The sequence below is a fragment of the Phenylobacterium sp. genome, assembly GCF_036264965.1.
In the GTDB taxonomy this organism is placed as follows: domain Bacteria; phylum Pseudomonadota; class Alphaproteobacteria; order Caulobacterales; family Caulobacteraceae; genus Phenylobacterium.
This window is the reverse complement of sequence record NZ_DATAPY010000099.1, coordinates 1-55,895: the sequence shown is the minus strand read 5'-3', so window position 1 is coordinate 55,895 and position 55,895 is coordinate 1. Positions and strand designations below refer to the sequence as shown.

The following is a 55,895-nucleotide window of genomic DNA, read 5'->3' as shown; positions in this document are numbered from 1 at the left end:
CGTCCGGCGTCAGCATCAGCGGCGGCAGGTCGAAGCCGCCGTCCAGCACATAGCCCACGCCCGCCTCGCCGCGGATCGGCACCCGCTGGCCGATCAGGTCGGCGATGTCGCGATAGATGGTCCGCTTCGACGTCTCCAGCTCGACGGCGATGGCGTCGGCGGTCACCGGGCGTCGCGTGCGGCGCAGCACCTGGATGATCTGGAACAGCCGGTCCGCGCGCCGCATCGGTAAAGACCCGTCCTGCCAAGTTGCTGACAGGGTAGCCGCCTCTCCCGCGCGAAGCGAGAGGGAGAGGAGAAGTTCGCGGCATTAACCAATCGGTGGCGTTCGACTGGCTAAGGTTGAAAGCAAGAAACAGGCCAGTGGGCTTGGAGGGGGCGATTTTGGCGCTCAGCGCGCGTCTTGAGATTCGGCAGGGCCAGGGTCTGGTCATCACGCCGCAGCTGCAGCAGGCGATCAAGCTGCTGCAGTTGTCGAATCTTGAGCTCGACGCCTATGTCGACGCCGAGCTGGAAAAGAACCCGCTCCTGCAGCGCGACGAACGCGACGCCGAGCCCGACGCCGAGGCGCCCATCGAGGCCGCCGCCGATCTTTCCACCGACCGCATGGACGACGCCGGGGCCCGCGCCGAGCTGGACGCGACGCACGACGAAAGCTCGCCCGGCGAAATGGCCACCGGCGACGCCGACCATCCCATGGGCGCAGCCGACGCCGGCGCCTCCATCGACTGGTCCAAGGCCAGCCGCGGCGGCTCCTTCGAGGGCGACTCGGAAGGCCTGGAGGGCGCGCTCACCCAAGAGAAATCCCTGCAGGAATTCCTCCACGACCAGCTTGCCGCCGCCGGTCTTGCGGGCGCCGAGGCCGCCGCCGCCTTGGTGCTGATCGACGCGGTGGACGAGGGCGGCTACCTGCGCGCCGATCTGGCCGAGGTCGCCGAACGCCTGAGCTGCCCGGTCGAGATGCTGGAACGCGTGCTCACCGTCATCCAGGGCTTCGAGCCGGTGGGCGTCGCCGCCCGCGACGTGCCGGAATGCCTGGCGATCCAGCTCAAGGACAAGAACCGCTATGACCCGGCCATGGCGGCCCTGCTCGACAACCTGCACCTGCTCGCCAAGCGCGACATGCCCGCGTTGAAGCGCGCCTGTGGTGTCGACTACGAGGACCTGCGCGAGATGGTGGCCGAGCTGCGCGCGCTCACGCCGCGTCCCGGCGCGGCCTTCGGCGGCGAGCCGGCCCAGACCGTGGTCCCCGACGTCTACGTCCGCGAGGGCCTGGGCGGCCTGTGGCTCGTCGAGCTGAATTCGGAGACCCTGCCGCGCCTGCTGGTCGACCAGCGCTATCACGCCCGCGTCAGCGCCTCGGCCCGCACCGACCAGGAGAAGACCTTCGTCACCGACTGCCTGGCCCAGGCCAGCTGGCTGGTGAAGAGCCTCGACCAGCGGGCCAAGACCATCCTCAAGGTCTCCTCGGAGATCGTGCGCCAGCAGGACGGCTTCCTGGCCTATGGCGTCGAGCACCTGCGCCCGCTGAACCTGAAGACCGTGGCCGACGCCATCGGCATGCACGAGTCCACCGTCAGCCGGGTGACCTCCAACAAATACCTGGCCACCCCGCGCGGCGTCTTCGAGATGAAGTTCTTCTTCACCTCGGCCATCCAGGCCACCGAAGGCGGCGACGCCCACTCCGCCGAGAGCGTGCGCCACAAGATCAAGCAACTCATCGACACCGAGGCCTCCGAGCGCGATGTCCATTCCGACGACGCCATCGTCGACATCCTCAAGGAAGCCGGCGTCGACATCGCCCGCCGCACCGTCGCCAAATACCGCGAAGCCATGCGCATCCCGTCCTCGGTCGAGCGCCGCCGCCGGCTCAAAGAGACGGCGTGAATCAGAGCGCGGCAGATAACCGCGTTCACCTCCAGGTTAGTTGACACCTTCCCCGGCCCGGCGCGTTGATCTTCACATGCAAGTCCAAGTCACCGGCAAACATGTCGACGTCGGCGAGGCCCTGCGTACGCGGGTCTCCGACGAACTCTCCTCCAGCATTGGCAAATATTTCGACCGCGAGGGCGGCGGCGCCGACGTGGTGGTCAGCCGAGAGGGCTACGCCTTCAAGGTGGACTGCGCGGTCACGCTCGCTTCAGGCCGGCAGTTGACCACCCAGGGCGTCGGCGGCGACGCCCACCTGGCCTTCGACGCGGCGATCCTGAAGCTGCAGAAACGCATCCGCCGCTACAAGAACCGGCTGAAGGACCACCACCCCCAGGCGCTGGCCCGCCAGGCGGAGACGGCGGCCTACTACGTCCTGCAGGCGTCGGACGACGGGCCCGAAGAGGACGACTACGACGGCCAGCCCGAGACCTTCCCCGAGCCGATGATCATCGCCGAGACCGAGACCCCGCTCGGGACCATGACCGTTTCCATGGCGGTGCTGGAACTCGACCTGACCGAATCTCAAACAATCGTGTTTCGAAATGCTGCGCATGGCGGATTGTCGGTGGTATATCGCCGCCCCGACGGCAACATCGGCTGGATCGACCCCGAGCGCACCAGGGCGAACGGGGCGGGAACCGTAGAGGCCTAGACGGGTTTCGATCCGACGTCTGGGAGCGGTTCGTCAGGGGGGCGGGCCGCCGTTCAACGCGAGTTTCTTGAAGAAGACATCCATGCAGATCGGCGAACTTCTGGATCGCAGCGCGATCTCTTTGCGCGTGAGCGCCAGCGACAAGCGCAAGGCGCTGGCGGTGATCGCCGAAATCGCGGCGCGCAATTTCGGCCTCGACGCCGGCCATGTCCTCGACGCCCTGTGCGAGCGTGAACAGGCGGGCTCCACCGGTGTCGGTCACGGCGTGGCCGCGCCGCACGCCCGCGTTGCCGGCCTCACGCGACTGCGCGGCGTCTTCGTCCGCCTGGAACAACCGGTGGACTTCGGGTCGGTGGACGATCAGCCCGTGGACCTGATCTTCGCGCTCTTCGCGCCCAAGGAAGCTGCCGGCGTCGAGCATCTGCGCGCGCTGGCCCGCGTCAGCCGCATCCTACGTCAGGCAGACCTGCGTCAGCAGCTGCGCCAGGCCCGCACCGCCGACGCCATCCACGCCCTGCTCGCGCAGGATCCGGCGCAGGCGTCGAGGTCATCGGCGGCTTAGGCTTTGGGGGTTAGTGCACCGACACCGGCGCCAGCTCGTGCGCCAGGGCGGCGGCGACGGCGCTATCGCGGTCGGTGAGGACGGCCAGGCGTTCGCCGTCGGCGCGATGCACCGCATAGAGCATCTGGTCGGGCGTAAGGTCGAACCCCTGGATCTGGGCGGACGGCACGCTGGCCAGGATCTCGGCCGCGCTCACCGGGCGCACATAGACGAGGTTCGGGCCGCCCAGGGCGGCGAAAGCTTCAGTCGTAAGAACGGGCGTCATCATGACCACCTCCATAAAACTCAACGCGTCGAACGGTCGCCGGTTCAGCCGGCCGTTCTGGACTCAAGACCCCGGACATCCGGCGGTCTCTTAGGAACACTTGGATCTTTGCTTCAGCTCCGCGTGCGTATGGGCACCCGGACGACCCGCTTTTCAGGCTCGGGCCGGCTCAGATCTATGTGCAGCAGGCCGTGTTCGAGGCTGGCCTCCTCCACGACCATGCCGTCGGCGAGGACAAAGCTTCGGATGAACCCGCGCGCGGCGATGCCGCGGTGCAGGTAGGCGTCTTCGGCCCGCGCGGCGTTGTCGTCGCGCCGACCGGCGACCGTCAGCTGCCGGTCCTCGACGCTCACCTCCAGCTGGTCCGGCGAAAAGCCGGCCACGGCCAGGGTGATGCGGATCCCGCCGTCGCCGCGATCTTCCACGTTGTACGGCGGATAGCTCTCGGCGGCTGCTTTGGCGGCGCGCTCGACGAGACTGCGAGTGTGCTCGAAGCCCAACAGAAACGGGCTGTCGAAAAGTACCGGCCTGTTCATCCAAAGAGTCCTTGTCGAAAGCGACTCTCCGGCCGGTCCGCCCTGTTGCGGCGCGGCCCGACCGGACAAGGACTCAGGTGGTGATAGGGCTAGGCGACTTCAAGGCGCGCGGCGCGCCGCTTGCGGTCGCGGAGCAGGCCGCCCACGCCGGCGAAGCCGCCGATCATCAGCGCCCAGGTGGTGGGCTCCGGCACGCCGGGCAGGACTTCCTGCAGGTCGCTCTGGATGCTTAGCGTCTCGACGGCGCCGCTGTCGAAGGAGCCAAATTGCGGCGGCGGGTCGCCCGAAGTCTGGTCTTGGCCCGAACGGCTGCCGCCGCCACCGCCGCCACCGCCGCCACCACCACCTCCACTCGTGGCGCCGTTCAGGCTGGACATGACTTCCCAGATGCCGGTGCCGGTCGACTCAAAGGTCTGGCCGCCTTCACCGATCATGAAGTGGGCGCTGTCCAGGTTCGTCGGGTCGAGCAAGGCGTTGAAGGCCGTCAGCTGGCTGGAGTTGACCAGGACGTGCCCGAAGTTCGAGGTAAAGGTGAAGCTCACGAAGTTCGCCATCGTGAGCTTTTGTCCCGGCGTGTAGTCCTGCAGCACAATTTCGCCCACGCCCATGCTGGCGCAGCTCGAACAGGTGCTGACGAAATCATAGATGACGGTGGAGGCCGCCGCGGGCGTCGCCGCGCTCGCCAGAGCCACGCCCGACCCCAGGCACAAGGCCACGGCCAAGCTTGAAAAACCGCGGCCGCGCCGCGCTTTTGCGCTTAAGGAAACAGTCATGCCCAGTCCCCGGACAGCCCACCGGAGAACTCCGGCCTTGGGCGCACTATAGACCACCGCAATCCAAAGTTGAAGTCAGTCTTTGAGTCTAAGACTGAAGTCCTGGAACTCGCCTCCGAGGGGAATTCACTTCGCCTGAAAGGGGATTTCGGGAGAGTCGAAGTAACCGAGGCCATCTGCAGCCACCACCCTTACCACCACAACGTGCGATCCAGCGGCCAGGGTTCCGGCCGGCAACGTCGTGGTAAAGCCCACATTCACCAACGCCGGGTTTTTGAAGAAGTTCCCCACGTCCTGGCGCGCCGCCCCATACTTGGCGCCATAGGTCTTGCCGTCGATCACCACGTCCACACCCTTGGCCGGCGCCTTGGCCACGGGGTCGAAGCCGAATCCGTCCAGCAGGATCGGGGCGTCCGCCGCCGTCACCGCGGGCGGCTTGCCCCTCGGGTCGACCGACTGGCCGATGTGGTCGAGGAAGAAGCCCGCCGTCTCCGCCCGCTTGGTGAGCCCCGCCGACAGCCCCCCGGTGGGCGCCGTGGGCGCCGCCGCCGGGGCCAGCGCCATGGGATCCGGCGGCGGATGCCGCGGCTTGCCCTGCTCGCAGGCCGCCAGGCCCAGGGCGGCCATCGCGGAGGCGGTCAGGATCAGGCGCTTCACGGAACGAACCCCAGGCTTGCTCGCCCCCTGCATAGCGCGCCGCCAAACGCTTCGGCTAGCGTTGCGCCTCATACGCCGTCAGGTTCGCGGGACCGAGGCCCTCCGCGGAGCGGTCAATTGCTCCGCACCGAGACCTTCGGTCACAGCGGCTTTGGCCGCGGTTTCGCGTAGAAAAATCTGCGGAAGCTTAACCATCGTCGGCGCCAACCACCGGCGGAAAGTTGGGCTTTCAGAGCGGCGGGTACGGTCCAGTCCCCGCCGCTCGCTGGCCGCCCAGCCTCTAGAACTGCGCGTGCAGGCGCACCGCGGCGATCGACAACGGCCCGCGGTCTCGATTGTAGGCCGGGTGGTTCACAGCCTGATAGTCGAAGCTGACATGCGCCGGGCCGATGGCCTTGAGATCATAGTAAGCTTCCAGGATCTGCTCGGCGCCGGCATGGGGCAACCGCCCGTCGCCCACCAGGATGCCGGTCCCGCCGGCCGCCAGGAACCGCTGGTGGGCCGATGAGATGTCGTTGACCACAGCCGCCAGACCGAAGGTGTCGTCCTTGCGGCCCCAGCGCGCGCCCTTCAGCGACAGGCCCGCCGACACCGTGCGGTCGATGTCGGCGAACTCATAAGGCTCCACGTCGCCGCCGGCGACGCCCGCGCGGGCGAAGACCCCCAGATCGTCGGCGACCTCCTGCTCCAGGTTGAGGCTGACGCCGCTGCGGCTGCGGTAACGGCGGACTGCGACGATGTCGACCGGCTGGCCGCTCGCCTGCGCCAGGGCCACCGCATCGTCGAAGGCGCCCATCCGGCCGCGGCTAAGGAAGCCGGTGAGCTTCAACTTGCCCGGCCTGCCGCCCCACCGGTGCCGTTCCTCGATCTCGGCGATCCCCTGGAACTGGCTGAAATCGTATTCCAGGTGCTCGCTGTTCGGGACCTTGGAGAGGTTGAACACGCCGCCGCGCAGGGTCCAGCGGCCGACGTACCATTCCGCCGCGCCGCCCACCGTGTAGCCCCAGGCGTCGGCGGCGTAGTCGAAGGTCCCGACGTCGATCAGCGCCCAGTTCAGGAAGTCGCCGCGGGGGTCGTGGGCGTAGGCGTTGGTGTCGAAGATGTCCGGCACGCCGAACTTCCCCACCGTGAGCACCAGCCGGTCGGCGGTGTGCGATCCGCCCAGCTGATTGAGGTCGGCCTCGGTCTTTTCGCTGTCCCCGCCTAGATCGATGGTCTGGCGCACGAACAGTCGCTGCAGCCGGAAATAGGGCCGCGCCATGCCGACCTTGTAGGCCTCACCGCTGGGAAAGCCCGCCACGCCCAGGGTGTCTGAGAGCCCGAAGCCCTGGTCGATCTCCGGATTGATCCAGACCTCCATCCCCGGCCACAGGCGAGCTCCGGCGTAGAGTGTCACATCCGCCGTCTCACGCCCCCGCGCGGCGGGATCGAGGCTGTTGGCGCCGCGATAGGGCGAGCGGAAGGCGGCGTTGGCCTGATCGACGAAGGTCGCCTGGCCGTGGACCGCCCAGCTTTGCGGCGCCTCGTCGTCGCCGGCCTTATCCGCCGACTGCGCCAACGCCGGGCTGGCGATCAGCATGATCACCAGCGCCGTCACAGCCGGCCAGAGGCGAGGATGGCGGGTCATGGGCGGCCTCTTGGTCCTGGGCCGAGGCGGGCTCGGCGGTGGCGAACAAACGCGGCGATTTCCATTCAGTTGCGGAGCTTCAATCGCCGGCGCCCCATATCCTCCCGGGGAGGATATGGGGCGCTTGACCTATCCTCCCCCCAGGGATACGTCAAGACGCATGGTCCACGTCACGCACAAGACCCATCCCGACATCGTCAAACGCCTGAAACGGGCCGAAGGGCACCTGCGCAACGTCATCGGCATGATGGAGGCCGACCGGCCGTGCATGGAGGTGGTCCAGCAGCTCCACGCCGTCGAGCGCGCTGTCGCCGCGGCCAAGAAGGCCCTGGTCCACGACCACATCGACCATTGCCTGGCCCATGCCGTCGAGGACGAGGGCCGTGCGCCGCAGCTGGCGATCGATGAGTTCAAAGAGATCACCAAGTACCTGTGAGGCCGAAGCCATGTCCGACGCCCTGACCCACGACCACGTCTTCCTGGGCGCCGCGCACGAGCGCAACGAGCGCCGCAGCTGGATCGTGATCGGCCTCTGCACGGCGATGATGCTGCTGGAGATCGTCGGCGGCCTGGCGTTCGGCTCGATCGCCCTGGTGGCCGACGGGCTGCACATGTCGACCCATGCCGGCGCCCTGCTGCTGGCCGCGCTCGCCTATACCTTCGCCCGCCGCTACGCGAAGGATCCGCGGTTCACCTTCGGCACCGGAAAGCTCGGCGACCTCGCCGGCTTCAGCAGCGCCATCATCCTGGCGATGATCGCCCTGCTGATCGGCTACGAGGCGGTCTCCCGCATCTTCTCGCCCGTACCGATCCACTTCCGCGAGGCGATTCCGATCGCGATCCTCGGCCTGGCCGTCAATGTCGCCAGCGCCTGGCTGCTCGGCGCGGGCGATCACGGCCATCACCACGGCCACGGCCACGGCCACGGACATGGCCACAGCCATGGCCATGATCACGCCCACGAGGAGGGCCACCGCCTGGCCTTCGACCACGGCGCGCTGCGCCTGGAAGTGTTCGAGGATGGCGTGCCGCCGGTCTTCCGCCTGCACCCGCAGGGCGCAGCCTTGCCGGACCAGGCGGCCATTGAGACGGTGCGCCCCGATGGCGCGCGCCAGACCTTCGCCCTCGTCCGCCGCGGAGACTTCCTGGAGAGCGTGGAGGAGATTCCCGAGCCGCACGCCTTCACCGCCGAGGTCCGTCTCGGGCCAGCCGGCGCCGCGCAGCAGACGCGCTCGGCGCGGTTCGAGGAGCACGACCACGGCGGCGGCGACCACCATCGCGACAACAACATGCGCGCGGCGGTCGTCCACGTCATGGCCGACGCCGCCGTATCTGTGCTGGTGATCCTGGGCCTGATCCTGGCGCGGCTGTTCGGCTGGCTGTGGATGGACCCGCTCGCCGGCATCGTCGGCGCCCTGGTCATCGCCAGCTGGTCGTTCGGCCTGATCCGCGACACCGGCGCGATCCTGCTCGACATGAACCCCGACCGGACGCTGGGTCAAAGGATGCGCGAGGCGATCGAGGCCGGCGGCGACCAGGTGGCCGACCTGCACCTGTGGCGCCTGGGCCCAGGCCACCTGGGCGCCATCGTCACCATCGCCACAGACCAGCCGCGGCCCTGCGCCTACTACCGCGGCCGCCTGGCCCAGTTCGACATCCTGTCGCACCTCACCGTCGAGGTCACGGCCTGCGCGCCGAGAGCGGCGACTTAAGGGCGCGCGGCAGGCTCTGCGAAACTCTTGTGACGGCCCCGACAACCGCCTTGACAGGCGCGGCGTCCGGGGTCATTCCGCCGCCTGTCGACGATCCCCCTACGGAGGATGGCCGATCCCACCGGAACCCCACTGATGCCAAGCGACAGTAGCAGTCGATCTAACGCGCCGCTGAGGGCGTCCCGCTAGGGCCTGGGGTCAGGCTCGACCCGTGACGACCGCCGGCGGCGTCTCACGAGGTAAGCCATGGTATTCCTCTCCGGAGACCGGCCTGGATCGCGGCCGCTCGCGCGGTTCCTGCATGTCGGCGCCGCGCCATCGTGGGCCGACCTGATCGCCTTCCTGCTGCTGGCCGCCACCGCGGTGCTGATCGTCCGCGGCGCCGGCGAGATGAGCGAGCCCCTGGCGCAGCTGCGCACGACCCCGGTGACGCTCGACGCCGCGCGCCTGCCAGAATACGCGCTGCTGACCACCCTGCGGATGTTCGCGGCCCTTGGCGCGTCCCTGCTGTTCACCTTCACCGTCGCCACCCTGGCCGCCAAGAACCGCAAGGCCGAGCTCCTCATCGTGCCGGCGCTCGACATCCTGCAGTCGGTGCCGATCCTCGGGTTCCTGACCTTCACGGTCACCTTCTTCATGGGTCTGTTCCCGGGCCGCCAGCTGGGCGTCGAGTGCGCCGCGATCTTCGCGATCTTCACCAGTCAGGCCTGGAACATGGCCTTCAGCTTCTACCAGTCGCTGCGCACCATCCCGGGCGACCTGGACGAGGTCTCCCGCCAGTTCGGCTTCTCCGCCTGGCGCCGTTTCGTGCGCCTGGAGCTGCCCTTCGCCACCCCGGGCCTGGTGTGGAACGTGATGATGTCCATGTCCGGCGGCTGGTTCTTCGTGGTGGCGTCGGAGGCGATCACCGTCGGCAAGACCACCATCGCGCTTCCCGGCATCGGCTCCTGGCTGGCGCTGGCCATCGAGCGCCAGGACATGATGGCGGTGGCCATCGGGGTCGGCGCCATGGCGGTGGTGATCCTGCTCTACGACCAGCTGGTGTTCCGTCCCATCGTCGCCTGGGCCGACAAGTTCCGCTTCGAGCAGACCGCCTCGCAGGACCGTCCCAGCTCCTGGGTCTATGACCTGGTGCGCCGGGTGAGCTGGCTGCGGTTGGCCATCGGGTCGCTGAGCTGGCCCGCCCGCGCGCTGGGCGCCATCGACTGGCCGGTCCCGAAGCTCAGCCTGCAGCCGGTGCGCCTGGGCCCGCAGACCTCGCGCGCCCTCGACGGCCTCTGGCTCGCCCTGGTCGGCGCGGCGGCGGTCGCAGCCGTCTGGTTCCTCTGGAGTTTCCTCACCCAGACCCTCAACTGGCGCGACGCGGCGGTCGCCTTCGGCTACGGCTTGGCCACGCTGGTGCGCGTGGTCGTGCTGATTGCGCTCGCCAGCCTGATCTGGGTGCCGATCGGCGTCTGGATCGGCCTGCGCCCCGCCTGGGCCGAGCGGCTGCAGCCGATCGCCCAGTTCCTCGCCGCCTTCCCGGCCAACGTGCTCTTCCCCTTCGTGGTGGTGGCCATCGTGGCGCTGCACGCCGACCCGAACATCTGGCTCTCGCCGCTGATGATCCTGGGCACCCAGTGGTACATCCTGTTCAACGTCATCGCCGGCGCCAGCGCCATTCCGGGGGACCTCAAGGAGGCCGCCGGCATCTTCAGCATCTCCGGCTGGCAGTGGTGGCGCCAGGTCGCCCTGCCGGCGATCTTCCCCTACTACGTCACCGGCGCGATCACTGCTTCGGGCGGCTCCTGGAACGCCAGCATTGTCGCCGAAGCCGTGACCTGGGGCGACAAGCACCTCGAGGCCGCGGGCCTCGGCTCCTACATCGCCAAGGCCACCGCCGCCGGCGACTATGGCCGCGTCGCCCTGGGCGTCGCCGTCATGTCGATCTTCGTCATCGCCTTCAACCGCGTCCTCTGGCGGCCGATGTACCGGTTCGCCGAGCGCCGCCTGCGTCTGGACTAGGAAGCGCGTCAGGGTGAAGTGGAAGCCGGTTCACCCGTCCGACGCGCTCCAAACTTAAGGATTGGGAGGCTCCCATGCCCGCCATCGACGAACGCCACCTGCTGGACGTCAAGAACGTCCGCCACCTCTACGGAAAGCCCGGCGGCGGCGGCCAGCTGGTGCTCGACGACGTCGACCTGACCCTGTTCGACAACGAGATCGTCGGCCTGCTCGGCCGCTCCGGGTCCGGCAAGTCGACTCTGCTGCGCTCCATCGCCGGCCTCATCCACCCGACCGGCGGCGAGATCGACTTCCCCGACGGCGATGCGGCCAACCCCACCCGGGTCAGCATGGTCTTCCAGAGCTTTGCCCTCTTCCCCTGGCTCACCGTGCAGCAGAACGTCGAGGTAGGGCTCGAAGCCAAGCGCGTCGCCCCGGAAACGCGCCGCAGCCTCGCGCTCGCCGCCATCGACCTGATCGGCCTCGACGGCTTCGAGAACGCCTATCCGAAGGAGCTCTCCGGCGGCATGCGCCAGCGCGTCGGTCTCGCGCGGGCCCTCGTCGTGGACCCGACCATTCTCCTGATGGATGAGCCCTTCTCCGCCCTGGACGTGCTCACCGCCGAGACCCTGCGCACCGACCTCCTGGACCTCTGGTGCGAAGGCCGCATGGGCATCCGCTCAATCCTGATGGTCACCCACAACATCGAGGAGGCGGTGCTGATGTGCGACCGCATCCTGGTGTTCTCCTCCAACCCGGGCCGCATCGTCGCCGAGATCAAGGTCGACATGCCCCAGCCGCGCAACCGCCAGAACCCGGCCTTCCGCCGCCTGGTCGACGACATCTATGCGCGGATGACCCAGCGCGGGGCGGGCGACGGGCGCAAGGGCGACGGGGTCTTCCCCGGCGTCGGCATCGGCATGGTGCTGCCCCGGGTCTCGACCAACATCCTGGCCGGCCTGATGGAGACGGTGAACGCCAAGCCCTTCGACGGGGCCGCCCACCTGCCGGAGCTGGCCGAGGACCTGCACTACGAGGCCGACGAGCTGTTCCCCATCGCCGAGACCCTGCAGCTGCTGCGCTTCGCCGAGCTGGAAGGCGGCGACATCCGCCTGACCGCCGACGCGCGCCGCTACGCCGACGCCGACGTCGACGCCCGCAAGCAGCTCTTCGCCCAGCACCTGATCGCCTACGTCCCGCTGGCCGGCCACATCCGCCGCGTCCTCGACGAGCGCGCCTCGCACCGCGCGCCGGGTCACCGCTTCCGCGACGAGCTGGAGGACCTGATGTCCGAGGAGGACGCCGAACAGACCCTGAAGGCGGTGATCAACTGGGCCCGCTACGCCGAGTGCTTCGCCTACGACGAAGGCGCCGACCTCTTCACCCTCGACGACCCGAGCTGAGGCGGATCAGGTTCGATAGGCGGCGTATTGCAAAATACACTACACCGCCTTACCTTGCCCGATGAGGAAAGGATCGCCATGGCCCGCGCCGCTGACCGCAAGGAACACCCGCTCTCGATGCGCCTGCCGCAGGCGGACATCGCCATGATCGATCGCGCCGCGGGCTTACGCGGCCGCTCGCGAACGGATTTCGTGCGCGACGCCGCCGTGCGCGCCGCAGAGGATGTGCTGATGGAGACGGCGCTGATCCGCATGAGCCCCGACGGCTTCGAGGCCTTCGTCCAGACGCTCTCCGCGCCCGCGGCCCCGGTTCCCGAAATCGTCGAGATCCTGCGCCGTCCCGCGCCCTGGGAGGCCGACGCCGCAAAGGGCCAGAGCTGAGCCTTGCCGCTCTCAGAGCCGGAGCCGCTCTCGGCCGCCCATAACGTCTCGCAGTTTTCCTCCGGCAAGCCATCGCTCGACCACTGGCTGAAGACCCACGCGCTTTCGAACCAGAAGAAGGGCTTCACCGCCGTACTGGTCATCCACGACGCCGGGCGGGTGGTCGGCTACTACGGCTTGGCGCCCACCGCCGTGGTCGCCGCCGGCCTGCCGCGCGCCATCCGCACCGGCCAGCCGCCCGACCCCGTGCCGTGCCTGTTGCTCGGCCAGCTCGCGACGGACAGCGCCTGGGCCGGCCAGGGCGTCGGCACAGGCCTGCTCAAACACGCCCTCCAGCGCTGCGTCGCCGCCGCCGAGCTGGTCGGCGGCCGCGCCCTGCTGGTCAACGCGATCGACGTCGACGCTGCGGCCTTCTGGGTGCGCCGCGGGTTCGTCCCGTCCAAGGACGATCCGCTGAGCCTGTTCAGGTCGATGGGGGATATCGCGACGTCGCTGAAGCATGCGCGGCGTCCCTGATTTCCCGAAGCTGTCCCCGATCCCGCTCATCCCCGCGAAGGCGGGGAGCCAGGTCGACAAATGTTGATTCGCGTTCCCGCGGCCCGGCGCGCTCGACTTTCTTGACGCGGACGCTCCGCCGCTGCGGACCGAACGCGCGGCCGACTGAGTTGTAGGCTTGTCTATCCATCGGTGCAGCCAACGAAAGGGAGATCGGCGATGGTCGAGGTCCGCAAAGAATTTGACAGTCTCGGTGAAGTGGACGTCCCCGGCCAGCCGGCTCTGGGGCGCGCAGACGCAGCGCTCGCTGGAGCACTTCAGCATCGGCAAGGACCTGATGCCCAGGGAAATGATCGCCGCCTACGCCACGCTCAAGAAGGCCGCGGCGACCGCAAACCACAGGGACGGCCGGCTGCAGGACGAGCCCTATCGCCTAATCGTCCAAACCTGTGACGAGATCCTCGCGGGCCAGCACCCGGACATGTTCCCGCTGCATGTGTGGATGACCGGAAGCGGCACCCAGTTCAACATGAACGTCAACGAGGTCATCTCGAACCGTTGCTGCCAACTCGCCGGCACGCCGCTCGGCAGCAAGGCGCCGGTTCACCCCAACGACCACGTCAACATGGCCCAGTCGTCGAACGACAGCTTCCCCTCGGCGATGAACATCGCCGCGGCGGTCAATGCGAAGACGCGGCTCATCCCGGCGGTCACGGCGCTGCGGGACGCCTTCGACGCCAAGTCGAAGGCCTGGAGCGATATCGTCAAGATCGGTCGGACACACATGCAGGACGCGACCCCGCTGACGCTCGGCCAGGAATGGTCCGGCTACGTCGGGATGCTCACGGACGACCTGGAGCGGATCGAACTCGCCCTGGGCGGCGTCTACCGCCTGGCGCTGGGCGGCACCGCGGTCGGAACCGGCATCAACTCGGCGCCCGGGTTCGCCGAGTTGTCCGCCGCCGAGATCGCCAAGCTGACGGCGCTGCCGTTCGTGACCGCGCCCAACAAGTTCGCGGTGCAGGGCGCCCACGACGCCCTGGTCTTCCTGTCCGGCGCGCTGCGCGGTCTGGCGGTGTCGCTCTACAAGATCGCCAACGACATCCGGCTGATGTCGTGCGGCCCGCGCGCCGGCTTTGCCGAACTGGAGATTCCGGAGAACGAGCCGGGCTCCTCGATCATGCCGGGCAAGGTCAATCCGACCCAATGCGAGGCGCTGGCGATGATCGCCGTCCAGGTCATGGCGAACGACGTCGCCGTCGGCTTTGGCGGCGCCGGCGGCTATCTGGAGATGAACGTCTACAAGCCGCTGATGATCTTGAACCTCACTCATTCGATCACGATCCTGACGGACGGTTGCGCCAATTTCAGGACGTTCCTGGTCGAGGGGACGAAGCCCAACCTCAAGAAGATCAACGAGTACGTCGAACGGTCGCTGATGCTGGTCACGGCGCTCTCGCCGGTCATCGGCTACGACAAGTCCTCCAAGATCGCCCACTACGCGATGGACAACGACTTCACGCTGAAGGCGGCAGCCCTGAAGCTGGGCTTCGTCACCGAGGCGGAGTTCGATCGGATCGTCGATCCACGCAAGATGATCCAGCCGTTCGTCGCTGTGGACGCCAAGGCGCCTGAGCCCGCGCACGTTTGAGCCGTGGTCCGGTGGCGCGTCCGGCTCGGGCGCGCCGCCGCCACCCCCAGGATGGCGACCGCGATGACGTTCGAGGAGCGTTCCGATCTTGTCCTGGCCGCCGCCAAGGCGCTCTTCGTCAACGGCCAATCGACGGAACAGACCCTGGCGGCGGCCAGGCGGCTCGCCGATAGCCTCGACCTTCGCGTGATGATCTTCGCCCGCTGGGGCGAACTCCTGCTTCAGGCCGAGAGCGGAACCGCGAGACTGGTCCGCGCCATCGCCGCCGACCCGACGGGCGTCGACATGGACCGCGTCGTCGCAGTCGCCCATGTGATCGACAGGGCCGCTTCGGACAGGTCGGCGTCCGATGACGCCAGGGCCGAGATCGAGACGATCTCGAAGGCCCCTCCGGCGGCGACCTGGCTGTTCGCCGTCGCGGCCGCGGCCGGCGCTGTGGCCTTGAGCGTGATCTTCGGGATCCAGCACCTCGCCGCCGGCGCGCTGATCGCCGCGAGCGCCGGAGCCGGCGCGCTCCTCCGGCGAGGTCTGGCGGGGCTCAGCGGCAACAGCTTCCTGCAGCCGTTCTGCGCGGCCCTGCTCGCGGGCGCGGTGGGCGCCCTGGCGGTCCGGTTCCAGCTCAGCTCGTCCCTGCGCCTCGTGGCGGTCTGCCCCTGCATGATCCTCGTGCCCGGACCCCATCTGCTCAACGGCGGACTCGACCTCCTCCGGGGGCGCATCCACCTGGGCGCGGCGCGCCTCATCTTCGCCGGCCTGCTGATCGCGGCGATCGCCACCGGCCTCCTGCTCGGCCTGGCGCTGCTGGGCGCCGCCCTGCCGGTCGATCCCGCGGGCCGGGCCGTACCGTTGTGGCAGGACACCATCGCGGCCGGGGTCGCCGTCGCCGCCTACAGCATCTTCTTCTCAACGCCGTTGCGGATGCTGGCCTGGCCGGTGGCTGTCGGCATGTTGGCCCACGCCCTGCGATGGGCCGCGATGACCGGCGCGGGCTTCGGCCCCGCCGCCGGCGCCCTGGTGGCCTGCCTGACCGTCGGCCTGGTCCTGACGCCCGTCGCCCACCGGCTGAAGATGCCCTTCGCCGCCGTCGGGTTCGCCTCGGTGGTGTCGATGATGCCCGGCGTTCTCCTCTTCCGAATGGCCAGCGGGCTGGTGCAGATCGCCGCCGGTCCGGCCGTGAATCTGTCCGTCATCGGCGGGACGCTGTCCAACGCCGCGACCGCCGCGACGGTCGTGCTGGCGATGAGCCTGGGGCTGCTCGCGCCGAAACTGCTGATCGACAGCCTGGGCGAACGCGCCCGGCGCCGGGCCCCCTGACGTGCGGAGGAACGCCATGTCCGGGACGAAATCCGGCGCGGCCGCGGTCTCGCCTCACATCCCCGCGCTTTCGATGTCGGAGCGACGCCTGCCAGCCCTGCTGGCGGTCATTGCCGGCATGGTCGACCTCACCGGCTTCCTGACGCTGGGAAACATCTTCACCGCCCGTGTCACCGGCAACCTGGTGGCGCTGGCGGCGGTCGTGGTGCGAGGCGGCCCCGTCAATCTGGCGCAGGCGCTCGCGATACCGGTTTTCATACTGACGGTCGCGGTTGTCTGGCTGTTCGCGCGAACCGAGGCTGCGCGGCATGGCGCTCTGACGCAACGGCTGCTGCTCGTGCAGTTCCTGCTGCTGGTCGGGGTCTTCGTGTTCAGCATCGTGACGCACCCGTCCGCCGACCCGCATGGTCTGATGGCGGGCGTCGCCGTGCTGGTCGCCGCGTCGGCCATGGCCTGTCAGAACGCGCTGCTGCACATGACCATCGCCGGCGCCCCGTCCACCGCGGTGATGACCGGCAACCTGGTCAGCGCGACCCTGAGCTTGCTGGACGCGCTTTCGCCGGACCCGGCGACGCGGCAAGCCGCCGGCCCGCGCATCGAGAAATTCCTGCCGTTGCTGCTCGGCTTCTTCCTGGGCTGCATCGTCGCCGCCGCGGCCGTTTCCCGGCTCGGGGACTGGGCCTGGTCGCTGCCGGCCACCCTGGCCGGGCTGGCCGCGGCGCTGCGCTGGACCACCGCATCGGACTAGCGGCCGCCGCCCCTCCGCCCTGCGACAATTCGCACCGCCAAAACGCCCTTCTACCCAGCATCGCTGGCACACCCATTGCGCACGTCCTGGCTGAGCGATCCATTTCAGCACGGCAGTAAGCACATGACCCAGACCCTCGCCCGCCACGCCCCGGACACCCTCGATGTCGCCATCGGCGCCTCGATCCGGCTGCGCCGCCGACAGGCCGGGCTTTCGCAGGAGGTGCTGGCCGAGAAGTGCGGCGTCAGCTTCCAGCAGGTGCAGAAGTACGAGAACGGCGCGAACCGCGTCTCCTTCTCCCGCCTGGTCCAGATCGCCCACGCTCTGGGCCTGCGGGTCTCGGAGCTGGTGGGCGATATCGACGAGGCCGCCGGCCTCAGCCCGGCCGAGGCGACCATCCTCACCGACCTGGGCGTCTCCGGCGCCACCGACCTCCTGCGCGACTTCGCCAGCCTCAGCCCCATCCTGCGCGGCCGGGTGCGCGACTTGGTGCGCGAGATCGCCGAGAGCCAGCAGGCGCTCGTGGCGCAGTAAGGAATAGCCACGGAAAATACGGAAAGGGCCCGGAAGGCGCCGCAGATCGGTGCGGGATATTATGGCGCGCAAAGCGCGCGACTCAGCCTGGCTCCGCGGCCTCGGGCGGCCCGCCTTCCGTGCCCTTTCCGTGTTTTCCGCGGCCAAAATCTGAAGGCCCCACGCCACCCCGTCGTCGCCACGCGGCCCCGGGCCGATGCCGCAGCCGCGCGATGGTCCGGGTGATCGGCGCCACCGCCCGGTTCATCTCCCGGACCGGCCCCGGCGGGACCCGCTCCGCCGCCAGCCACAACTCGAATTCCAGCTGCGCCTCGCGCGCCGCGCACGCGCAGTCCACCGCATCGGCGAAGTCCGGGTCGGCCCGATACCAGCGCCGTAGGGTCGTGCGCGAGGCGAACCCGTCGCGCTCCAGGCTGGCGAACGACCCGCCGTCCCCGATCGCCCCGCAGACGGCCTCGCGCACCGGCGCCGGGACGCGCCGCTCCCGCCCCAATCCGCGCACCCGTCCGCCCGCCAGGCCATGGCCGCGGCTGCGCCAGGCCGCGAAGATCATCCTCAGCACCGCGTCGAACTCCGGCGCCTCGCGCCGCCAGCGCCGCAGCGTGGGCCGGCACGGCAGCTCCGGGTCCGCCGCCAGCACCGCCTCCACCTTCAGGCCCTTGTGCAGCCCCACAATGATCCGGTCGGCCAGCCCCGGATCGAACGCCCGCCGCCGCGCCCGCCCCAACTCCCCCAGCAGGTCGCGCACCCGCTCCGGCTCCCGCGCCCGGGCCCGCGCCAGCTCCGCCCCGAACGCCGCATCCCCCACCGCCCAGTTCTGCACCGTATGGGGGCAAGGCATCCCAGGCCCCGCACAAACCACCCGCAACCGCTCCCCCGCCACCACCCGCGCCAGGATCTCCGCCCTCAGGGCCGGGAGGTTGCGGGCGTAAGGCGAGGGCATGGGCGGAGGATAGCAGGGGTGTCGCCAAAGCCAGAACAAAAAGCGAACCCTACCTCCCCCGCTTGCGGGAGGAGGTGGGCCGCGAAGCGGGTCGGAGGTGGGGTCTCTCAGAAATTCAGCCGCGCTCGAAGCTCAGTCTCGCGCGGATAGGCTCGCATCATCCATGAGATCTAAGGCCAGGTGGCGCCTGGGAGATGCGACGGGGACAGCTTGTCACGGAACCGTATTTCCTCATCGTATTTTCTGGCGCGGCCCGCCAATCCCATTTCCCTATCCCTTTGATGTTACAGCCCTCCTCCACCGGCCGGGGCTCTCACCGACAATCCGCACGAATGCGCGGGTAAATGCGGCCTGATCGGAAAAGGCGGACCGCATGGCTATATCGGCTATCGGGAGATCGCTGGTGACTAGCAGGGCTTTCGCCCGATCGATCCGGCGTTCGAGCAGCCAGCGGTAAGGCGACTTATCGAAGCTCTTTCTGAAGGCGCGCGTGAAGTGACTCACCGATAGCCCGCACTCGCGGGCCATGTTGGACAACCGGATATCGCCGTCGAGACTTTCCCTGATCATTTCGGCGGTGCGCCTTGCTTGCCAAGGGGCAAGTCCGCCTCTCTTCGCAGCCCCGACAGGCGGGAGCCCCGCATAGGTCCGAAGCACATGGGAGCCCAGGATGAGGCTGAACTGGTCCAACGCGAGAGACCCCGTCCAGTCGCGTGAGCCTATGAGCGGAAAGACGTATTGTGTGAGCTGCGCCACCACGATGTCGTGCTCGCAGATCGCGAACTTGTAGGACCCAACCGGCTCCACGCCATGGTCTCTCGCGATTTCATCTAGGCCCGCCTTGGGCACGTGGAAATGCACATAGTCGAAGCCCGTCCCGACCCAACAGACCGGATCGGATTGGAGGTCCATAACACTCGTCCGGAGCGCCGGGATGTACGGAACCTCGATCGCTTTTCCGTCGATCCAAAGCTCGTAGGCGCGCAACGGAACCGGGAGGATCGACACCGAGATGTGGAGGGCGGCTTCGCTCGGCACCTGCGTGGTGCGGTCCGGAATGCCGCTGTCAGACTGCAGGCGCGTGACCGCGAAGAGGCTGTCGGCCGACCACGCCGCAGAGACCTGCTCGCTTTCCTTCAGGTGAAAGTGGGCGGCCAGATTGCTGCCGAACGCGCCGGTCGCGCCACGGGGCGAATATCGCAGAGCATCTGTCTGTTGGGTCATGGCGCAGGGTGCAACAGCAGGTGGACAGAACGATAAAAAGCGGCGGTCGCCTTGTCCACCGCGTTCAGCGAGACCTGAGATTCGGGCCACGAAGTATCGAAGTGGATAGAGCGAGGCGGTCGCGTTCAATCTCAAAAATAAAAAAGTGATCCGTTCGATCAAGAACGGCCGTTTGGGTAAAGAACGTCATCTAGAGTTGATGAATTCTAGAAATTAAGCTTGGAGCAAAAGTCTCCGGGCGAGTGCGATCGTCCTCGTCTGGAGACCGTACATGACTGTATTTCCGTCCAATGCTTCAAGACGCAGAGTCCTTGCTGGCGCGGTCGGTTTGGGCCTGACCGCTGGGCTCTCGGCCACGGCCGCAAAACAGCGCCACCCCCGACCCCGGAAGGAGAACCCCATGACCAACAAACCCAGTATCGTCTTTGCTCACGGCATCTGGGCCGATGGCTCATGTTTTTCGAAGCTGATCCCGACGCTGCAGGCGGAGGGTCACGACGTGATCGCCGCGCAGTACGGCCTGGACACGCTGAAACAGGATGTCGACGCGACCATCGCTGCCTTCGGGCGGGTCAGCGGGCCGATCGTGCTGGTCGGCCACTCCTATGGCGGCACTGTCATCACCCATGCCGGCGCGGACCCGCGCGTGAAGGCGCTGGTCTATATTTGCGCCCTGGGCCCGGACGAGACCGAGACATCGCAGAGTATCCAGGCCAAATTCCCCACGACGGAAGTGTTCCAGAATATCGATGTCGCCGACGGCCGCATCTGGCTGAAGCCACGGACTGGTGTTCCATGCTTCGCCGGTGACCTGTCGGCCGAAGACCAGGGCATCGTCTATGCGACCGCCGCCCCTCCGGCCGCGACCCTGTTCACCGAAAAGCACGAGGGCGTCGCTTGGCGGACGAAACCGAGCTGGTACATCGTGGGCAGCAACGACAAGGCCGTCCATCCCGAGCTGGAACGGTTCTGCGCCAAGCGCATGGGCGCCACGACCATTGAGCTCAAGAGCAGCCACGTTCCGATGCTTTCCCAGCCGCAGGCCGTGCTCGACATGATCCGCAAAGCCTCCGCCGCGGTCGCTAAGGCCGAACACGCCACGGCCTGACCTCCCCACTCGGCCGACGGAGCGGAGCCGCGCCGGCGCACCATCCCCCGCGCCGGCGCGCGCCCGCACTGCCCCGCTCGGCCCATGCCGAAAGAAAACACCATGAGCAGCCGGCTCGCGATTAACGGTGGCGCGTTCGGAGCCTACATCGCACGGCCTGGCGCGCTGCCCGCGCCCGGCGTCGTGGTTCTGCATGAGGTCTTCGGGGTCAACGCAGACATTCGCAAGACCTGCGACGAACTTGCCGAGCAGGGCTTCATCGCCGTCGCGCCGGACCTGTTTTGGCGCCAGGAGCCGGGCGTCGACCTGAGCGTGAATTCGGAGCCGGATTGGCAACATGGCCTTCAGCTCTACGCCGCCTACGATCGCGACCGGGGCGCGGAAGACATCAGCCAGGTCCTAAGGACCGTGAGCCACCTGGCGGACTGCACTGGCAAGGTGGCCGTGATGGGCTTCTGCCTCGGCGGCTTGATGGCGTTCCTGACCGCCGCCCGCTTCGACGCTGACGCCGTCGTGGCCTACCACGGCGGCGACACCGAAAAGTACCTCGACGAGGTGGGGGGCCTGACGGCGCCGCTGCTGATGCACCTGGACGAGGAGGACGAGTTCATCTCCAAGGCGGCGCAGGCCCAGATCAAGACGGCCTTGGCCAGCAAGCCGAATGCGACGGTCTACAGCTATCCGGGCCAGCGCCACGCGTTCTCGCGCCACGACGGGGCTCACTACGACGCCGCCGCCGCCGCCCTGGCCCATAGCCGGACAGTCGAGTTCCTGAACCGCCAGCTGCGGTGAATGGGGTCGGTTGCATGGTCCACGCTCAGGAAAGCCACGTGCATCGCAAGACGATCGTCGAGACGCTGTTCGCCTACGAGGACCTTTGCACCCGGTTCGAGGCCGCCGTCGGCCGACTTGACGCGCCCGCTGTCAGGCGGCTTGAGGCCAGCGCCGCCCCATGGCCGGAGGTTGAGGCCGCCACGCGCGAAATGGCCGGTGACAGCGGCCTCATGAAGTTTGCGGTGTTCGACCAGGGCGCAGTCGCGTCTCTGTCCGGCTCCCAGATCCGGTGCCGACTGTACTTGGTGGGCAACCCGGCGATCGCCGCACGTATCGTCCGGATCGATGAGCGCGGCGCCTTGTATGTTCCCTTCCGCGAGGCGGTCTATGCGACGCCGCGGGCCGCGGGCCGCGGGCGGCGGGCGGCGGGCGGCGGGCCGCGGGCGGCGGGCGGCGGGCGCGACGATCGCATTCGATCGGCCTTCGTCATTGCTGGCGGGTGTGGGCCGGCCCGAGCTCGACGACATCGGCCGCTTGCTCGACCGAGAGATCGACGACGCGGTGTTGGTGGCAACCCCAGGCGCGGAGCGGGCGCCGAATAGCCGCCTGCCGGGGTCGCCCTTGCAGCGCCGCGCCGAACGCCCATCTGCAATCCCATGGCCTACGACAGTGCTGAGTGGCCCGACGAGCCGCTCGATCCCTATTCCGCCCAGGTCGTCCACGCCTTCGAGACCGTCGGACCCGCCGTCGTCCACATCGCCGCGCGCCAGCCGAGCGGGCGCGGCGGGACGGGCTCCGGCGTGATCTTCGCTCCGGATGGCTACCTGATCACCAACAGCCACGTGGTGTCCGGCGCCGCCGAGCTGACCGCCTCGCTGACCGACGGGCGCAGCCTGCCGGCGCGGCTGGTCGGCGACGACCCGGCCACCGACCTCGCAGTCCTCAGGCTGGAGGCCAGCGGCCTGCCGCACGCGGCCTTCGGCTCGTCATCGCGCTTAAGGGTCGGCCAGCTGGCGATCGCCATCGGCAATCCCCTGGGCTTCCAGGCGACGGTCACCGCCGGGATCGTCAGCGCACTCGGCCGCACGCTACGCTCGCCGAACGGCCGGCTGATCGAGAGCGTCGTGCAGACCGACGCGCCGCTGAACCCCGGCAACTCCGGCGGCGCGCTCGCCGACGGGCGTGGCCGGGTGATCGGCATCAACACCGCCATCGTCGGCGGCGCCCAGGGCCTGTGCTTCGCCATCGGCGCCGACACGGTCGTGGACGTCACCACCCGCCTCATGCGCGACGGCAAGGTGCGCCGCACCCGCCTGGGCCTGGGCGGCCAGACGACCATGCTGGACGCCCGCCTGGCCGCTCGACTGCGCCGGGAAGGCTCGGCGGTGATGATCAGCGAGATTGAGGCCGACGGACCGGCGGCCCGCGCCGGACTGGCAGCCGGGGATGTGATCCTGGATTTCGGCGAGGCGCCGGTGCTGTCGGTGGACGACCTGCATCGCAGGCTGACCGCCGAGCTGGCGGGCCGGCCGGTCCCGGTGCGGGTGATGCGCGGAGCGCACATCCTGAGCTTCGATCTGCTCCCCCTCCTCGACGCCTGACCACGACCTGGCCTGGCGTTGGGGTGCGCCTACCGCCCAAAAGGCGAAGGCCCGCGGCGCTAACCGCGGGCCTTCATGGTGGAGCTAAGCGGAGTCGAACCGCTGACCTCTTGAATGCCATTCAAGCGCTCTACCAGCTGAGCTATAGCCCCATTCCCCCACTCAAGGAGGGGTCTCGGGTCTTCCCTCAGGCCGGGGCCGTCAGGAAGGCGCGGAACCTATTCAAACCCTCCGGCGCGATCAACCCTGCTGATAGGGCTTTTTCGTCGCGCCGGACTTTAACCCGTCCTAGCGGTCGTCTTCACCCTCGCCCGGCAGGCCTTCGATCTCGGTCTCGTCAAACTCGTCGTCCTCGTCCTCTTCCAGGAACGGCACGTCGGCGTCGTCCTCGACTTCTTCCTCGTCGGTGAACTCGCCCAGGTCCTCGGAGACGGCGGGCGCGGGTTCCGCGTCCTCATCGTCGTCGGCGGCCAGCACGGGGTCGTCGATGACCTCGTCCAGCTCCGGGGTGACGACTTCTTCTTCCTCTTCTTCGTCCTCGGCCTCGGCGTCGTCCTTCACCTGATCTTCGCGCTCTTCCTCGGCTTCCGGCTCCGGCACGACGGTGCGGGCGCGGACGCGGCGGTTGCGGACCGCTTCGTCAGGGTCGAATTCGTGGTCGCACTTGGGGCAATGGGCCGGGCGCTTGGCCAGGTCGTAGAACTTCGCTTGGCAGTTGGGGCAGACTTGCTTGGAGCCCAGTTCGGGATTGGCCAAAGGCGATGATCCTTAAACGTGTATTTGGGGGCGGTTCGGAAGGCGGGCTCCCTTGCCACGCACGAGGGCGGCTGTCAAAAGCAATCCCCCTCGTTGAAACCGCAAGCCCTCGGAGGCTCGTTTCCTAAAGATGACGGTGACCCAGTTGGTCGCCAAGCGCGCCGGCGGTCTGACCGGGACCGTGCGCGCGCCGGGGGACAAATCCATTTCGCACCGCGCGCTCATCCTGGGCGCGCTGGCGCATGGCGTGACCGAGGTCGAGGGCTTGCTCGAAGGCGAGGACGTCAAGCGCACGGCCGCCGCCATGGCGGCCTTCGGCGCGACCGTCGAACGCCTCGGCGAGGGCCGCTGGCGCGTCGAGGGCCAGGGCGGCTTTTCCGAGCCCGCCGACGTCGTGGACTGCGGCAACGCCGGCACCGGGGTTCGGCTGATCATGGGCGCCGCGTCCGGGTTCGACATGGCCGCGACCTTTACCGGCGACGCCTCCCTGCGCGGCCGGCCGATGAACCGGGTGCTGAAGCCCCTGGGCGAAATGGGCGCGAGCTGGATCTGCCGGGCCGGCGGACGTCTGCCGCTGACGTTGCAGGGCGGCGGGTTGAAACGCATCGCCTACGTGCTGCCCGAACCCTCGGCCCAGGTGAAGTCCGCCGTGCTGCTGGCCGCCCTGCATGCCGACGGCGGCGCCGAGGTCATCGAGCCGGAGGCCACCCGCGACCACACCGAGCGCATGCTGCGGGCCTTCGGCGTCCAGGTGGCCGTGCATGAAGAGGGCGCGCGCCGGCGCATCGTGCTGCCCGGCGCCCAGAAGCTCTCCGGGACGAACGTGCGCGTGCCGGGCGACCCGTCCTCGGCGGCCTTCCCGTTGGTGGCGGCCCTGATCACCCCCGGCTCGGTGGTGACCGTCGAGGGGATGCTGCTGAACCCCTTGCGCATCGGCCTCCTGGAGACCCTGGGCGAGATGGGCGCCGACCTCTCCGTCGCCAATGTGCGCGAGGAGGGCGGCGAGACCGTCGCCGACGTCACCGCCCGCTATTCCGAACTGACCGGTGTCGAGGTGCCGCCGGAACGAGCGCCTTCGATGATCGACGAATATCCGATCCTGGCCGTCGCCGCCGCCTTCGCCGACGGCCCCACCGCCATGCGCGGCATCGGCGAGATGCGGGTCAAGGAAAGCGACCGCATCGCGCTGATGGCGGCGGGTCTTTCAGCCTGCGGCGTCGCCGTCGAGGAAGGCCCGGACAGCCTCACCGTAGTCGGCGCGGTGCGCGCGAACCACGGCGTCAAAGGCGGCGCGAAGGTCATCACCCACGGCGACCACCGCATCGCCATGAGCCACCTGATCCTCGGCCTCGCCTCCGCCGAGCCCGTCGCCGTCGACGAACCCGGCATGATCGCCACCAGCTTCCCCGAATTCCTCCCCCTCATGCGCGGCCTCGGCGCGGAGATTTCGGAATGAGCCTCAAGATTCCCGCTCATCCCGGCGAAGGCCGGGACCCAGATGGCGTAGCTCAGATGTGGGTTCTCCGGGGTCTGAGCTCTTCCAACCCGCCACCCAGCTATGAGATCTGGGTCCCGGCCTTCGCCGGGATGAGCGGCGTTGGGTTTGAGCCCAAGCCATGAGTCTCCGCGAGAAGCCCCCCTTCGTCATCGCCGTCGACGGCCCGGCGGCCTCGGGCAAGGGCACCATCGCCACTGGGCTGGGCGAGGCCTTCGACCTGCCGGTGCTGGACACCGGCCTGCTCTACCGCTGTGTCGGCGTCCTGATGCAGAAGGCCGGCGAGGATCTCGACGACCAGGCGGCGGCGGCTTGTGCGGCGGCCCTGCTGACTGCCGACCAGCTGGACGATCCGGCGCTGCGCACCCGTGAGGCCGGCGAGGCGGCCAGCCGCGTGGCGGTGCATCCGCGCGTGCGCGGCGCCTTGATGGACTTCCAGCGGACCTTCGCCGAGCAGGATGGCGGCTCGGTGCTGGACGGGCGCGACATCGGCACGGTCATCGCCCCGGATGCGCCCGCCAAGCTCTTCGTCACCGCCCGGCCGGAGGTCCGCGCCGAGCGCCGCTGGAAGCAGCTTTTCGCCCAGGGCGAGGCGGTGAGCTACGAAGACGTGCTGGCCGACATCCGCCGCCGCGACGCCCGCGATGGCGGCCGCGACGCCGCGCCGATGAAGCCCGCGGCCGACGCGGTCTTGCTGGATACCTCTGAAATGACTATAGACCACGCCGCCGATGCGGCCCGCCGCATCGTCGAGGCGGCGCGTGCCAAGTGGATTTCCTCCACCTAGCAAATCCAACACGCCATTCCCTCGAACGGCCGCGGGCAGAATTTCACCAGCGCTATGGGGCCATCCCCTTGCGCCTTCGGTTCAACCCTTAACCCGACGTGGGGTGACTGTCCGACGGCCTGATGGGCCGCGCGGGGCCTCCGTCATTCGATACGAAAGAACATTATGGCTGACGATATGAGTATGAACCCGACGCGCGACGATTTCTCCGCGCTGTTGGACGAGTCGATGGGCGGCCGCGACTTCATGGAAGGTCAGGTTGTCCAGGGCAAGGTCGTGGCGATCGAGAAGGACATCGCGATCATCGACGTCGGTCTGAAGACCGAAGGCCGCGTCTCGCTGAAGGAGTTCGGCGAGGAAGAGGGCAAGGCCCCGATCAAGGTCGGCGACACCGTCGAGGTGTTCCTGGAACGCGTCGAAAACGCCATGGGCGAAGCCGTCCTGTCGCGCGACAAGGCCCGCCGCGAGGAAGCCTGGACCCGCCTGGAAGCCGTCTACGAGCGTAACGAGCCGGTCATGGGCGCCATCGTCGGCCGTGTGAAGGGCGGCTTCACCGTCGACCTCGGCGGCGCCTCGGCCTTCCTGCCGGGCTCCCAGGTCGACATCCGCCCCGTCCGCGACGTCGGCCCGCTGATGGGCCGCGAACAACCGTTCGCGATTCTAAAAATGGACAGGCCCCGGGGGAACATTGTTGTCTCCCGTCGCGCGATCCTCGAGGAAGCCCGCGCCGAACAGCGCACCGAGCTGGTCTCCCAGCTGCAGGAAGGCGAAGTCCGCGAAGGCGTGGTCAAGAACATCACCGACTACGGCGCGTTCGTGGACCTGGGCGGCATCGACGGCCTGCTGCACGTGACCGATATGAGTTGGAAGCGCGTCAACCACCCGAGCCAGGTCCTGGCGGTCGGCGACACGGTCAAGGTGCAGATCGTCAAGATCAACCCGGACACGCAACGCATCAGCCTCGGCATGAAGCAGCTGCAGTCCGACCCGTGGGACGGCGTGGAGGCCAAATACCCGGTGGGCGCCAAGTTCACCGGCCGCATCACCAACATCACCGACTACGGCGCCTTCGTGGAGCTGGAGCCCGGTGTGGAAGGTCTCGTCCACGTCTCCGAAATGTCCTGGACCAAGAAGAACGTCCATCCCGGGAAGATCGTCTCGACCTCGCAGGAAGTCGAAGTGGTCGTCCTGGACGTCGATCCGTCCAAGCGCCGCGTGTCGCTGGGCCTCAAGCAGGCCATGGCCAATCCGTGGGACGCCTTCCTGGCGGCTCACCCGGTCGGTTCGACCGTCGAGGGCGAAGTCAAGAACGCCACCGAGTTCGGCCTGTTCATCGGCCTCGACAACGACATCGACGGCATGGTGCACCTCTCCGACCTCGACTGGGCGGCGCCCGGCGAGGAAGCCATCGCCAAGTACAACAAGGGCGACATGGTCAAGGCCAAGGTGCTCGACGTGGACGTCGAGAAGGAGCGCATCTCGCTTGGCATCAAGCAGCTGGCCGGCGACCCGATGCAGGGCGACACCTACCGCAAGGGCCAGACGGTCACCGTGCAGGTCACCGAGATCACCTCGGGCGGCATCGAAGTGAAGTTCGGCGAGGACGAAGCGCCGATGACGGCCTTCATCCGCAAGTCGGACCTCTCCCGCGACCGTGCGGACCAGCGGCCGGAACGGTTCGCCGTCGGCGACCGCCTGGACGCCCAGATCGCCAATGTCGACAAGGCCGCGCGCCGCGTGTCCCTGTCGGTGAAGGCCCTGGAAATGGCCGAGGAAAAGGAAGCCATCGAGAAGTTCGGCGCTTCGGACAGCGGCGCTTCGCTCGGCGACATCCTGGGCGCGGCCCTGCGCGAGAAGGCCCAAAAGGACTAAGTTCCGACGCCCTCACGGCTTAGGAAAGAGCGGCGGATCGGGTGACCGGTCCGCCGTTTTCTTTTTGCACAGCGGTCCTATCGTAAGGCGATGCGCCGGCCTGGCGCGGCAGGAGCGGCTCGTTTGTCCTTGCGTCTTTTTCTCTGCGCGTTGTTTGCGGCCGTCGCCGCTTCCTTGCCAGCCCGCGCCGCCGACCGGCCGATCTATGCGCCGCCCGCCGCCTGGGTGAATGTCGCCGAGATCCCGCCGCCGCCGTCCGTCGACGGCGCGCCCGCCATCCAAGTCTTGCTGGACGACCACCAGAGCCGCCTCGACCCCGCCGGCGACGCCTATTACGCGCGCCAGGTCGTCAAGATCCTCAAGCCCGAGGGTCTGGCGAGCGTGAAGTCGATCGGCGCGATCTGGAGCCCGGACACCGAGACCGTCACCTTCCACACCCTGAGCATCATCCGCGACGGAAAGGTCATCGACCTGCTCGCCGATCATGACGCCATGCTGGTGCTCCGCCGGGAGACAAACCTCGAGCAGGCGAGCCTCGACGGGCGGATCACCGCGTCGCGGCAGATCGACGGCCTGCAGACCGGCGACATTCTCGACTTCGCCATCACCCGCACCCATGCCGACCCGGTGCTGAAGGGGCATTCCTTCGATGTCGAACGCCTGGGCTTCAGCGGGGCCATCGGCCGCTACCGCGCCGTCGTCTCGTGGCCCAAGGGCGAGCCGGTGATCTGGAAGGCGACCGCAGGCTTCGGCGACCCCGCCGTCAGCGACAAGGACGGCCGCATCACGATCAGCCTCGACAAGACTGAGATCCAGGCGCCCAAGGCGCCGATCAACGCACCACTTCGCTTCCGCCGGGTCGGACAGCTCCAGACCACCAGCTTCAAGAGCTGGGACGAGATCTCCAGGCTGATGGCGCCGCTCTACGCCAAAGCCTCCGACATCGCCAAGACCTCGCCGATCAAGGCTGAGGCCGACGCCATCGCGGCCAGGACCACCGATCCCAAGGCGCGCGCTTTCGCCGCCCTGCAGCTGGTCGAGGAAAAGACCCGCTACTTCTTCATCGGCATGGGCGAGGGCGGCTATGTGCCGGCCAACGCCGACGACACCTGGGCGCGGCGGTTCGGCGACTGCAAGGCGAAGACGGCGCTGCTGCTGTCGCTGCTCAAGGCGCTGAACGTCGACGCCGAGCCGGTGCTGGTCAATCTCGGCGCGGGCGACGGGATCGACGAGTTGCCGCCGTCCCTGTCGGCTTTCAACCACGTCATCGTGCGCGTGACGATCGCGGGCAAGTCCTACTGGCTCGACGGCACCCGCGCGGGCGACACCAACCCCCAGGCCATGCAGGCGCCGCCGCACAAGTGGGGCCTGCCCGTGCGGTCGGCCGGCGCCGGCCTGGAACAGATCGTCGAGCCGCAGATCACGGTGCCGACCGTGGACACCCTCCTGCGACTGGACGCCTCGAAGGGCCTGGATGAAAAGGCCGCCGCCCAGTATCGGATCACCTTCTCCGGCATTCTCGCGACCTCGATGCGCTCGATGGTCGCGCGCACGCCGCGGGCCGATTTCGAGCGCGCGCTGCGCCAGCAATTCGGCAATGTCGCCGGCGGCCTGGACATCGATCAGGTCGCCTGGCGCGACGATCCGGTGAAGGACCTCTTCACCCTGGAGATCACCGGCGCCAACGACATGGACTGGCGCAAGAACCAGGATGTGGGCGTGCGGGAATACCGCGTCGGGTCCGGCGCCGTTCCGCGCCTCTTCCCGCGTCGCGAGCCGGGGCCGAACCGCGATGCGCCCTTCGCCATCAACTATCCGTCCTTCACCCGCTCGCGGACCGAGATTCTCCTGCCAGACGGCGGCAAGGGCTACAGCGTTCGCGGCCCGAACGGGATCGAGCATGTGGCGGGCCTGGAAATCGTCTCAACCGCGGAGATTCAAGGCGGCGTCGCCAGCTTCACCGTCAATCAGCGTGCGATGACGCCGGAGGTTTCCTCGAAGGACGCCGAGGCGGCCAATGTCGAAATCCGCAAGCTGCGCGATGTGGACACCCTGGTGCGCGCGCCGGCCTGAGGCGCGCTTGGGAGTGCAGGATCGCCAAGAGGCAGCCTTGGGTTGTATGGCGCGATAAGAAACAAGCGCTGCCATTGCGCCGCATAAACCCTTTTTACGCCTTGAATACAAAGGCGGACTCGACCATGGTCAGCCCGGTTCCAGGGGGCCGCATGATCAAATCTGAGCTGATCGCCAAACTCGCCGAAGAGAACCCGCACCTGACGCAGCGTGACATCGAGCGCGTCGTCAGTGTGGTTCTCGAGCGCATGATCCAGGCGCTGGAAACCGGCGGCCGGGTGGAATTGCGCGGTTTCGGCGCGCTTTCGGTCCGTTCGCGCGACGCGCGCGCCGGCCGCAACCCGCGCACCGGCGAGCCGGTGGATGTGCGGGCCAAGCACGTTCCCTTCTTCAAAAGCGGCAAGGAGCTGCGGGAACGCCTCAATCTCACCGACGACTAGGTTTCTGGCGAATAGGGTCCTGTCATGAGTGAGCCGGCCAAGACGAAGCAGACGATCTTCGGCGAATTCCGCGAGTTCATCGCCCGCGGCAATGTGATCGACTTGGCCGTCGGCGTGATCATCGGCGCGGCCTTCAACGACATCGTCAAGGGCCTGGTCGACAATGTCGTCATGCCGCCGATCGGCCTGCTGCTCAGCGGCGTCGACTTCTCGCAGATGAAGTTTGTGCTGAAAGCCGCCGACCCGGCGAAGAAAGCCGCCGAGGTGGCCATCCAGTACGGCCTGTTCTTCAACACCCTGATCAAGTTCGTGATCGTCGCCTGGGTGGTGTTCCTACTGGTCAAGGGCGTCAACGCGATCCGCCGCCGCGACGCCGCGACGCCGCCTGCGGCCCCGCCGGCGCCGACGCCGCAGGAGCTGCTGCTGACCGAAATCCGCGATCTGCTGAAGAGCCGCTAAGGCCGGCAGCCGCCTCGGCCCACTGAACGCGAACGCCTACAAGCCCTATGTCTGCGACCGACGTCACCGCCGAAGTTGCGCCGCCGCCCTGGGCCGCGGCTTTGTTCGCGCGGCGGTTGGTTCCCCTGAGCGACAGCGCCTCGGCGCCGGTCTGGGGGCTGGAGGATGACCAGATCGCCGGCCGCATCTCGGAGCAGTTCACCGCCAGCGCCGGTGAGTACCACGCGCGCTACGCCGCCAGCGCACACTTCCAGGGCCTGTTCGAGCAGACGATCCGCAAGCTCGGCCTGACCATCCCCGAGGCGCCGCTGATCTTCGACATGGGTTCCGGCTCTGGCGTCAACTCGATCGTCCCCTGCTTCAACCTGTTCCCCGGCGCGCGGCAGGTGGCCAGCGATCTTTCGGGCGAGCTACTCGCCATCCTGGCCGCCTACGCCGCCGACGAGGGTCTCTCCGACCGCGTGATCTGCGTGGTCATGGATGCTATGGGCAAGAACGTGGCGCGCGAGCAGTTCGACCTGGTGACCGGAGCCTCCATCCTGCACCACCTGACCCATCCCACCATGGGCCTGCAGGCCGCGGCCCGGGCGTTGAAACCCGGCGGCCAGGCGATCTTCTTCGAGCCGTTCGACGGTTACGGCCTGATGCGGCTGGCCTATGAGCGGATCCTGGCGGAGGCCGACCTGCGCCGCGCTCCGCTCGATCCCGCCGTCGAGCAGGTCCTGCGCGCCATGATCGACGACATCGCCGCGCGCACCAGCCTGGACCGCCAGTCGCGCCAGTTCGCCGAGCTGGACGACAAGTGGCTGTTCTCGCGGGACTATATGGAGATCGCCGGGCGGGACTGCGGGTTCGCGAACGTCCGCCTCCTGTCCCACAACAACCACACCACGCTCTACCGCGACGTGGCCCACGTGCAGCTGCGGCTGGGTAGCGGCCAGGAGGGCCTGACCTTCCCGCAGTGGGCGATCGATATCCTCGACAGCTTCGACCGCGCCATGCCCCAGCTCACCAAGAACGGCTTCATGATGGAAGGCTCCGTTGTCCTGACCAAGGCGGCGTGATGCTTCGCCCTTGCGGGGATGGCCTCCAGCCCCCTAATCCCCGCTCATGGGCGTCCAGACCAAGATCTGCGGGATCAGCACCCCCGAGGCCGTGATCGCGGCTCTGGAGGGCGGCGCGGCGTTCCTCGGCTTCGTCTTCTTCGAGAAGAGCCCTCGCAACATCGCCCCTGACGCGGCCTGGCGGCTGGCGCAGCCGGTGCGCGGCAAGGCCCAGGTCGTGGCCCTGCTGGTGGACCCCAGCGACGCCGATGTGGACCGCATTGCCCAGACCCTCAAGCCCGACCTCATCCAGCTGCACGGCCAGGAAACGCCGGCCCGCGCTCGCGCCGTTGGCCAACGCGCGGGCGCGGGGGTCATCAAGGTCCAGCCGGTGTCGGAGGCGGCCGACCTCGACGCGGCGCGCGAGTTCGAGACCGTGGTGGAGCACCTGATGTTCGAGACCAAGCCGCCGAAGGACGCCGAGCGGCCCGGCGGCCATGGGAAGCCCTTCGACTGGACGCTGATGGCGGGGCGGCGCTTTCAACGCCCCTGGTTCCTGGCCGGCGGCCTCGATCCCTGGAACGTCGCCGACGCGGTGCAGCAGTCCGGTGCGCCCCTGCTGGACGTTTCCTCTGGCGTGGAGCGCGGTCCCGGACTAAAGGACCCCGCCCTGATCGCCGCGTTCCTCGACGCCGCAAAACGCGCCTGAAGTCAAAACCCCAAAGACGCCCAGTGAACGCGCCCTCAAATCCTTCGCCTGTCCGGCCCAACGATTATTCGGCCTATCCCGACGCCCATGGGCGATTCGGCGACTATGGCGGCCAGTACGTGCCCGAGACGCTTATGCCGCTGGTCCATGAGCTGGACGCGGCCTATGCGGCGGCGAAGGCCGACGCGGGCTTCCAGGCCGAGCTGGCCAGTTTCCTGACCCACTACGTCGGCCGCCCGAGCCCGCTCTATTTCGCCGAGCGGCTCACCGCCCACTACGGCGGAGCGAAGATCTATCTGAAGCGCGAGGAGCTGAATCACACCGGCTCGCACAAGATCAACAACTGCATGGGCCAGATCCTGCTGGCCCGCCGCATGGGCAAGACCCGGATCATCGCCGAGACCGGCGCCGGTCAGCATGGGGTGGCCACGGCCACGGTCTGCGCCCGCTTCGGCCTGCCCTGCGTGGTCTACATGGGCGCCGTCGATGTTGAGCGGCAGAAGCCCAACGTCTTCCGGATGAACCTCCTAGGCGCGGAAGTCCGCCCCGTGACGTCCGGCTCGGCGACGCTCAAGGACGCCATGAACGAGGCGCTCCGCGACTGGGTCACCAATGTCGACGACACCTACTATCTGATCGGCTCGGCGGCGGGCATGCACCCCTATCCGGTCATGGTCCGCGATTTCCAGTCGATCATCGGCCGCGAGGTCCGCGAGCAGATCCTGGAAGCCGAAGGCCGCCTCCCGGACGCGGTCGTGGCCTGCGTCGGCGGCGGATCGAACGCCATCGGCCTCTTCCATCCCTTCCTGAATGACGCCGACGTGAAGATCTTCGGCGTCGAGGCGGCGGGCGAGGGCCTGGCGACCGGCCGTCACGCCGCGGCGATCAATGGCGGGCGCCCCGGCGTCCTGCACGGCAACATGACCTACCTGCTGCAGGACCGGGACGGCCAGATCGAGGAGGCGCATTCGATCTCCGCCGGCCTCGACTATCCCGGCATCGGCCCCGAGCACGCCTGGCTGCACGACGTCGGCCGCGCCACTTATCTGTCGGCCACCGACACGGAGTCCCTGAACGCCTTCAGCCTGTTAGCCGAGCTGGAAGGCATCCTGCCGGCCATCGAAAGCGCCCATGCGCTCGCCCGCCTGCCGGAGATCGTCAAGGAGGTCGGCAAGGACGGGATCGTGGTGCTGAACCTCTCCGGCCGCGGCGACAAGGACGTGGCTGCCGTCGCCGCCCATCTGGGGATGGAGATTTGAGCAAGGCCCGTATCGACGCCCGCTTCGCCGCGCTGAAGGCCGAGGGCCGCGCGGCCTTCGTGGCCTATGTGATGGCCGGCGACCCCGACGCCGCGACCGCCGCCAAGATCCTTGAGGGTCTGCCCGCTGCTGGCGCCGACCTGATCGAGCTCGGCTTCCCGTTCTCCGATCCTATGGCGGAGGGCCCGCCGATCCAGCGCGCGGCGCAACGGGCGCTGAAGGCCGGCATGACGCTTTCGGGCGTGTTCGATCTCGCGCGCGGCTTCCGCGCCGCCGACGCGACGACACCGCTGATCCTGATGGGCTACATGAACCTGATCGTCACCCGCGGCATCGAGGCCTTCGCCCGCGACGCCGCCGACGCCGGGGTCGACGGGGTGATCGTCGTCGACTGCCCGCCGGAGGAGGCCGGGCCGCTGGCCGACGCCCTGGACGCGGCCCAGGTCTCGCTGATCCGGCTGGCCACGCCGACCAGCGACGATATGCGCCTCAAGACCATTGTTCGCCGCACGTCGGGTTTCGTCTATTACGTCTCCGTGGCGGGCGTGACGGGGGTCAAGGAAGCTGATGCGGCCGAGGTCGCGCCGCATGTGGCGCGGGTTCGTGCGGCGTCCGGGCTTCCGGTCGCCGTCGGTTTCGGCATCAAGACCCCGGAACGCGCCGCAGCGATCGCTCGCGTTGCGGACGCGGCGGTGGTGGGGTCCGCGCTTGTGGACGAAATCGCCGAAGCAGTGGAGATGAACGAAGACGTGACCCAGCGGGTTCTTTCCAAAGTGAGTTCCTTGGCTAAGGCTGTGCGCTCGGCGCGAGTCGGCCAAACGACGGTCTAGAACCATGGCGATGGCTGATCAGAGAAACGACAAACCCGGCCGCCCGACGCCTGCGCCCAAGGAGCGGACCGGCTGGCTGTCGCGCATTGCGCCCGGCGTGCGGAACGCCTTTTCCAAGCGCGAGACGCCGGAAAACCTCTGGGTGAAATGCCCCGACACCGGGGAGATGATCTATCGCCCCGACCTGGAAGCCGCGCTCTGGGTGACGCCCAGCGGCCACCACATGCGGATCGGGGCGGCCGCCCGCCTGCGCTACACCTTCGACGACGGCAAGTTCGAGCGCATCGCTTCGCCCGTCGTCGCCGATGACCCGCTGAAATTCCCCGACGTGAAGTCCTATCCCGACCGCCTGAAGGCCGCCCGCAAGGCGAGCGGCGAGCAGGACGCTCTGGCCATCGGCTACGGCAATATCCAGGGCCAGCCTGTCTTGGTGGCCGTGCAGGACTTCGCCTTCATGGGCGGGTCGCTGTCGATGGCGGTGGGCGAGGCCTTCATCAAGGCCGCCCAGGAAGCCGTGAAACGCGAGGTCCCCTTCGTGATCTTTACCGCCGCGGGCGGCGCGCGGATGCAGGAGGGGACGCTGTCCCTGATGCAGATGGCGCGCACGACGCTGGCGCTGAACGAGGTCAAGGCCGCGGGCCTGCCCTATTTGGTGGTGCTGACCGACCCGACCACGGGCGGGGTGATGGCTTCCTACGCCATGCTGGGCGACGTCCACCTGGCCGAGCCCAATGCGCTGATCGGCTTTGCCGGCCGGCGCGTGATCGAGCAGACCATCCGCGAGACCCTGCCGGCGGGCTTCCAGCGCGCCGAGTTCCTGATGGAGCGCGGCATGGTCGACAAGGTGGTGACCCGCGCCGAACTGCCGGGGGTGCTGGGCTCGATCCTCAAGACCCTGATGATGGGGCGCGCCCAACTTCCCGCCGCCTGATGTGACCCCCCCAAGTTTGGACAAGGGCGTCGATCACGACCCGATCCGCGCCTCGGATGCGGTAATCCAGCGCCTCCGCGCCAACCACCCGACCCTGATCGACCTGACGACCGGGCGCGTCGAGCGCCTGCTGGCCGCGCTGGGCCATCCCGAACGCCGCCTGCCGCCGGTGATCCATGTGGCCGGCACCAATGGCAAGGGCTCGACCGTCGCCTACCTGCGCGCCATCGCCGAGGCGCAGGGCCTGAGAGTCCACGCCATCACCTCGCCGCATCTGGTGCGCTTCGCCGAGCGGATCCGCATCGCGGGCAAGCTGATCACCGACGCCCAGCTGGACGACCTCACCGATCGGGTCGAGGCCGCCAACGCCGGCGAGCCAATCAGCTTCTTCGAGATCACCACGGTCCTGGCGCTGGAGGCCTTCGCCGAGACCCCGGCCGACATCTGCCTGGTGGAGGTGGGCCTGGGCGGCCGCTTCGACGCCACCAACGTCTTCGACGCCCCGGCGGTCAGCGTGATCACGCCCGTCGACTACGACCATCTGGAGATGCTGGGCCCCGAGCTCGGGAAGATCGCCTGGGAGAAGGCCGGGATCATCAAGCGCGGCCGCCCCGTCGTCGTCGCCCGCCAGCCGGACGAGGCGCTGGAAGCCATCGAGCGCGAGGCCGACGACCGCATGGCGCCGCTGTTCCTGATGGGCCGCGACTTCGACGCCTGGGAAGAACGCGGCCGGCTGATGGTGCAGATGCCCGACCGGCTGCTGGACCTGCCGGCCCCCAGCCTGTTCGGCGGCTATCAGTTCGACAATGCGGGCCTCGCCGTGGCCGCGGCGCTCACCTTCAACCACGACCTCGGCGAGGACGACCTGGGCCGCGGCGTCTCCTCGACCGTCTGGCCGGCGCGGTTCCAGCGCCTGACCAAGGGCCCGCTGGCGGCGCTGGCCAAGGCGCGGGGCTCGGACCTGTGGCTGGACGGCGGCCACAATCCGCACGCGGGCCGCGCCCTGGCCGAGGCCGCCTCGCGCCTGGTGGACCGCGACCCGCGGCCCCTGGTGCTGGTGGCCGGGATGTTCGCGCGGAAGGACGCCGAGGGCTACTTCCGGCCCTTCGCCGAGATGCACCCGAAGGTCTTCACTACCACCTTCGAGTCCGACATGGCCGCGACGCCGGGCGATCTCGCCAAAGCCGCGCGCCTGGCCGGGATAGACGCCACGCCTGTGCCGGATGTCACCGAGGGCGTTCGCAAAGCCCTGGATGGCTCCGGCCCGGCCCCACACGTGCTGATCTGCGGCGGCCTGCACTTCGCCGGCGAAGTCCTGGCCATGAGCCCGGAGACGTGGCCGACGTAACCCTTCCCTCCCCGTCTGGGGCTACCGGATTCACACATCTAAATAGAATGAGTGCTTTCAGTGGCTTACCGGAGACCAACAAGTCCGTACACTGAGAGTCCGTGCTGGGCAGGTTGTCTTGAAACGATTGAGCATTTTCCGCCTAGCAGGCCGGAACTCGGACCTCAGCGGGGAGATGTGTGAATGCCGTAGCCGTCTGGGGAGGGTGGCGACCCCGGCCTTGATCCGGGGGAGACGGGTGGGGAAGTGCGGATCAGAGTGCGGAGTCAGCGCTTGAACGCGATTTCCCCACCCTGGCCGCGAAGCGGCCTGTCCCTCCCCACTAAGGGGAGGGAAGTCAAACCTACGCGGCCGCGGCGACGCCGGCTTCGTTCAGCCATTCCAGGATCTTCTGCTTGGGCATGGCGCCGACCTTCATGGAGGCCATCTGGCCGTCCTTGAAGAGCATCATGGTGGGGATGCCGCGCACGCCGTAGCGCGAGGGCGTGGTCGGGCTTTCTTCGATGTTCAGCTTGGCGATGGTGACGTTGGCGCCCAGCTCGGCCGCGATCTGCTCGAGGGCGGGGGCGATCTGCTTGCAGGGGCCGCACCACTCCGCCCAGAAGTCGACGAGGACGGGGCCGGCGGCCTGCAGGACGTCCTTTTCGAAGGATTCGTCGGTGACCTTCACGGTGCTCATGAAATTCTCCTTGCGCGTCAGCGGTTTCCGAACGTGGAGCCGACGCATCTCGATCCGCCGATGTAGGAGCGGGTCGCCCTGGTATCAACCTCAACCGGCAAGCTCGGCAAGCGCTTTCGCCAGCAGGTTTTCTGGGACGGGCATCAGCTTCGGCCCGTCGGTCCAGACCAGCGCCGCCTCGACCGTCCTGCCGGGGAAAACGTCGCGCAGCACGGCGGCGTAGATCGCCATCTGGCGCAGGTAGGCCGGATCGGTCGCCTCGATGGCGTCGGGCGAGGGCCGGTTGGTTTTGAAGTCGACAACCAATATCTGGCCGGGCAGCGCCACTAGGCGGTCGATGCGGCCGCTGATCTTCAGGCCGGGCGGCAGGCCGGCGGCGGAGCCGGCGATCGCCACCTCGGAGCGGCTGCCCGGCCCGAACACCTCGGCGAAGCGGGGATCTTCCAGGACGGAGAGGGCCGCGGCGGCCATCTCCCCGCGCTGGGCGGGCGTCAGGTCGCGTTCGCGGGCCAGCAGGGCCTCCGCGCCCGCCGCCCATTCGCCGGGCGCCAGGTCTGGCAGCACCTGCAGCAGTCGGTGGATCAGGTCGCCGCGCCGGAACCGGCCCAGCCCGCCGACCGCGGACAGCGGGGATGGCGCGGGCGCACGGGCGTCTTCGCCCAGATCGGAGGGCGAGGCGTAGCGGGCGAAAGCCTCCGCGGGCGGCGCCGTGGCGGTCCAGGCGGGCAGGGCTGTGCTCGCAGCTTTGGCGGCGCCGGCGCGACCCAGCACGCGGGGATCCGGCCCGAAGCGCTGGAATTCCAGGCCCTCGCTGGCGACCGTTCGCACGCCCGGCGCAATGTCGGCGTGGACCAGGGCGTCGCGCACCGCGCCCCACCAGCCGGCCAGCTTGGCCGGGTCCGTGCGCTCTGACCGTCGGCCGCAGAGCACCAGCCGGTCGCGCGCCCGCGTCAGGGCCACATAGAGCAGCCGATAGGCCTCGGCCTCGTCGCGTTGGCTGCGGGCCTCGCGCGCCCTGGCGGTGGCTTCGCAGTCGCGGGCGCCGGACGAACACCACAGGAAGCCCTCATCGCCGGGATTGCCGGCCCGCATCAGCGGTGAGCCGCGGGCGGTCTGGGTCAGGGTGGTCTCCGGCAGGAACACGATCGGCGCCTCCAGGCCCTTGGCGCCGTGTGCGGTCATCACGCGGACCTCACGCCGCTCGGCCTCCATCTCGCGCTTGACGGTGATGTCGAGGCCGGCGAGCTCGGCGGCCAGGCGTTCCAGGTCGTGGACGCCGCGCGCCTCGGCGGCCAGCACCTGGTTCAGGAACTCGTCCAGCGCGTCCTGCGCCTCCGCGCCCAGGCGGCGCAGCAGACGCTGGCGCATGGAATGGCCGTCCGCGCCCCTGGCGCCCAGCCGCCGGGCGTAGAATTCGAAGGGCCGCTGCTGGCCGGCCTCGGCCCGGGCGTCGGCCAGGAACGCGTGCGCCTCGGCCCAGTCGGGCCGCTCATCCGCGCGCCGTTGCAGCCGGTCCCACAGGCTCTCGCCCTTGCGGCCATGCGCCAGGGCGTAGAGCGCATCGTCGTCCAGGCCGCAGAACGGGCTCTTCAGCAGAGCCGCCAGAGTCAGCTCGTCGCCGGGGAACAGCGCGAAGCGGGCGAGCGCGGTCAGGTCGTCGAAGACGATGTGCTCGGAGAGCGCCAGCCGGTCGGCGCCGGCCACGGGGATGTCCGCATGCTTCAGGGCCCGCAGGATCTCCTCGAACAGGGCGCGGCGGCGGCGGACCAGGATCAGCACGTCGCCGGCGTGGGCCGGCCGCCAGGCCCTCTCGTCCTTGTCGAACACCGCCTCGCCGCGGGCGATCAGCGCCTTGATCTCGGCGGCGATGCGCCGCGCCAGGCGGCGGTTGGCGCCGTCCTCCGGCTCGGCGTCGAGCGGCGCGTCCCAGGCCTCGCGCTCCTCGCCCTTGGCCTCGACCTCCAGCGGCCAGATGTCGACGCAGCCGGCGTGGTCGGCGCGCTCGGCCTTGTGGACGACGGGCTCCGGCTCTTCGCGCGGCTGGATCGCCCCCGCAAGCGTCGGCGGCGAGAACACCGCGTCCACGAAGCTCAGCACCTGTGGCGTCGAGCGCCAGGAGCTCATCAGGTCGACGCGCTCGAACCGGAACCCCGCGCCGGTCGCCCGGTCGCGATGGAACTCGAACTTACGCAGCAGAAGCTCCGGCCGCGCGCCCTGGAAGGAGTAGATCGACTGCTTCTCGTCGCCGACCACGAACATGTCGCGCGCGCGGGTCTCGCCGCGGACACCCGCGCCGGAGAAGAACTCCTCGGTCAGCGAATCGACGATAGTCCACTGGTCCGGCGCGGTGTCCTGCGCCTCGTCCACCAGGATGTGGTCGATGCCGCCGTCGAGCTTGTAGAGCACCCAGGACGCCGCCGGCCGGTCGCGCAACAAATGGCAGGTCTTCTCGATCAGGTCCGCGAAGTCGAGCGCGCCCGCCGCATCTTTCTCCAGGCGGTAGGCGGTCAGGTAGGCGTTGGCGAGCGTCAGGACGTGGCTGGTGTCGACGGCGATGGTCGCCGCGCGGATACGCTGGCGGGCCAGTTCCAGGCGCGCCTGCTCGGCTAGCAGCTTCAGCCGCAGGCCCTCATGCGCCTTCAGGCCGCTGGTCTTGCCGATCCACTTGACCCCGTCGCCCTCGCCGCCCTGGGTGAAGAAGATCGCCAGGGCCTGGTCGACGGTTGCGCCCGGATCGGCGGCCACCGTGGCGAGCTGGCCGCCGTACTTCTGGTCGGTCGCCGTACCCAGACGCAGGACATCGGCGGCCTCGCGCCAAAGGCTCCGGTCCATCTGCGCCATGGCTTCGGCGCCGATCGCTTCGGGGTCGGACCCGCGGGTGACGTCCACCGCCCGCCACACCCAGCCGATCGCGCCCTCCAGCCCGCCTTCGCGGCCCAGGAAGTCGGCCAGCGCCCCGCGGCGGGCCTCGAAGTCGGCGAACATCGCCTGGAAGCTCTGGAAGTCGAGCGCCACCGACATCCGGGCATAGGCGTCGGCGACCTCCCCGGCGCTGACCAACGCCAGGCCCGCCACTGTGCGCCGCGCGGCCTGCGCCACGGCAGCCGAGGCGGAATCGTCCATTACCCGGAAGCCCGGCGAAACGCCGGCCTCCAGCGGGAAGCGCCGCAGCAGCTTTTCGCAGAAGGCGTGGATGGTCTGGATTTTCAGCCCGCCCGGTGTCTCCAGCGCCTGGGCGAACAGGCTGCGGGCCGTGGAGAGCTCGGCGGCGTCGAAGGGGCGGTCCTCAAGCGCGCTGAGCCTGGCGGCCAGGTCCGCATCGGGCGCCACCGACCAGTCGCCCAGCACCTCGAACAGCCGCCGCTGCATCTCCGACGCCGCGGCCTTGGTGTAGGTGACGCAGAGGATGGTCTCCGGCTTGGCGCCGGCCAGCAACAGCCGCGCCACCCGGTCGATCAGGGTCTTGGTCTTGCCCGACCCCGCGTTGGCGGTGACGAAGGCCGACAGGCCGGGATCGGCGGCGATGCGTTGTGGATCGCCAAGCGTGGTCTGCGGATCGAGCAGGTCGAGCGTCATTCTTCGCCCTCCTCGCCGCTGGTGGACCATTCGAAGACGCGCGCCAGGTGGTCGTAGTCGCTGACGCGGGCCTTCACGAACTGCGGGGCCACGCGCGACAGGTAGGGCTGGCCCGGACTGTCGAAGCGGGCGACCAGCTCGGCCAGGCCCGCCAGCGCCTTGGCGGCGGCCTCGGCGCTCTCGTCGCCGGCCAGCGCGCGGATCTCGACCTTGCCGGCGGGTTTGCGGCCGGTGATCTCCAGATAGGTCAGGTCGCCAGGCTCCAGCCTGCCCAGCTCCGGGAAGCCGCCCGCCTGCAGGATGGCGGCGGTCAGCGTCAGCTGCGGCGAAAATCCGGTGGCGACTTCCTTCTTCGACGGCGCCTTGCCGGTCTTGTAGTCGAGGATGTGGCCATAGCCCTCGGCGGTCGCCTCGATCCGGTCGGCGCGGGCGGTGACCTTGAAGGGGCCGGCGGGCGCGCTGATCGTCCGCTCGCCTTTCAGCTCCACATGGATGGTGCGGCCATCGCGCCGTTCGTGTTCCAGATCGGCGACCCATTCGGCCGCCTCCACGGCCAGAGCCGCCTCGCGCGCCATGGCCTCGTGCGGCAGGCCGGCCCTCTCCAGCTCTTCCAGATAGAGGCTCGCGAAGGTCGCGGCGGCGTCCGGTGGCAGGTCGGCGGGATAGGCCTCGGCGAACCGCTCGAAGGCCGCGTGGATCGCCGTGCCGCGGGCCCGGGCGTCGGCGGTTTCGTCCGGGCGGTTCAGCGGGTAGAGCCGTAGGATGTCGCGCGCCCAGACGGCGTAGGGGTCGCGGGTCAGGCTCTCGATGCGGGTTACCGCCAACTCGCGGGGGCGGTCGGCGACCGGTGGGCGGGGCGCGGGACGCTTGGCTGGGCTGTAGCCGTCCGGCGCATCGACGTTGCGGGCCCAGGCCAGGACCTCGGGCCGCTCCGGGATCGCCAGGCCCGCACCGCGCGCCAGGGTCTCCAGCCGCCAGAGCCAGCGGGACTTCACCGACGGCGCGCCCTCGCGGCGCTCGGTGTGCAGCAGGATCACCTCCGGCGCGCACGCCGCCTGGGCGAAGTCGTGGGCGGCGAGGCCGATGCGCCGCTCCGGCGAGGGCAGGCCCAGGGTCTCGCGCATGGGCCGCGACAGGAAGGGGTCGAGCGCCGCGCCGCCGGGCCACACGCCCTCTTCCAGGCCGGCGACCACCAGCCGGTCGGCGCGCACCAGCCGGGCCTCGATGGCGCCCAGGATGCGCAGGCGCGGATGGGTCGCGCCGCCGGAGCGCACGGTCTCGCCGTCCATCAGCCGCGATAGCAGGTCGGCGAAGCCGCGCTCGGTCACCTGCGGCAGGTCGCCGCCGTCCTGCACCAGGGCGCTCAGCAGGCGCGACATGGCCTCGCCGCCATGCCCGGCCCACAGTTCGTCCTCGCCACCGGCCGCCAGGGCTTCCATGGCCGCCGCCGTGCGCCGTGCGGCCTGCGCCGGCGAGTCCAGCTCGTCCGGCCAGCCGAGGCCCTCGACGATCGCCTCCAGCCGTTCGGCCAGGGGCAGGGCCTCGGGCGCCTCGGCGAGCCGCGCCTTGAGTTCGTCCCAGCTCCGCGGTCGCGGACCGCGCAGGGCCAGGCGTTCCAGCGTTTCGCTGGGCCCCAGGCGGGAGAACGGGTGCTTCAGCAGGCCGAGCAGGGTCACCGGATCCAGCGGATCGACGGCGGCGCGGGCGGCGAGCCCGGCCAAAGCCCCGCAGCGACAGCCGGCCAGGCTCTCGCCCACCGAGCTGTCGGGGATCACGCCCCAGCGGGCCAGCTTGGCGGTCACCCGCCGCGCCAGCACCTGGTCGGGGGTCACCAGGGCCGCGGTCCGGGCGGGCGTCTCCAGCGCCTCGCGCAGCAGCAGCGCCGTGGCCGTGGCGGCCTCCTCCTCGGTCCGCGCGCTGACCAGGGACAGCCCTTTCAGACCCTCGGCGATGGGATCGACGCCGTCCCTGGCGCCTTCCTTTCGGAGCGCCGCGATGACCTGCAGCCAGTCGGCGGTCTCTTCCGCAGGCCGCAGGGCCTCATTGACGATCCGGCGGCGCCAGCGGCCGGCGGACTCGGCGCTGATCGAGGCGGGCCAGAGCTCGACCTCAGCCTTGGCGATCCCGGCCTGTTCCAGCAGCCGCCGCAGCGCGCCTTGCGGGTGCTGGACGTCCACCTTGGCCCAGGCCTTGTCGGCGAGGTTCTGGTCGAGCCCGGGCAACACGACGCAGCCGCGCGGCGCCTGGGCGACGGCGATCAAGAGTTCGCGGGTGGCCTTGGCGGTGCCGGTCGAGCCCGCGGCCACCAGCACGCCCTTCGGCGGGTTGGCGGTCCAGACGGCGGCGAGACGGCGCAGCAGCCGCACGCGACGCTCGCTGACGTCGACGACGCCCAGCGCCTCCAGCCGCTTCGGCCAGGCGGTCAGCGCCGCCTCCAGGAAACCGCGCGAGACCTGCCAGTGCTCGGCCAGTTCGGCGTCCACCAGGCCGGCCAGCCGGTCGCCGACCTCAACCTCCTCGATCTGCAGGCCATCGAAGAAGCGCCCCAGGGCGTCAGCCAGGTCCAGGGCGGCCGAGGCCGTCGCGAAGCCGCCGGGCAGCAGGGCCGCGAGTTCCGCCACCAGCCGGGTCAGCTCGAAGCGCCGCTTCAGGGGGTCGATCGCCGCGGGCAGGTCCAGCGCCAGGTCGCCGGGCTCGAAGGGCGGCTCGCCGGCCTCCAGGTCGCCCAGCGGCCGCATCTGCGGCGGCAGGATCGCCCGGCCTCCGGCGGCGTGGAGGAAGGCGTCGCTCAACGCCCGTGCGCCGCGCCGGGTGGGCGTCAGGATGACCGCGTCGGCCAGGGCCTCAGGCCCGTCGCCCGCCAGCAGATCGAACAGGCCCTGGGCCAGGTCTTCGGCGAACGGCCGCTGCGCCGGGATATTGTACCAGCGCGGCCCCGCTCCATCGAAGAGCCCGCTCACCCCACCCGGGCCTCCACGCCCGAACCGAGCCTGGCTTCCGTCGCGTCGCGCGCGGCCGGGTCGCCGACGTGCATCCAGAAGGCCTCCATGGCCAGGCCGTAGAGCCGTCCTTCAGCCTGCAGCCGATGCCAGATGGGAACGATCGAGAAGGCGGCGTCCGTCTGCCCGTCGAGGATCTGCGGCTTCAGGATGCCGAAGCCGACATTGGCGAAGGGCGTCACCACATCCGGTGAGGCCGAGTGGGTCAGCCGACCCTCGGCGTCCATTAGGAAGCCCTGCGGGCCCTCGAAGCCGATGCCGTGGCCGCGGGCGACCAGCAGCAGCAGCAGGTCCATCCGCGCCGGGTCCCAAGTCTGCTTCAGGGCCTCCAGCGCAGGCGTTCCGCTTTCCAGCCACAGCGAGTCGATGTTGGCGACGAAGATCGGGTTCTCGCCCAGCAGACGGCGCGCGTGCTGGATGCCGCCGCCGGAATCCAGCAGGCCGGCGCGCTCGTCGGAGATCAGGATTTCCAGGTCGTGGCGGGCGGCCAGGTGCGCCTCTACCTGCTCGGCGAAGTGGTGGACATTGACCACCGCGCGCGTCACGCCGGCGTCGCGCAGCTTGTCCAGCACCCGGTCGATCAGGGCGCGGCCGGCCACCGGGATCAGCGCCTTGGGCCGGTCATCGGTCAGCGGGCGCATGCGGGTGCCGAGGCCCGCGGCCAGCACCATCGCCGTGGTCGGCCCCGCCGCGCTCACGCGCGGGCCTCCGCTGGGACGTGACGGTCGAACCACGACTTCAGGTCGGCCAGAGCCGGGTCGGTCAGATTGCGTTCGAGGTAGCGCCAGGTGCGGGGCATGAAGGCCTTGTACTGCGAGCGGCCGAGCAGCGCCTGCCGCGCGAAGACGCGGCCGAGGATTCTTGCGGCGTTCGAGGCCGCCAGCGCCCGATAGTCGGCCAGGTACCTCTCGCGGTCGGTCTCCGGACGGGCCGCCAGGTAGCGGTCCAGCATCGACGCTTCGAGCTCCGGCGAAACGTCGCGGCGCGCATCCTGTAGCAGGTGCAGCAGGTCCCAGGTCGGGTGCGCTTTCAGCGCGTCCTGGAAGTCGAGCAGGCCGACGCGGGCCGGGCCCTTGCGGTTGGGCAGCCAGAGCAGGTTCTGGGCATGGTAGTCGCGGTGGCAGAAGACGCCCGCGCCGGCCTCGCCGCGCACCCAGACCGGAGCCCACAGCCGATCCCATTCAGCGACCCCGTCGGGCCCGAAGGCGGCCAGGCCCGCGAACTTCGGCCACCATTCCAGGAAGGTGTCGGTGGCGACCTTCAGGGCCAGCCGATCATAGGTCAGCAGCGGCCAGCTCACCCCCTGGGCGGTCAGTATGGCCGGCGGCGTCTCGGCATGGAGCTGGACCTGGACGTCCACGGCGGCCTCGTAGAGCGGAAGCTCCGGCTCCCCGTGCGCGATCAATGTGGCGAACAGGCCATCGCCCAGGTCCTCCAGCACCGCGAAGCCGTCGTCCACGTCGAATGCCTCCACCACCGGCGCCGACAGGCCGTGGGCGCGCAGATAGTCGGCGGTGGTGACGAAGGCGGCGATCGACCCGGCGGCCAGCCGCGCGGCGGCGTTGTAGCCGAGCGCCATCCGCTCGGCGTCGCTGGCGCCCGGCGGGCAGATCGGGGTCTCCAGCACCGGCGGCTGGTCCATCAGGATCAGCGGCCGGCCGCCCGGCGGATGCAGCCGCTCATAGCTGCGCGTCGAGGCGTCGCCGGCCAGCGGCTCGCGCCGCGCCGCGCTGAGGCCGCAGTCCTTGAGGAACCGCGCCTTCGCCGCCTCCCGCTCAGGGTTCAACCTGCCGTCCCTCCCATGCCCCATGAGGCGTCAGCCGCGCCGCGCGGCCCGCCCCCTCAATGGCGATCTCTACATCGAGTCGATCCGGCGGAAGCCGCCCCGCCAATCGATCGGGCCACTCGATCACCGCGGCCCCGTCGTCCAACGCCTCGTCCAGCCCGATCTCATAAGCCTCGTCCGGATCGGTGAGGCGGTAGAGGTCGAAGTGGGCGATCTTGAGTCCCGCGCCTTCGTAGAATTGCACCAGGGTGAAGGTCGGCGACGGCACGTCTTCGTCCGGCGTCGTCAACGCCCGCACCAGGGCCCGCGCCAGGGTCGACTTGCCGGCGCCCAGCGGCCCCGAAAGGCACACCGCCTCGCCGGGCCGCAAGACGCGCGCAATGGCCGCGCCGAGCCGCGCGGTGGCCGCCTCGTCACCTAAGATCACGCGGACGCCCGGGCCGGGCCGGCGGCCGGGCCGCATTCGGCATAGGCCTTCAGGGTCTGGGCGTCGGAAGCGACCGTCATGAGACGGAGGATGCGCTGGCGCGGGGGCGATGGGCAAGCGCCCAGCCGGCGTGTCTAGGCCGTGATGTCCAGCAAGGTCCCGACGCCGGCGGGCGGGGTGGAACGGAGCTTCTGGGCATTGCCGTCCGCGTCGGTCTCCTGCGCCGGACCCTTCACCGGCATGACCGGCGGCACAGCCGAGACCGGCTGGTAGTAGGTCGGTCCGGTGGGGATGGCGGCGACTTGCAACGGCGGTTCCGGCGCTTCAGACTGCCTGACGCTAAGGCCAACCTCTTAAACGATCGTGAGGCGGGGTTTCCGTCCCGGCGTTCAGGGTCTAAATCCCCCGCCATGCGTGACATCACCCACTTCATCGACGGCGCTCCGGTCGCCGGGACCTCCCATCAGTACGGCCAGGTGTTCAACCCGAACACCGGCGAGGTGCAGGCCCGCGTGGCCCTGGCCAGCGTCGGCGAGATGGACCTCGCCGTCGCCTCGGCGCTGAGGGCGCAACAGCACTGGGCGCTGGTCAATCCGCAGCGCCGCGCGCGGGTGATGTTCGATTTCAAGCGGCTGATCGAGGCGAACATGGACGAACTGGCCGAGCTGCTCTCGTCGGAGCACGGCAAGGTCATCGCCGACTCGAAGGGCGACATCCAGCGCGGCCTGGAGGTGATCGAGTTCGCCTGCGGCATCCCGCATGCGCTGAAGGGCGAATACACCGAGGGCGCAGGCCCCGGCATCGACGTCTATTCCATGCGCCAGCCGTTGGGCGTCTGCGCGGGCATCACCCCGTTCAACTTCCCGGCGATGATCCCGATGTGGATGTTTGGCATCTCCATCGCGGTCGGCAACGCCTTCATCCTGAAGCCCTCGGAGAAGGACCCGTCGGTCCCCGTCCGCCTGGCCGAGCTGATGATGGAGGCCGGCGCGCCCAAGGGCGTGCTGAACGTGGTGCATGGCGACAAGGTCGCGGTGGACGCCATCCTGCAGCATCCGGACGTCAAGGCCGTCAGCTTCGTGGGCTCGTCCGACATCGCCCAGTACGTCTACAGCCACGGCACGGCCAACGGGAAACGGGTCCAGGCCATGGGCGGGGCCAAGAACCACGGCATCGTCATGCCCGACGCCGACCTCGACCAGGCGGTGAAGGACATCACCGGGGCGGCCTTCGGCTCGGCCGGCGAGCGCTGCATGGCGCTGCCGGTGGTGGTGCCGGTGGGCGCCAAGACCGCGGAGGCTTTCCGCGAGAAGATGCTGGCTGAGATCGAGACCCTGAAGGTGGGCATCTCCACCGACGCTTCGGCCCAGTACGGCCCGGTGGTTTCAGAGGTGCACCGCAGGCGCATCTCCGACTACATCCAGCTGGGGGTCGAGGAAGGCGCCGAGCTCATCGTCGATGGCCGCGACTTCTCCCTGCAGGGCTACGAGAACGGCTTCTTCATCGGCCCCTCGATGTTCGACCACGTGAAGCCCGGCATGCGCACCTATCAGGACGAGATCTTCGGGCCGGTCCTGCAGATGGTCCGCGCCGAGAGCTTCGAGGAGGCCGTGGCGCTCCCCTCCAACCATCAGTACGGCAACGGCGTGGCCATCTTCACCCGCAACGGCCGCGCCGCGCGCGAGTTCGCCAGCCAGGTGCAGGTGGGCATGGTCGGCATCAATGTGCCGATCCCGGTGCCGGTCGCCTACCACACCTTCGGCGGCTGGAAGCGTTCGGCCTTCGGCGACACCAACCAGCACGGCATGGAAGGCGTGAAGTTCTACACCAAGGTGAAGACCATCACCGCCCGCTGGCCGGAAGGCGCAACCGAAGATAGCGCCTTCGTCATCCCGACGATGAAGTGAGCGCGTAGCGACTCATCCCGGCGCAGGCCGGAATCCAGCCGTCAGGTCCGGCGGCTGATCTGGTCCTTGGTCGCCGTGCGGGTCTTGGGGCCCGACGCGCGGTCCGGCTTGGCGCCGCGGTTGGCGTGGTTGGCGTTCAGGACCGCGGCCTCGTCGCCCGGCTCGCTGCGCAGGTCCTCGTCGTAGTTGTCGAGTTCGAGCGGCGTCTGCGGCAGCTGATCGGGGTCGCGCTGCGCGTCGAGTTCGCGCTGGCCCACGCCCAGGCCCTGTTCGCGTCCAGGGTTCGCCTCGATCTCAGAGGTTTCGAAGGTGCGGTCTTCGTCGGCCACGGGACGTCTCCTTGTGTGAGTTGGATCAACCCGCGGCGCTGACGCCTGTTCCTTTCGCCCATTCCTTGCGCGGAGCTTCACCGCCCGCTAGGCGGGGCTATGGCCTCCGCCCTGCAAGCCGCCTACGACGCCCGGATCGCCGCGGGCGAAATCCGGGCCGACCCGGCGCAGGCGGCGGGATTGGCGGCCCTGGTCCGCCTGGAGGCCGATCTCGCCGAAGCGCCCACGAACGGCGGCCTGAAGGGCCTGTTCCGCAAGCCCCCGTTCCACAGGATTGAGGCCGAGCGCGGCGTCTACCTCTGGGGGCCGGTCGGGCGCGGCAAGTCGATGCTGATGGACCTCTTCTTCGAGGTGGCCCCGACGCCCAAGAAGCGGCGCACCCACTTCCACGTCTTCATGGGCGAGATCCACCGGGCCATCGGCGAGTGGCGCACCGGCGACGCCGCAGCGCGCAAGGCCCGCTTCGGCCAGCATAAGGGCGACGACCCGATCGTCCCCGTCGCCGACCGGGTGGCCGAGGCCGCACGGCTGATCTGCTTCGACGAGTTCCAGGTCACCGACATCGCCGACGCGATGATCCTGGGCCGCCTGTTCGAGGCCCTGTTCGCCCGCGGCGTCACCCTGGTCGCCACCTCCAACCGCGCGCCGGACGGGCTCTACAAGGACGGTATCAACCGCCAGCTGTTCCTACCATTCATCGCCCTGCTGAAACGGCGGCTGGAGGTGGTCAGCGTCGCCGGCGGCCATGACTATCGCCTGGACCGCCTGCGCGCGGCGGGGACCTGGTTCTCGCCAAACGATCCGGACAACCAGCGATCCTTCGCCACCCTCTGGCGCGATATGCTGGATGGCGAGGAGGAGACCGGCGCGACCCTTGAGGTCCTGGGCCGCAAGATCATGCTTCCCCATGCCCTGGGCGGGCAGGTCCGGGCGAGCTTCGCCAGCCTCTGCTCGGTGGCGCTCGGCCCCAACGACTACGTGGCCCTGGCCGACCACTTCCACACGGTCTTCCTGGAGGACGTGCCGAAGCTGACGGCCGCGCGGCGGGAGGAGGCGCGGCGCTTCGTGATCCTGATCGACGCGCTTTATGAGGCCCACGCCAAGCTGATCGTCTTGGCCGAGGCCCAGCCGGCCCAGCTCTATCCGGCCGGCGACGGCGCCTTCGAGTTCGAACGCACGGCGTCCCGCCTGGAAGAGATGCGTTCGGCGGACTGGCTGGCCGACATCGCGCCAGCGGCCTGACGCCGACTCAACCCAGAATCGCGGCGGAGCTCGCCTCGCCAGACGATATTATGCATTTCTTATAGAGCGCCCCCAGGCCAGCGCCCATGCGATGCGCCAGCCATGGTTGTGGAAGAAAACGCCCGGGTTGCCGGCTTTTCGCGCCATTCAGGCCGGCCATTAACGATCCGATAAGCGCGCAGGGGTCCTGTGATCGGGCGGCCGTCCCTGCAGTGTCGCGAGCCCAGAATGGGCCAGTTCCGCCGTTCCCCGCTTGCGTCGCTACAGGATTTCCCATGTTCGAGGATGTGCCCGCCATGATGGCCGGGTCAGTGACGCCGCCGCCCGTCAGGCTCGCGAAGAGCCTGGGGCTGGCCTTCCTGGGCCGCACCATCTTCGAAGGCGTTCGCCTGGCTGAGGTCTGGGACCCGCTCGCCAAACGCTTCCTCGCCGATCCGCACGACTCCGGCGCGCTCATGGACCTGGCGACCCTCGTGCAGATGCGCGGCGACCGCGAGAAGGCCCTTGAACTGCAGGCCTCCGCCATTGAGCAATGCCGCGTCTATCGCACCACCCACGGCACGGGGCAGGGCCCGAAGATCCTGGCCTTCATGGCGCCCGGCGACTTCATGACCAACACCCCGATCGACTTCCTGCTGGAAGGCTCGAACGCGGAGCTGACCCTCTACTACGTCGACGGCGACCTGCCGGCCCCGGACCGGGTTCCGGAGCACGACGTCGCCTTCCTGGCGATTGGTCAGGCTGATGACGGCTCGGCGGCGCTCGCCAGGTTGCGCGGCGCCTTCGACGCCTGGCCGCGGCCGGTGGTGAACGGCCATCCCGACCGGATCGCCGCCCTCAGCCGCGACGGCGTCGCCGATCGTTTCGAGGGCCATCCCCAGGTCATCTGCCCGCCGACCCGGCGGGTCGACCGCGCCGCCCTGGCCGCCGTCGCCGCGGGCGAACTGGCGCTTGAGGCCCTGCATGGCGACCTGCGCTATCCGATCATCGTGCGTCCCATCGGCTCCCACGCCGGCAAGGGGCTGGAGAAGGTCGGCGACGCCGCCGAGCTGGCCGCCTATGTCGACGGCCATGCCGCCGAGGCCTTCTTCATCGCTTCGTTCTTCGACTACGCCGGCGCCGACGGCCTCTATCGCAAGCTGCGGGTGGTGTTCGTCGATGGTAAGCCCTTTGTCGCCCACATGGCGGTTTCCGCCCGCTGGATGGTGCACTACCTGAACGCCGACATGGCGGACCCGGCCAACCGCGCCGCCGAGGCCGAGATGATGGCCACCTTCGACGCGGGCTTCGCCCAGCGCCACGCCCTGGCGTTCGAGGCCCTGACCCAAGCCTTCGGTCTCGACTATTTCGGCATCGACTGCGCCGAGACCCAGGACGGCCGTCTGGTGGTCTTCGAAGCCGACGTGGCGATGATCGTCCACGCCATGGATCCGCCCGAGGTCTATCCGTACAAGAAGCCGGCCATGGAGAAGCTGTTCTCCGCCTTCGTCGCCGCCATGTCGCGGTCGGCCCAGCGCCGGCGTCTCGCCGCCTAGACCCTCCCCGCTGGCCGCGCATAAGCTCGGTGGCCTTTCGCCGGGAGGACCGCCATGCCCAAGATCGACGTCGCCGTCGTGCCGGAACGCAAGGGCACGGGCTACCCGCCGCCCTTCGACGCGCCCTGCGCCGAACGCATACGGCAGCGGCTGGGCAATGCCGGCGGCCTTACGGATTTTGGGGTCAACCTCATGCGCCTGCCGCCGGGCAATTGGTCGAGCCAACGCCACTGGCATAGCCACGAAGACGAGTTCGTCTATGTGCTCGAAGGCGAACTGACGCTGATCGAGGATGACGGCGAGACGCTGCTGCGCGCCGGCGATTGCGCCGCCTTCGCCAAGGGTTCCGGTAACGGCCATCACATGATCAACAGGTCAGGCGAGACCGCGGTCTATCTTGAGGTCGGCTCGCGCGCGCCCGCCGACCTCACCACCTGCTCCGACATCGACATGATGAGCCTCAACGCCGACGGCCGGTTCACCCACAAGGACGGTTCGGCGTATTCCGGGGGTTAGGATCCAAATTTGATTCCGCTCATCCCGGCCTTCACCGGGATGAGTGGGTGTGAATGTCCAGGCCCTACGCCGGCGCCCGCAAACTCTCCACCAGCGCCCGGGCGTAGGGGCGCAGCTCCGCATCGGCGCGCACCACGATGGTCAGTTCGCGCACCGCCCAGTCGTCGCTGAGCTCGACGACGCCGAGCGACATGGTCTTGACCGCCCGGGCCGCGGTGGTCGCCGGCACGACGCCCACACCCACGCCGGCCTCCACCATCCGGCAGACCGCGTCGAAGCTGCGCAGCTGCACCCGCAGCCGCAGCGGCCGGCCCTCTCGCGCCGCCTTGCCGGCGAGGAACCGCTGCAGCGAGGCGGCCCGGTCCAGGCCCACGAGGTCGTAGTCCAGCACCTGGGCGAACCGCACGCTCGCCTGGCCGTCCAACTGGTGTCCGGCCGGCGTCACCACCACGAAGCGGTCGGAGCGGAACGGATAGGTGGCGAGCGCGCCCACATCGACCGTGCCGGCCACGATGCCCACGTCGGCGGAGCCCTCCGCCACCAGGCCGACGATCTCATCCGACAGCCGCTCCTCCAGGTCGACGCTGACCTGCGGGTGGGCGGCGAGGAAGGCGGAGAGCGCCTCGGGCAGGAATTCGGTGAGCGCGTTGGTGTTGGCCAGCAGGCGCACCTCGCCTGAGAAGCCGCCGGCGAAGGCGCTGAGGTCTTCTCGAAGCTGCGCGCTCTGGGCCAGCATGGCGCGGGCGTGCTTCAGCAAGGTGCGCCCCGCCTCGGTCGGCGTGACGCCCTGGCGCGAGCGGATCAGCAGGGCCGCGCCCAGCGCCTGCTCCATGCCGCGGATCCGCGTCGAGGCGGCGGCCAAGGCCAAGGCGCTGCGCTCCGCCCCGGCGGTGATCGAGCCGGCGTCGGCCACATCGCAGAACAGCCGCAGGTCTGTCAGATCGAAGCGCATCCTTCGCCTTTCGCGAAGGGAAACTACAGGAAAGACGCATTGCGACGCCAGCGACAATCCTGGATGCTTCGTCCCTCGCGAAATAAGTTCAAGGCTTGGCCCAATGAATAGGCGTCTGGTCGAACGCGGGCTCCCGCGACTTGTCAGAACGGCGGCCGACAGGTTGGCCACGCGGTGCGCGGGCTTCGTTGACACCCCTCGCGCGGCGCTTAAAAGCGGAGGCGCCTTGGGACGGGATGAGAGCGGGTCACGCACATGACAGAAGCCTCCAACACGCCGCGTGAGCGGCCGGTCTCGCCGCACCTGGTCACCGGGGGCCTCGGCTCGCCGCTGCTCTGGCGCTGGCACATCACCATGTGGACCTCGATCCTGCATCGGGCGACCGGCGTGGCGCTCTATGTCGGCGCCCTGATCGCGGCCGCCTGGGCGATCAGCCTGGCCGAAGGGCCGGACGCCTATGCCGGCTTCAAGGGCCTGCTGGGCTCGGTCCCCGGCAAGGTGGTGATGTTCGGGCTGACGGTCTGCATTTTCTACCACCTCGCCAACGGCATCCGGCACCTGGTCTGGGACACCGGACATGGGTTGGACGTGAAGTCGGCCAACGCCTCGGCCGTCGTGGTCTTCGCCTTCGCCGCGGCCGCCAGCCTGGCGATCTGGGGCATCGCCGGCATGACGGGAGCGCTCTGATGGTCAGCTATCGCACACCGCTGGGCCGGGCCCGCGGCCTGGGCTCCGCCAAGCACGGCGCCAGCCATTGGGTCGCGGAACGGGTCAGCTCCATCGCGCTGGTCCCGCTGGTGATCTGGGCGGTCTACGGCGTCCTGCGCCTGGCCGCCGGCGACTATGGCTTCGCCGTCCACTGGGTGCAGGACCCGCTGAACGCGACGCTCCTGGTGCTCACCCTGGCCATCAGCTTCTGGCACATGCAGTCCGGCATGCGGGTGGTGGTCGAGGACTACATCCACAAGGCCCTGACCAAGAGCGCGCTCCTGCTCCTGAACCTGTTCGTCTGCGGCCTGGCCGGCGCGCTGGCGATCTTCTCGATCCTCAAGGTCGCGCTGGGAGGCGCCTGAGATCAGCCATGGCGACCTATAATTTCATCGATCACAAGTATGACGTCGTCGTCGTGGGCGCCGGCGGGTCCGGCCTGCGCGCAGCGCTGGGCTGCGCGGCGGCGGGGCTGAAGACGGCCTGCATCTCCAAGGTCTTCCCGACCCGCTCGCACACCGTCGCGGCGCAGGGCGGCATTTCCGCCAGCCTGGGCAACATGGGCGAGGATGACTGGCGCTGGCACATGTACGACACCGTCAAGGGGTCGGACTGGCTGGGCGACCAGGACGCCATCGAATATCTGGTCAGGAACGCGCCGGCCGCGGTCTACGAGCTGGAGCACTGGGGCGTGCCGTTCTCGCGGACGTCCGAGGGCAAGATCTACCAGCGCGCGTTCGGCGGCATGACCCGCAACTTCGGCGAGGCGCCGATCCAGCGCACCTGCGCGGCGGCCGACCGCACGGGCCACGCCATGCTGCACACCATGTACGGCCAGGCGCTGGCCAAGAAGACCGAGTTCTTCATCGAGTTCTTCGCCCTCGACCTGATCATGGACGAAGGCGTCTGCCGCGGCGTCACGGCGTGGAAGCTGGACGACGGCACAATGCACCGCTTCCAGGCCCAGCAGGTGATCCTGGCGACCGGCGGTTATGGCCGCGCCTACTTCTCCTGCACCTCGGCCCACACCTGCACCGGCGACGGCGGCGGCATGACGCTGCGCGCCGGCCTGCCGCTGCAGGACATGGAGTTCGTGCAGTTCCACCCCACCGGCATCTACGGCTCCGGCTGCCTGATTACCGAGGGCGCGCGCGGCGAGGGCGGCTATCTGACCAACTCCGAGGGCGAGCGGTTCATGGAGCGCTATGCGCCGACCGTGAAGGACCTGGCGCCCCGCGACATGGTCTCCCGCGCCATGACCATCGAGATCCGCGAAGGCCGCGGCGTCGGTCCGAAGAAGGACCACATCAACCTGCACCTGGACCACCTGGACCCCAAGGTGCTGCACGAGCGTCTGCCCGGCATCTCGGAAAGCGCCCGCATCTTCGCCGGCGTCGATGTCACCAAGGAGCCGATCCCGGTGCTCCCGACGGTGCACTACAACATGGGCGGCGTGCCGACGAACTTCTATTCTGAGGTGGTCACCAAGGCCGGCCGGAACCCCGACCAGGTGGTGCCGGGCCTGATGGCGGTGGGCGAGGCGGCCTGCGTCTCGGTGCACGGCGCCAACCGCCTGGGCTCCAACTCGCTGATCGATCTGGTGGTGTTCGGACGCTCCGCGGCGCTGCGCTGCGCCGACACCATCAAGGCTGGCGCGACCCAGGTCGAGCTGAAGCCCGCGATGACCGACGGGCACCTGGCCCGCTTCGACCGCTTCCGCAACGCCCACGGCAAGACCTCGACGGCGGCGCTGCGGCTGGAGATGCAGCAGGCCATGCAGGAAGACGCCGCGGTGTTCCGCACCGGCTCCAGCCTGGTCTCCGGCGTCAAGCGCCTGGAGGCCGTGCAGAAGAAGCGCAAGGACCTGGCCGTCACCGACCGCGGGATGATCTGGAACACCGACCTGATGGAGACCCTTGAGCTTGACAACCTGATCGGTCAGGCCGTCGTCACTGTGGTCGGCGCCAACAATCGTCAGGAAAGCCGCGGGGCCCACGCCCGCGAGGACTTCGCCGCCCGCAACGACAAGACCTGGATGAAGCACACGCTCACCTGGTTCGACGACGCCACCGGCAAGGTGAAGATCGATTACCGGCCGGTCCACGACTACACCATGACCAACGACATCGCCCCGATCCCGCCCAAGGCGCGGGTGTACTGAGGCGATCGTGGACACCGCCCAGCCAGGTCTGGAGACACCCCCGGCCATCGGCTGGTTCCACTCGCTGAGCCTGCCGGGCGGCGAGGCGACGGCGGGCGAAAAGCCGGCCGCGGTGCTGGCCGCGGAGGCCGAGGTGGTGTTCAGGCAGGGCGTGGCCGGCAAGCGCGTGCTCGATATCGGCGCTTGGGACGGCTTCTTCAG

The 55,895-nt window shown here is 69.1% G+C and carries 55 protein-coding genes and 1 tRNA gene (1 of these 56 running past the window's edge); 37 read left to right on the top strand and 19 right to left on the bottom strand.

Features of this window, described 5'->3' with window-relative positions; genetic code table 11:
* A protein-coding gene (locus tag VHS75_RS12765) for a YafY family protein (protein ID WP_329638998.1) crosses the window boundary here: on the bottom strand, positions 1–226 show its 5' end (the start). 500 nt of this gene lie to the left of the window's left edge; only the first 226 of its 726 coding nucleotides appear in the window; the start codon lies at positions 224–226; its stop codon lies off the left edge, out of view.
* Between the two features lie 158 nt (positions 227–384).
* On the opposite strand from VHS75_RS12765, the gene rpoN reads away from it, so the two are divergent.
* The 3 genes from rpoN (at position 385) to VHS75_RS12750 (ending at position 3,146) form a co-directional block, all read left to right on the top strand.
* A complete protein-coding gene (gene rpoN, locus VHS75_RS12760; RefSeq protein ID WP_329638997.1) occupies positions 385–1,887 on the top strand; it encodes an RNA polymerase factor sigma-54 in 1,503 nt (500 codons plus the stop codon).
* Between the two features lie 76 nt (positions 1,888–1,963).
* Positions 1,964–2,584, top strand: a complete 621-nt coding sequence (gene hpf, locus VHS75_RS12755) for a ribosome hibernation-promoting factor, HPF/YfiA family (protein WP_329638996.1) — start codon at positions 1,964–1,966, stop codon at positions 2,582–2,584.
* An 82-nt stretch (positions 2,585–2,666) separates the two neighbouring features.
* On the top strand, positions 2,667–3,146 hold the full coding sequence (locus tag VHS75_RS12750) for a PTS sugar transporter subunit IIA (protein WP_329638995.1): 480 nt from the start codon (positions 2,667–2,669) through the stop codon (positions 3,144–3,146).
* Between the two features lie 10 nt (positions 3,147–3,156).
* On the opposite strand, the gene VHS75_RS12745 is transcribed toward VHS75_RS12750, so the two are convergent.
* The 5 genes from VHS75_RS12745 to VHS75_RS12725 form a co-directional block, all read right to left on the bottom strand.
* The gene (locus VHS75_RS12745; RefSeq protein ID WP_329638994.1) at positions 3,157–3,426 is read right to left on the bottom strand and encodes a DUF1150 domain-containing protein; all 270 of its coding nucleotides are present in this window, start codon (positions 3,424–3,426) and stop codon (positions 3,157–3,159) included.
* Positions 3,427–3,524: 98 nt separating this feature from the next.
* Positions 3,525–3,947: an Hsp20 family protein gene (locus VHS75_RS12740; protein ID WP_329638993.1), complete on the bottom strand. Its 423-nt coding sequence runs from the start codon at positions 3,945–3,947 to the stop codon at positions 3,525–3,527.
* 89 nt (positions 3,948–4,036) lie between these two features.
* Positions 4,037–4,663 carry a PEPxxWA-CTERM sorting domain-containing protein gene (locus VHS75_RS12735; protein ID WP_329638992.1) on the bottom strand — a complete coding sequence of 209 codons (627 nt, stop codon included), beginning with the start codon at positions 4,661–4,663 and terminating at the stop codon, positions 4,037–4,039.
* 183 nt (positions 4,664–4,846) lie between these two features.
* On the bottom strand, positions 4,847–5,377 hold the full coding sequence (locus VHS75_RS12730; protein ID WP_329638991.1) for a hypothetical protein: 531 nt from the start codon (positions 5,375–5,377) through the stop codon (positions 4,847–4,849).
* Positions 5,378–5,657: 280 nt separating this feature from the next.
* Entirely contained in the window at positions 5,658–7,004 is a 1,347-nt protein-coding gene (locus VHS75_RS12725) for a carbohydrate porin (RefSeq protein WP_329638990.1), read from the bottom strand.
* 160 nt (positions 7,005–7,164) lie between these two features.
* Between VHS75_RS12725 and VHS75_RS12720 the strand changes: the two genes are divergently transcribed.
* The 10 genes from VHS75_RS12720 (at position 7,165) to VHS75_RS12675 (ending at position 17,225) form a co-directional block, all read left to right on the top strand.
* The gene (locus VHS75_RS12720; RefSeq protein WP_329638989.1) at positions 7,165–7,440 is read left to right on the top strand and encodes a metal-sensing transcriptional repressor; all 276 of its coding nucleotides are present in this window, start codon (positions 7,165–7,167) and stop codon (positions 7,438–7,440) included.
* Positions 7,441–7,450: 10 nt separating this feature from the next.
* On the top strand, positions 7,451–8,716 hold the full coding sequence (gene dmeF / locus VHS75_RS12715; protein WP_329638988.1) for a CDF family Co(II)/Ni(II) efflux transporter DmeF: 1,266 nt from the start codon (positions 7,451–7,453) through the stop codon (positions 8,714–8,716).
* A gap of 246 nt (positions 8,717–8,962) precedes the next feature.
* A complete protein-coding gene (locus VHS75_RS12710; RefSeq protein ID WP_329638987.1) occupies positions 8,963–10,720 on the top strand; it encodes an ABC transporter permease subunit in 1,758 nt (585 codons plus the stop codon).
* 74 nt (positions 10,721–10,794) lie between these two features.
* The gene (locus VHS75_RS12705) at positions 10,795–12,102 is read left to right on the top strand and encodes a nitrate/sulfonate/bicarbonate ABC transporter ATP-binding protein (RefSeq protein WP_329638986.1); all 1,308 of its coding nucleotides are present in this window, start codon (positions 10,795–10,797) and stop codon (positions 12,100–12,102) included.
* A 78-nt stretch (positions 12,103–12,180) separates the two neighbouring features.
* On the top strand, positions 12,181–12,483 hold the full coding sequence (locus tag VHS75_RS12700; RefSeq protein WP_329638985.1) for a DUF1778 domain-containing protein: 303 nt from the start codon (positions 12,181–12,183) through the stop codon (positions 12,481–12,483).
* A gap of 3 nt (positions 12,484–12,486) precedes the next feature.
* Positions 12,487–12,999, top strand: coding sequence for a GNAT family N-acetyltransferase (locus tag VHS75_RS12695; RefSeq protein ID WP_329638984.1), 513 nt, complete (start codon positions 12,487–12,489; stop codon positions 12,997–12,999).
* 232 nt (positions 13,000–13,231) lie between these two features.
* Positions 13,232–14,629, top strand: a complete 1,398-nt coding sequence (locus tag VHS75_RS12690) for a class II fumarate hydratase (RefSeq protein WP_414694304.1) — start codon at positions 13,232–13,234, stop codon at positions 14,627–14,629.
* Positions 14,630–14,692: 63 nt separating this feature from the next.
* Positions 14,693–15,943 carry a threonine/serine exporter family protein gene (locus tag VHS75_RS12685; RefSeq protein ID WP_329638983.1) on the top strand — a complete coding sequence of 417 codons (1,251 nt, stop codon included), beginning with the start codon at positions 14,693–14,695 and terminating at the stop codon, positions 15,941–15,943.
* Between the two features lie 16 nt (positions 15,944–15,959).
* Positions 15,960–16,691 carry a YoaK family protein gene (locus VHS75_RS12680; RefSeq protein ID WP_329638982.1) on the top strand — a complete coding sequence of 244 codons (732 nt, stop codon included), beginning with the start codon at positions 15,960–15,962 and terminating at the stop codon, positions 16,689–16,691.
* Between the two features lie 123 nt (positions 16,692–16,814).
* Positions 16,815–17,225, top strand: a complete 411-nt coding sequence (locus tag VHS75_RS12675; RefSeq protein WP_329638981.1) for a helix-turn-helix domain-containing protein — start codon at positions 16,815–16,817, stop codon at positions 17,223–17,225.
* An 82-nt stretch (positions 17,226–17,307) separates the two neighbouring features.
* Here VHS75_RS12675 and VHS75_RS12670 read toward each other — a convergent pair whose 3' ends face one another.
* Both VHS75_RS12670 and VHS75_RS12665 read right to left on the bottom strand, forming a co-directional pair.
* Positions 17,308–18,168: a hypothetical protein gene (locus VHS75_RS12670; RefSeq protein WP_329638980.1), complete on the bottom strand. Its 861-nt coding sequence runs from the start codon at positions 18,166–18,168 to the stop codon at positions 17,308–17,310.
* 270 nt (positions 18,169–18,438) lie between these two features.
* A complete protein-coding gene (locus tag VHS75_RS12665) occupies positions 18,439–19,554 on the bottom strand; it encodes an AraC family transcriptional regulator (RefSeq protein ID WP_329638979.1) in 1,116 nt (371 codons plus the stop codon).
* A 238-nt stretch (positions 19,555–19,792) separates the two neighbouring features.
* Between VHS75_RS12665 and VHS75_RS12660 the strand changes: the two genes are divergently transcribed.
* The 4 genes from VHS75_RS12660 to VHS75_RS12645 all read left to right on the top strand — a co-directional run bounded on the left by VHS75_RS12660 (position 19,793) and on the right by VHS75_RS12645 (position 22,875).
* Entirely contained in the window at positions 19,793–20,500 is a 708-nt protein-coding gene (locus tag VHS75_RS12660) for an alpha/beta hydrolase (protein ID WP_329638978.1), read from the top strand.
* A 102-nt stretch (positions 20,501–20,602) separates the two neighbouring features.
* Positions 20,603–21,292 (top strand): dienelactone hydrolase family protein, encoded by a 690-nt coding sequence (locus VHS75_RS12655; RefSeq protein WP_329638977.1) that lies wholly within the window; start codon positions 20,603–20,605, stop codon positions 21,290–21,292.
* Positions 21,293–21,330: 38 nt separating this feature from the next.
* Positions 21,331–21,876 (top strand): hypothetical protein, encoded by a 546-nt coding sequence (locus VHS75_RS12650; RefSeq protein WP_329638976.1) that lies wholly within the window; start codon positions 21,331–21,333, stop codon positions 21,874–21,876.
* A gap of 54 nt (positions 21,877–21,930) precedes the next feature.
* Positions 21,931–22,875, top strand: coding sequence for a S1C family serine protease (locus VHS75_RS12645; protein ID WP_329638975.1), 945 nt, complete (start codon positions 21,931–21,933; stop codon positions 22,873–22,875).
* Positions 22,876–22,951: 76 nt separating this feature from the next.
* Here the strand turns inward: VHS75_RS12645 and VHS75_RS12640 are convergent.
* Both VHS75_RS12640 and VHS75_RS12635 read right to left on the bottom strand, forming a co-directional pair.
* Positions 22,952–23,027: transfer RNA gene (locus VHS75_RS12640), tRNA-Ala, on the bottom strand.
* Between the two features lie 136 nt (positions 23,028–23,163).
* Complete coding sequence (locus VHS75_RS12635; protein ID WP_329638974.1) at positions 23,164–23,631, bottom strand: TIGR02300 family protein; 468 nt, start codon at positions 23,629–23,631, stop codon at positions 23,164–23,166.
* Between the two features lie 130 nt (positions 23,632–23,761).
* On the opposite strand from VHS75_RS12635, the gene aroA reads away from it, so the two are divergent.
* The 12 genes from aroA (at position 23,762) to VHS75_RS12575 (ending at position 36,877) form a co-directional block, all read left to right on the top strand.
* Positions 23,762–25,087 (top strand): 3-phosphoshikimate 1-carboxyvinyltransferase, encoded by a 1,326-nt coding sequence (gene aroA, locus VHS75_RS12630; protein ID WP_329638973.1) that lies wholly within the window; start codon positions 23,762–23,764, stop codon positions 25,085–25,087.
* Positions 25,088–25,247: 160 nt separating this feature from the next.
* Positions 25,248–25,913 (top strand): (d)CMP kinase, encoded by a 666-nt coding sequence (gene cmk, locus VHS75_RS12625; RefSeq protein WP_329638972.1) that lies wholly within the window; start codon positions 25,248–25,250, stop codon positions 25,911–25,913.
* Positions 25,914–26,078: 165 nt separating this feature from the next.
* A complete protein-coding gene (gene rpsA, locus VHS75_RS12620; protein WP_329638971.1) occupies positions 26,079–27,785 on the top strand; it encodes a 30S ribosomal protein S1 in 1,707 nt (568 codons plus the stop codon).
* 129 nt (positions 27,786–27,914) lie between these two features.
* Positions 27,915–29,858, top strand: a complete 1,944-nt coding sequence (locus tag VHS75_RS12615; RefSeq protein ID WP_329638970.1) for a DUF3857 domain-containing protein — start codon at positions 27,915–27,917, stop codon at positions 29,856–29,858.
* Positions 29,859–30,010: 152 nt separating this feature from the next.
* Positions 30,011–30,298, top strand: a complete 288-nt coding sequence (locus VHS75_RS12610; protein WP_324359687.1) for an integration host factor subunit beta — start codon at positions 30,011–30,013, stop codon at positions 30,296–30,298.
* Positions 30,299–30,322: 24 nt separating this feature from the next.
* Positions 30,323–30,757, top strand: coding sequence for a large-conductance mechanosensitive channel protein MscL (gene mscL / locus VHS75_RS12605; protein WP_329638969.1), 435 nt, complete (start codon positions 30,323–30,325; stop codon positions 30,755–30,757).
* A 47-nt stretch (positions 30,758–30,804) separates the two neighbouring features.
* Complete coding sequence (locus tag VHS75_RS12600; RefSeq protein WP_329638968.1) at positions 30,805–31,821, top strand: class I SAM-dependent methyltransferase; 1,017 nt, start codon at positions 30,805–30,807, stop codon at positions 31,819–31,821.
* A 46-nt stretch (positions 31,822–31,867) separates the two neighbouring features.
* The gene (locus VHS75_RS12595; RefSeq protein ID WP_329638967.1) at positions 31,868–32,509 is read left to right on the top strand and encodes a phosphoribosylanthranilate isomerase; all 642 of its coding nucleotides are present in this window, start codon (positions 31,868–31,870) and stop codon (positions 32,507–32,509) included.
* A 23-nt stretch (positions 32,510–32,532) separates the two neighbouring features.
* The gene (gene trpB / locus VHS75_RS12590; protein ID WP_329638966.1) at positions 32,533–33,768 is read left to right on the top strand and encodes a tryptophan synthase subunit beta; all 1,236 of its coding nucleotides are present in this window, start codon (positions 32,533–32,535) and stop codon (positions 33,766–33,768) included.
* Complete coding sequence (trpA, locus tag VHS75_RS12585) at positions 33,765–34,598, top strand: tryptophan synthase subunit alpha (RefSeq protein ID WP_329638965.1); 834 nt, start codon at positions 33,765–33,767, stop codon at positions 34,596–34,598. The genes trpB and trpA overlap by 4 nt, the downstream gene beginning before the upstream one ends.
* Before the next feature lie 4 nt (positions 34,599–34,602).
* A complete protein-coding gene (gene accD / locus VHS75_RS12580; protein ID WP_329638964.1) occupies positions 34,603–35,529 on the top strand; it encodes an acetyl-CoA carboxylase, carboxyltransferase subunit beta in 927 nt (308 codons plus the stop codon).
* Positions 35,530–35,545: 16 nt separating this feature from the next.
* Positions 35,546–36,877: a folylpolyglutamate synthase/dihydrofolate synthase family protein gene (locus tag VHS75_RS12575; protein ID WP_329638963.1), complete on the top strand. Its 1,332-nt coding sequence runs from the start codon at positions 35,546–35,548 to the stop codon at positions 36,875–36,877.
* A gap of 343 nt (positions 36,878–37,220) precedes the next feature.
* On the opposite strand, the gene trxA is transcribed toward VHS75_RS12575, so the two are convergent.
* From trxA to VHS75_RS12540, 7 genes are all read right to left on the bottom strand, one after another.
* Positions 37,221–37,556, bottom strand: coding sequence for a thioredoxin (trxA, locus tag VHS75_RS12570; RefSeq protein WP_293371184.1), 336 nt, complete (start codon positions 37,554–37,556; stop codon positions 37,221–37,223).
* A gap of 90 nt (positions 37,557–37,646) precedes the next feature.
* Complete coding sequence (gene addA / locus VHS75_RS12565; protein ID WP_329638962.1) at positions 37,647–41,132, bottom strand: double-strand break repair helicase AddA; 3,486 nt, start codon at positions 41,130–41,132, stop codon at positions 37,647–37,649.
* Complete coding sequence (gene addB / locus VHS75_RS12560) at positions 41,129–44,092, bottom strand: double-strand break repair protein AddB (RefSeq protein WP_329638961.1); 2,964 nt, start codon at positions 44,090–44,092, stop codon at positions 41,129–41,131. The genes addA and addB overlap by 4 nt, the downstream gene beginning before the upstream one ends.
* A complete protein-coding gene (locus tag VHS75_RS12555) occupies positions 44,089–44,802 on the bottom strand; it encodes a nucleotidyltransferase family protein (protein ID WP_329639004.1) in 714 nt (237 codons plus the stop codon). Before VHS75_RS12555 ends, addB begins: the two co-directional genes overlap by 4 nt.
* A 23-nt stretch (positions 44,803–44,825) precedes the next feature.
* Positions 44,826–45,917 (bottom strand): N-acetylmuramate/N-acetylglucosamine kinase AmgK, encoded by a 1,092-nt coding sequence (gene amgK, locus VHS75_RS12550; RefSeq protein WP_329638960.1) that lies wholly within the window; start codon positions 45,915–45,917, stop codon positions 44,826–44,828.
* Positions 45,907–46,380, bottom strand: coding sequence for a tRNA (adenosine(37)-N6)-threonylcarbamoyltransferase complex ATPase subunit type 1 TsaE (tsaE, locus tag VHS75_RS12545; protein ID WP_329638959.1), 474 nt, complete (start codon positions 46,378–46,380; stop codon positions 45,907–45,909). Before tsaE ends, amgK begins: the two co-directional genes overlap by 11 nt.
* Positions 46,381–46,478: 98 nt before the next feature.
* On the bottom strand, positions 46,479–46,652 hold the full coding sequence (locus VHS75_RS12540) for a hypothetical protein (protein ID WP_329638958.1): 174 nt from the start codon (positions 46,650–46,652) through the stop codon (positions 46,479–46,481).
* 102 nt (positions 46,653–46,754) lie between these two features.
* On the opposite strand from VHS75_RS12540, the gene VHS75_RS12535 reads away from it, so the two are divergent.
* On the top strand, positions 46,755–48,251 hold the full coding sequence (locus VHS75_RS12535) for a CoA-acylating methylmalonate-semialdehyde dehydrogenase (RefSeq protein ID WP_329638957.1): 1,497 nt from the start codon (positions 46,755–46,757) through the stop codon (positions 48,249–48,251).
* Between the two features lie 41 nt (positions 48,252–48,292).
* Here VHS75_RS12535 and VHS75_RS12530 read toward each other — a convergent pair whose 3' ends face one another.
* Entirely contained in the window at positions 48,293–48,580 is a 288-nt protein-coding gene (locus VHS75_RS12530; protein ID WP_329638956.1) for a hypothetical protein, read from the bottom strand.
* Between the two features lie 99 nt (positions 48,581–48,679).
* Between VHS75_RS12530 and zapE the strand changes: the two genes are divergently transcribed.
* The 3 genes from zapE to VHS75_RS12515 all read left to right on the top strand — a co-directional run bounded on the left by zapE (position 48,680) and on the right by VHS75_RS12515 (position 51,873).
* On the top strand, positions 48,680–49,822 hold the full coding sequence (gene zapE, locus VHS75_RS12525) for a cell division protein ZapE (RefSeq protein WP_329638955.1): 1,143 nt from the start codon (positions 48,680–48,682) through the stop codon (positions 49,820–49,822).
* 275 nt (positions 49,823–50,097) lie between these two features.
* Positions 50,098–51,357, top strand: a complete 1,260-nt coding sequence (locus VHS75_RS12520) for a hypothetical protein (RefSeq protein WP_329638954.1) — start codon at positions 50,098–50,100, stop codon at positions 51,355–51,357.
* 54 nt (positions 51,358–51,411) lie between these two features.
* Entirely contained in the window at positions 51,412–51,873 is a 462-nt protein-coding gene (locus VHS75_RS12515; protein WP_329638953.1) for a cupin domain-containing protein, read from the top strand.
* Between the two features lie 64 nt (positions 51,874–51,937).
* On the opposite strand, the gene VHS75_RS12510 is transcribed toward VHS75_RS12515, so the two are convergent.
* Positions 51,938–52,825 (bottom strand): LysR substrate-binding domain-containing protein, encoded by an 888-nt coding sequence (locus tag VHS75_RS12510; RefSeq protein WP_329638952.1) that lies wholly within the window; start codon positions 52,823–52,825, stop codon positions 51,938–51,940.
* A gap of 255 nt (positions 52,826–53,080) precedes the next feature.
* Here VHS75_RS12510 and sdhC point away from each other — a divergent pair, with 255 nt between their 5' ends.
* The 4 genes from sdhC to VHS75_RS12490 all read left to right on the top strand — a co-directional run.
* Positions 53,081–53,512 (top strand): succinate dehydrogenase, cytochrome b556 subunit, encoded by a 432-nt coding sequence (gene sdhC, locus VHS75_RS12505; protein ID WP_329638951.1) that lies wholly within the window; start codon positions 53,081–53,083, stop codon positions 53,510–53,512.
* On the top strand, positions 53,512–53,898 hold the full coding sequence (gene sdhD / locus VHS75_RS12500; RefSeq protein WP_329638950.1) for a succinate dehydrogenase, hydrophobic membrane anchor protein: 387 nt from the start codon (positions 53,512–53,514) through the stop codon (positions 53,896–53,898). The genes sdhC and sdhD overlap by 1 nt, the downstream gene beginning before the upstream one ends.
* Before the next feature lie 8 nt (positions 53,899–53,906).
* Positions 53,907–55,694 (top strand): succinate dehydrogenase flavoprotein subunit, encoded by a 1,788-nt coding sequence (gene sdhA / locus VHS75_RS12495; protein ID WP_329638949.1) that lies wholly within the window; start codon positions 53,907–53,909, stop codon positions 55,692–55,694.
* Positions 55,695–55,701: 7 nt separating this feature from the next.
* Positions 55,702–55,895, top strand: a 194-nt coding sequence (locus tag VHS75_RS12490) for a hypothetical protein (protein WP_329638948.1), incomplete at its 3' end; no start/stop codon positions are given.

Excerpts from the sequence above, each read along its gene's own strand:
- hpf (WP_329638996.1), top strand. The coding sequence starts at position 1,964 with ATGCAAGTCCAAGTCACCGGCAAACATGTCGACGTCGGCGAGGCCCTG.
- VHS75_RS12600 (WP_329638968.1), top strand. The coding sequence starts at position 30,805 with ATGTCTGCGACCGACGTCACCGCCGAAGTTGCGCCGCCGCCCTGGGCC.
- VHS75_RS12510 (WP_329638952.1), bottom strand. The coding sequence starts at position 52,825 with ATGCGCTTCGATCTGACAGACCTGCGGCTGTTCTGCGATGTGGCCGAC.
- VHS75_RS12535 (WP_329638957.1), top strand. The coding sequence starts at position 46,755 with ATGCGTGACATCACCCACTTCATCGACGGCGCTCCGGTCGCCGGGACC.
- VHS75_RS12670 (WP_329638980.1), bottom strand. The coding sequence starts at position 18,168 with ATGCCCTCGCCTTACGCCCGCAACCTCCCGGCCCTGAGGGCGGAGATC.
- VHS75_RS12660 (WP_329638978.1), top strand. The coding sequence starts at position 19,793 with ATGACCAACAAACCCAGTATCGTCTTTGCTCACGGCATCTGGGCCGAT.
- VHS75_RS12645 (WP_329638975.1), top strand. The coding sequence starts at position 21,931 with ATGGCCTACGACAGTGCTGAGTGGCCCGACGAGCCGCTCGATCCCTAT.
- VHS75_RS12655 (WP_329638977.1), top strand. The coding sequence starts at position 20,603 with ATGAGCAGCCGGCTCGCGATTAACGGTGGCGCGTTCGGAGCCTACATC.
- VHS75_RS12710 (WP_329638987.1), top strand. The coding sequence starts at position 8,963 with ATGGTATTCCTCTCCGGAGACCGGCCTGGATCGCGGCCGCTCGCGCGG.
- VHS75_RS12705 (WP_329638986.1), top strand. The coding sequence starts at position 10,795 with ATGCCCGCCATCGACGAACGCCACCTGCTGGACGTCAAGAACGTCCGC.
- VHS75_RS12595 (WP_329638967.1), top strand. The coding sequence starts at position 31,868 with ATGGGCGTCCAGACCAAGATCTGCGGGATCAGCACCCCCGAGGCCGTG.
- VHS75_RS12675 (WP_329638981.1), top strand. The coding sequence starts at position 16,815 with ATGACCCAGACCCTCGCCCGCCACGCCCCGGACACCCTCGATGTCGCC.
- trxA (WP_293371184.1), bottom strand. The coding sequence starts at position 37,556 with ATGAGCACCGTGAAGGTCACCGACGAATCCTTCGAAAAGGACGTCCTG.
- sdhC (WP_329638951.1), top strand. The coding sequence starts at position 53,081 with ATGACAGAAGCCTCCAACACGCCGCGTGAGCGGCCGGTCTCGCCGCAC.
- cmk (WP_329638972.1), top strand. The coding sequence starts at position 25,248 with ATGAGTCTCCGCGAGAAGCCCCCCTTCGTCATCGCCGTCGACGGCCCG.
- sdhA (WP_329638949.1), top strand. The coding sequence starts at position 53,907 with ATGGCGACCTATAATTTCATCGATCACAAGTATGACGTCGTCGTCGTG.
- tsaE (WP_329638959.1), bottom strand. The coding sequence starts at position 46,380 with ATGCGGCCCGGCCGCCGGCCCGGCCCGGGCGTCCGCGTGATCTTAGGT.
- VHS75_RS12745 (WP_329638994.1), bottom strand. The coding sequence starts at position 3,426 with ATGGAGGTGGTCATGATGACGCCCGTTCTTACGACTGAAGCTTTCGCC.
- zapE (WP_329638955.1), top strand. The coding sequence starts at position 48,680 with ATGGCCTCCGCCCTGCAAGCCGCCTACGACGCCCGGATCGCCGCGGGC.
- accD (WP_329638964.1), top strand. The coding sequence starts at position 34,603 with ATGGCGATGGCTGATCAGAGAAACGACAAACCCGGCCGCCCGACGCCT.
- VHS75_RS12555 (WP_329639004.1), bottom strand. The coding sequence starts at position 44,802 with ATGGTGCTGGCCGCGGGCCTCGGCACCCGCATGCGCCCGCTGACCGAT.
- VHS75_RS12685 (WP_329638983.1), top strand. The coding sequence starts at position 14,693 with ATGACGTTCGAGGAGCGTTCCGATCTTGTCCTGGCCGCCGCCAAGGCG.
- VHS75_RS12610 (WP_324359687.1), top strand. The coding sequence starts at position 30,011 with ATGATCAAATCTGAGCTGATCGCCAAACTCGCCGAAGAGAACCCGCAC.
- VHS75_RS12720 (WP_329638989.1), top strand. The coding sequence starts at position 7,165 with ATGGTCCACGTCACGCACAAGACCCATCCCGACATCGTCAAACGCCTG.
- VHS75_RS12680 (WP_329638982.1), top strand. The coding sequence starts at position 15,960 with ATGTCCGGGACGAAATCCGGCGCGGCCGCGGTCTCGCCTCACATCCCC.
- sdhD (WP_329638950.1), top strand. The coding sequence starts at position 53,512 with ATGGTCAGCTATCGCACACCGCTGGGCCGGGCCCGCGGCCTGGGCTCC.
- VHS75_RS12750 (WP_329638995.1), top strand. The coding sequence starts at position 2,667 with ATGCAGATCGGCGAACTTCTGGATCGCAGCGCGATCTCTTTGCGCGTG.
- VHS75_RS12700 (WP_329638985.1), top strand. The coding sequence starts at position 12,181 with ATGGCCCGCGCCGCTGACCGCAAGGAACACCCGCTCTCGATGCGCCTG.
- VHS75_RS12740 (WP_329638993.1), bottom strand. The coding sequence starts at position 3,947 with ATGAACAGGCCGGTACTTTTCGACAGCCCGTTTCTGTTGGGCTTCGAG.
- VHS75_RS12725 (WP_329638990.1), bottom strand. The coding sequence starts at position 7,004 with ATGACCCGCCATCCTCGCCTCTGGCCGGCTGTGACGGCGCTGGTGATC.
- mscL (WP_329638969.1), top strand. The coding sequence starts at position 30,323 with ATGAGTGAGCCGGCCAAGACGAAGCAGACGATCTTCGGCGAATTCCGC.
- dmeF (WP_329638988.1), top strand. The coding sequence starts at position 7,451 with ATGTCCGACGCCCTGACCCACGACCACGTCTTCCTGGGCGCCGCGCAC.
- VHS75_RS12520 (WP_329638954.1), top strand. The coding sequence starts at position 50,098 with ATGTTCGAGGATGTGCCCGCCATGATGGCCGGGTCAGTGACGCCGCCG.
- rpsA (WP_329638971.1), top strand. The coding sequence starts at position 26,079 with ATGGCTGACGATATGAGTATGAACCCGACGCGCGACGATTTCTCCGCG.
- aroA (WP_329638973.1), top strand. The coding sequence starts at position 23,762 with ATGACGGTGACCCAGTTGGTCGCCAAGCGCGCCGGCGGTCTGACCGGG.
- VHS75_RS12515 (WP_329638953.1), top strand. The coding sequence starts at position 51,412 with ATGCCCAAGATCGACGTCGCCGTCGTGCCGGAACGCAAGGGCACGGGC.
- addA (WP_329638962.1), bottom strand. The coding sequence starts at position 41,132 with ATGACGCTCGACCTGCTCGATCCGCAGACCACGCTTGGCGATCCACAA.